Raw genomic sequence first — 48,308 nt, forward strand, 5'->3', positions numbered from 1 at the left:
ATAATCAGGTTTTTCTTTGTGAAACATAGGGATTACCTCACAACTCTTCTTACCTCTATTATACGACTTTACACAAAGAAAAGCCCTTAGAAACTTGAGTTCTAAGGACTTTGTCTTCAATCTGAAAAGAGGCATGAGCCTCTTTTTATTATTTCCTATATCCTCACCTGTCTATCTTCAGATCGTTGGCCTGTGACAAACATGGTGAAGGTTGCCTTGCAGACATTTCGGCCATCTTGATTAGTGATATCAACATCGACGACACAAGTGGTGCGTCCATGATGGACACATTCTCCTTTGATAGTGAGAATGTCCCCTAGATTTCCAGCTTTCAGATAGTTGATAGAAGACTGGAGCGTCACTCCATCTAAGCCAAGCGAAATCACCACAAGACCACTGATTTGGTCACAAAGGGTAAATAGATAGCCTCCATGGGCATTCCCATAATAGTTGAGTGAGGAGTCCACTACTTTTGTCGTTACCACAACGTGACCATCTCTCATTTTTTCAATTTCATAGTTTTCAAAGGCAGATATAGCGTCAAAGTGAAAATCTTTCATACGTTCCTCCTGATGTTTCAAACGACACTATGATACTACTTTTCATGACTCTGTGCAAGGGAGAAGCACTTATTCAGGTAAAATCCCAACCTGCTCCACGAAACGCATAAAGGCTGCCTGTCCTTCTTCTGTTTGCTTATAAACTCCTGCATCTTCCAATACCCGAGCGAAGATTTTACCCACAGATTCTTGGACAATTTCGAGAGCTTGGTCTTTATCAGTCAATCCAGGATGACTTTCTTTCAACTCATCTGCCCATTCTTGGTGATAATCGGCTACTAAAACATCCTCTCCGACTAGATAAGCTGCTACTTGCTCTACTTCTTCCTTCAAGCGTGGTGGCAAGATTGCTAAGCCCATAACCTCTATCAAGCCGATATTTTCCTTCTTGATATGTTGGACATCCTTGTGGGGATGATAGATGCCGTCTGGATGCTCTGGAGAGGTTTGATTGTCCCGCAAGACCAAATCCAACTCAAACTGCCCATCTCGTTTACGCGCAATCGGTGTAATGGTGTGGTGCGGAGTTCCATTGCTTTCCGCCAAAACCTGCACACTTGGATCGGAGTATTGACGCCAAGCCAGTAAGATTTTCTCAGCAAGATTGGTCAAATCGTCTTTTGAATCCGACGTCAATCGAATCACAGACATAGGCCACTGAACAATCCCTGCTTTGACAGATTCAAAACCTTCAAAGGTAAAGCTTTTCTGTAAAGGAGCCACTTCCATTGGGAAGACATGTCGCCCACCTTGGTAATGATCATGCGTCAGGATGGAGCCACCCACAATTGGTAGGTCAGCATTTGAACCTGCAAAATAACCTGGAAACTGCTCTACGATTGCTAACAAATGCTCAAAACTTTGGCGACTGATGGCCATTGGACGATGTTGGCTATCTAGGAAGATACAGTGCTCATTAAAGTACGCATAAGGCGAATACTGGAAGCCCCACTCCTGCCCAGAAATATCAAAACGTATAATCCGGTGATTGCTTCTAGCTGGATGGTTGACACGACCATGATAGCCCTCATTTTCCATACAAAGCTGACATTGAGGATAGTTGCTCGACTTGACTAACTTGGCTGCCGCGATCTCTTTTGGATCCTTTTCAGGTTTAGAGAGATTGATGGTAATCTCTAGTTCACCGTAGTCAGACGGAACACGATAAGCAATATTCTTTGCGATAGCCTTTAGTTTGATGTAGTCATTCTTCTGACTGAGTTGGTAGAAATCCGCAATTGCCTGCTCTGGTGACTGGGCATAGGTATCCCAAAAGTCACGATTAACCTGACTTGGACAAGGGGTTACCAAATCCATGAGGTCAGCACCGAGAATCTCACGCGCAGCCTGACTATCTTCAATTGTTTCCAATCGAACGGCTTCCTCGACAAGCTGATCTTTTAGTTCAATCAAATCATCCTGGTCAGTCTCAACTTCAAGAACTCCATCTCCCACCAGTGCTAAAACACGATTGGTCAGATAGATACGATCCAACTCTTCAAAGCTACTTTCTGCAATGATTTTGGTCACAAAATTTTCTACTAAGGTCACTAGAAACCCTCCTTCTGACTAATCAAGAACGCGAGTTCCACCTGCCACTTCAGCGATATAGAAACTTGGAGCGTAGCCAACTACTTCCTCGTAGTGCTTGCCTACAGCTTCCTTGAAGGCCTCAACAGCATCCTTTTGAACCAAGGCAATCGCACAGCCACCAAAACCAGCTCCTGTCATACGAGCACCGAGAACACCTTCTTGAGCCCAAGCAGTGTGAACAAGGGTATCTAATTCCAAGCCAGTCACTTCATAATCATGCTCAAGAGAAACGTGAGATGCATTCATCAAACGACCAAACTTGTCCAAATCTCCTGCTTGAAGAGCCGCTTGTGCTTTAAGCGTACGTTGATTCTCAAGAACGGCGTGACGAGCACGTTTCAAACGATTTTCATCTTTGATGAGGTAACTGTATTCATCAAAAGCCCACTCATCCAATTCACCTAAGGTTTGAATATTTAAGGCCACTTGGAGTTCTTCTACTGCTTTTTCACATTCAGCACGGCGTTCATTATACTTAGAATCCGCAAGTTCACGGCGTTTGTTGGTATTCATGATAACAACAACATTGTCCTTCAAATCAAGGGGAACCAAGTCATATTCTAAACTATTTGTATCCAGATAAATGGCACGTTGGTCTGCCCCCATACCGATAGCAAATTGGTCCATGATACCAGAGTTAACACCGATAAAATTATTCTCTGTCAATTTCCCGATTTTTACTAAATCTAAACGGTCCAATTTTAGGTCAAAGAGGTATTCTGCCACGACACCAGTCAAAAGCTCCAAAGATGCAGAAGAAGACAAACCTGCACCATTTGGGATATTTCCAAATACATAGAAATCAAAACCTTTATCAATCACATGGCCAGCTTCTTGCAAGAAATGAAGAACACCTTTTGGATAGTTGGTCCAGTTGTGCTCTTTCTCAAACTTGAGGTCAGCAAGAGGCACTTCGATAATGCCCTTATCCTCAAAGTTGGCTGAGTAGAAACGCAAAACTTGGTCATCACGCTTACGAGCAGCCCCATAGGTTCCGAGTGAAATAGCTGCTGGAAAAACATGACCACCGTTATAGTCAGTATGTTCCCCAATCAAGTTGATGCGCCCTGGTGAAAAGAAGGTTTGGTCTGCTTCTTGACCAAAAACAGCAAGAAAATCCTTGCGAAGTGCTTCAGCAGTAAGATGTTGTGTCATATGAATTCTCCTTTTACGAAATATTAGGTAAAAAAGTTTATCCTGTAATCGTTTTCTTCTATTGTACCCAAGGGTTTTGCTTAGGTCAACATTTTTACCGATATTTTACTAAACTATGAGTAAAAAGGAAGAAAAATATGCTATAATAACCTAAAAAGGAGGGGAATTATGGCTACACTCAAAGATATTGCTCAGCTAGCATCTGTCTCGATCGCAACTGTATCCCGTGTCCTCAATCGCGATCAGAGTCTATCTGTGACAGAAGAAACCAGACATCGTATTTTAACCGTTGCCGAAGAACTAGGCTACACCAAACATCTCAAAACAGGTGAATCACATAAACTCAAACAGAAAATCGCTATCATCCAGTGGGTCAGTGAACAGGGAGAGTTAGAAGATCTCTACTACTACCAGATTCGACTAGGAATTGAAAATAGAGCCCAAGAATTAGATTACGACATTTTGCGCTATTTTAATGACCAACCTTTTACGCTTAGCGAAGAAGTGATTGGGATTCTTTGTATTGGGAAATTTAGCCAAGCACAGATTGCATCATTTGAGGAATACCACAAACCCCTAGTATTTTTAGATAGTGATACAATTGCCCTTGGTCATACCTGTGTTATTACGGATTTCTATAATGCAGTTAGACAGGTCGTTGATTACTTTACAGACCACGGGCTTAAAAAGATTGGTATCTTATCCGGTCTTGAAACTACTACTGACCATGAAGAAGTTATCTCAGATAAGCGTTTAGATTACTTTATATCCTATACGCAAGAAAAAGGAATTTATAACGAAAAATTCATTTTTCAAGGTCTATTTACTGCCCAATCTGGATATGACTTGATGAAGGAGGCTATCGAAAAATTAGGAGAGAAGCTTCCACAGGCCTTTTTTGCAGCCAGTGATAGCCTGGCAATTGGTGCCCTTCGAGCCCTTCAAGAAGCCAGCATCAGCATACCTGAGCGCGTCAGCATTATTTCCTTTAATGATACTATTCTAACCAAGCAAGTGTTCCCACCACTTTCCAGTATTACAGTCTACACCGAAGAAATGGGACGCACAGGAATGGATATTTTGAACAGAGAAGTCCTTCATGGACGTAAAATTCCAAGCCTTACTATGCTAGGAACCAAACTAACTTTAAGAGAGAGTACCATGCATTAAGTACAACACTTGAACATAAAAAAACCTAATAGAGATTCTCAAATCCTATTAGGTTTTTCTTTTTATACTCAATGAAAATCAAAGAGCAAACTAGGAAGCTAGCCGCAGGTTGCTCAAAGCACTGCTTTGAGGTTGTAGATAAGACTGACGATGTCAGTTACCTATATCTACGGCAAGGTGAAGCTGACGTGGTTTGAAGAGATTTTCGAAGAGTATTAATCCATCACAATCATAGATTTAATAGTCTTGCGTTCATCCATGTCCTTATAAGCTTGGTCGATATCTTCCAGTTTATAGCTTGAAGTAAAGACACGACCCGGATTAATATCACCGTCAAGAACTGCTTTTAACAAAACTTGTTTGTCATAAGTAGTAACTGAGGCTGCTCCACCTGCCACTGAGATATTTTGGGCAAAGGTCGAACCAAGGGCATGGTTATTGTAGTGTGGTACACCGACAAAACCTAAACGCCCGCCATTATGGAGAACACCGAGAGCTTGGTCGACGGCCGCTTCAGTACCGACGCACTCAAGAGCGGCGTCTGCTCCACCACCGAGAATTTCTCGCACCTTGGCAATGCCTTCTTCTCCTCGTTCAGCTACAACAGCTGTCGCTCCTGATTCCAAGGCCATTTTTTGACGATCTTCGTGACGACTCATGAGGATAATTTGTGAAGCGCCACGCATTTTAGCTGCGATGACAGCACATTGCCCAACAGCCCCATCGCCAATAACGACAACTTTATCCCCTGGTTTCACATCTGCCACACGCGCTGCATGATAGCCTGTCGGCATGACATCAGCTAGAGTCAAGAGAGATTTAAGCATCCCTTCTGTGTAGTCAGACGGTTGTCCAGGGATTTTAACAAGTGCCCAATTGGCATAGTGGAAGCGGAGGTATTCAGCTTGGAAATTCCCTCCTAGGTTATTTCCGATATGATTGTCACAAGAACCATCAAATCCTGCACGACAGGCATCACACTCCCCACAACCATGAGTAAATGGTACAATCACAAAATCACCGGGCTTGACCGTTGTAATGGCTTCTCCAGTTTCTTCAACGATTCCAATCGCTTCGTGTCCACTATTTTTATGACCCGCTTTGATATCTGGATTACGATAGCTCCAAAGGTCTGAACCACAAACGCAAGCACGAACTACACGGATAATAACATCATCTGATTCTTGAATACTTGGACGCTTGACTTCTTCAATACCAATCTGACCTGCCTTAGTATAAACTGCTGATTTCATAAAATTTCCTCTCTCTATCTAACTACCTTTAGTATACACTTTTTAGCAAACTTTCGCTCATTTATACTACGTCTCATTAATGATGATGATGTTCATGACTTTTATCTACTTCCAACTCTTCGACCTTTCGCTTATGGGCTTGGTGAGTTTCTAGGTCTGCATCAACCTCAATGGTGATATTTTGGAAACCACAATCTTTGAGTAGGGTTCGAATCGATTCCTTGCAAAGCTCCATCTGTTCAATTTCTTTTAGACAAACATGGACAATAGCATTTTTCTCCAAACCATCCATGGTCCAGAGATTGAGCTGATTGATACTAGCTATGTGGTCCAGTTGCTCCAAATCACTCTTTACTTGATGGATATCCACTCCTTCTGGCACAGCATCCAAGAAAATCTTGAGAGTAGACCAAAAACGTGGAATAGCCTTTAACAGAATGAAGAAGGAAATGACAAGAGATAAGAGCGGATCCAGAATATACCAGTCGGTAAATCGCAGAACAATGGCCATTAGGATGACGGCCACCCAACCCAAAGTATCTTCCAGAAAATGAAGACTCAGAATAGACTCATTCTTGGTTTTTCCTTTACGAACTACTAGACTTGCCAGCACATTAATGCTAACAGCAATGATTCCTAACCATAAGATTCCCTCATCGTTGACCGGTTGTGGATTAAAGAGTTTCGTTATATTTTCTAAAATAACGAGAACAGACCCTGTTATTAGAATCACAGCCGTTACCATGGCCCCCAAGAGGCTAAAGCGCTTATAGCCCAAGGTATAGTGGCTGTCTTCTTCACGATTAGAGACTGTTTCTAGAAAGGCTGATACCCCAATTGCGATTGCATCTCCCAAGTCATGAACGGAGTCAGCAAGCACAGCACTAGAACCAAAAATCCCTCCTGCGATAAACTCAATAATGGCATAACTCAAATTTAAGAAAAAAGCTAACCAAACAGCACCTTTCGTTGACATTTTCCCATCCTCCTTTGGTATAATTGTAGTATAATTATTTCCTTTACTAGTATTATCTCTTACTCCGAAAAGAAAGGATAGGGGCAAACTGTTTACTTTGTAAGTTAATGAACAGTTTGTTCAAAGTGTCCATATGACTGCTCAAGATCGTCGCATTACCAAGACTCGAAAAGCTATTTATACTGCTTTTTTACAATTACTAAATCAAAAAAATTTTGAATCCATCACTGTTCAGGAGATTATTGACCTAGCAGATGTCGGTCGTTCCACCTTCTACAGTCACTATGAGAGCAAGGAATTACTCCTAGACGAGCTCTGCCGTTATCTCTTTCATCATCTTTTTGAACGTGAGGAAAATATAACTACAAATGCTTACTTGACACATATCTTTTCACATTTTAAGAAAAATCAGGACCACGTCACCAGTCTTCTTTTCTCTAAAAACGACTACTTCCTCCGTCAATTGCAGAAAGAATTGGAACACCATGTTTATCCTATGGTCGCAGAGGACTTGCAAGTTTCCTATCCTAATATTCCTGCTTCTTATCTCAAACACTATGTTGTAACTAACTTTATCGAAACATTGACCTGGTGGCTGAAAAAGGGGAACTCTTACACGGAGGATCAAGTAGTGAGATTTTACTTAGACGTCATGGGGATGAAGTAGCAAACACAACTATAGATTTCATATCCACTCAAAAGAAAAATACCTGTCAACATTCTATCATTCAAATATTCCATTCACCATGAATATTTTGCCTCTACTTTCTATTTAGTAATCTGATCAAATTATGATTTTTTAAGCAAGTACATTAACTAAAAAAATTCTAAGACAAGGAGCCTTAGAATTTTTTTATCGTAACCAACTTTCGTCTAACTGGCCTTTACTTTTGCTAAAAGCTTTCCCATGTTCATCAATAACAGCATGAATCTCTTGGCATTGTTTGAGAGTGAGTCCTTCCAATACATTACAATAAACAGCATGCATTTCATTATAGGTATCAAAATTTCCAAATCCTAATCGTCGAAAAAGTCTTCTAGCATATTCGTCCGAAATAAAAACTGAACGATCAAAAAGATATAGTAAAAGTGCATCTGCAGTCTCTGGTCCAATCCCTTTTAACTCCAAAAGTTGCTTCCGTAAATCTTCTGTTCCAATCCTAGCAAGAACCTCAAAACCACCATTTTCTCTTAGCCAGATTAGAAGTCCCCTAATCGTTTGAGACTTTTGCTTAAAAAATCCAGCAGGTCGAATACGTTCCTGTAAATCTTCTAGTGATAACCCTAGGATACCCTCTACTGTCATGACATCCATAAGACCAGCTAAAGCCAACTTAGCATTTTTCTCAGATGTTCGCTGGATAAGAATAGTCGATACCAGATCTTCAAGCTTGTTATCCGATTGCCACCAATTTTGTTCTCCATAGTGCTTACAGAGTCGCAAAAGAGTCTCTTGTATTTCTTCTTGCCTCATCATTTCTTCAATAATCCCTGTTCCACCAAGAAATCATGTGCAACAGTATAAGCATCCTTACCATCAATACCAACCTGATAGTTCATCTGACTCATCTGGCTCTCGGTGATTTTACCAGCTAGTTTATTAAGAATAGCTTCCAACTCAGGATGTTTTTCGAGTAATTTAGCTTTCATGAGTGGAGCGCCTTGGTATGGAGGGAAGAGTTGTTTATCATCCTCCAAAATCACTAAATCATAGCGAGCAATTTCAGCATCTGTTGAGTACGCATCTGTAATTTGAATATCCCCTGACTGGATGGCTTGGTAGCGAAGAGCTGGCTCCATGGTTGCCACATTAAGATTCAATCCATAAACAGACTGCAAGCCCTTGTTTCCATCCTCACGGTCATTAAACTCCAGAGTGAATCCCGCCTTGAGCTGTCCTTCTACTTTTTTCAAGTCTGAAATCCTCTTAAGCCCATATTCTTGCGCAATTTTTTTAGGAACTGCTATAGCATAAGTATTTTGATAAGCCATGGGTTTAAGAAAGGCTAGTTGATCCTGTTTGGCAATACCATCACGAGCCACCTCGTAAACCTTTTCCGGGTCATGCCCAATTTGTGGAGATGATTGGAGGAGACTCTCTGTCACTGTTCCAGAAAATTCTGGATAGATATCAATGTCACCTTTTTTCAGCGCTTGATAAAGGAAATCTGTCTTCCCAAAGTTAGGCTTGACCGTCACCGTCATATCCGTATTTTCCTCGATGAGAAGTTTATACATATTCATGAGAATCTCAGGTTCAGGTCCCAACTTCCCAGCAATGACGAGATTGTCTTTCTCATTATGTGGAATGATACTTGGAACATAACTAACTCCCAAACCAAGGACCATGATAGCAAAGGTCGAAACAATCGTACTCAACTTTGCCTTTTCCAACCATTTGAGAATGACATTAAAGAGAATGGCCAAGATGGCTGATGAGATTGCGCCGATTAAAATGAGACTAGCATTCCGACGGTCAATTCCCAAAAGGATAAAAGAGCCCAATCCTCCAGCTCCCACAAGAGCGGCTAAAGTCGCTGTCCCAATGATCATAACGGTCGCTGTTCGAACCCCCGATACAATGACAGGCATGGCAAGTGGAATTTCAAACTTCTTGAGTCGCTCCCACTTGGTCATTCCAAAAGCAATTCCTGCCTCCTCAAGACTAGGATCAATGCCATTCAGCGCTGTGATTGTATTTTCTAAAATCGGGAAAATAGCGTAGATAACAAGGGCTGTAAGGGCTGGTAAGGTTCCAATCCCCATGAAAGGAATAAAGAGCCCCAACAAGGCCATTGAAGGAATAGTCTGGAAGATACCTGCAACTTGTAGCACCCAGGTCGCTGCTTTTTTGTGACCATTTAGATAAACCGCAAGTGGGATGGTCAGAAAAATAGCAACCAATAAGGTCAAAAGCGATAATTGTAAGTGTTGACCCAGAGCTGTTACCCATTCACTAAATCGCTCCTGAAAGGTTGAAATCAAATTAGACATGAAGGCTACCTCCAAATAAGTTTGCTACAAAGTCTGTCGCAGGCGCTTGTAAAATTGTTTCAGGTTCTGCCACCTGGCGAATTTCTCCATCCTGCAAAACTGCAATTCGATCCCCTAATTTCAAAGCCTCATCCGTATCATGAGTAACGAAGATGGTGGTCATCCCGAACTCCTTGTGCAAATCCTTGGTGAGAGCTTGCAACTGCTTGCGAGAGATAGCATCCAAGGCTGAAAAGGGCTCATCCATCAGCAAGATTTTTGGTTCCCCAATGATGGCTCGTACAATGCCAATCCGCTGTTGCTCACCACCAGATAACTCGCTTGGTAAACGATGAGCATAATCTGCCGCAGGAAGCCCCACTTTGGCTAAGAGTTCTTCGGTTTTAGAGGCAATTTGTTCCTTGCTCCAACCCTTCATCTCAGGAATCAATGCTATATTTTCCTCAACCGTCAAGTTAGGAAATAGGGCAATAGCTTGGAGGACATAGCCAGTACTGAGACGCAACTCCCGTTCATCATAATCCTTGATGCGTTTTCCATCCATATAGATATTGCCATCTGTCGGCTCCAAGAGTCGGTTAATCATCTTGATCATGGTGGTCTTACCAGATCCTGAAGGACCCACTAGCACCATGAATTCTCCATTTTCAATGCGGAGATTGACATCTTTTAAAATATTTTTATCCGTGTAGCGCAAGGCTACATGTTTGTATTCAATCATTTTTTTCCTCAATAAGTTTTCTATCTCTAAGAATATCCAAAAGGCTGCTTGCTGGATGCCTTAGGACTTTTTCGATATCTGTTGAAACCCCAGCCTGTTCGCCAGCTTTAATCGCTGTATAGGTACTGACCCAGGCATCGTACTCCCAAGTTTGTGCTGGCCATTTTTTTCGTGACTCATAGGCTTCTTCTACTGATTCATCTATATACGTGATGTCCTTACCGGTCTGATTTGAGAGAAGTGCTACGATTTCTTCCATGGAGAGATCCTCTGGCCCTGTCAAATTCAAGGTTTGATTTTCCCACTCCTTAGGATTTAAAAGAATTTCTGCTGCAACCCTAGATGTGTCCTTACGGGCAACAGCTGACACAAGGCCGCTGCCAGCCGGACCACGAATCTCTCCATTTTCAAGCGCCATATCAATCAGAAAGTCCAAGTAAAAATTATCTCTCAAAAAAGTGTAGGTGAACCCTAACTCCTTGATATAGGCTTCCGTCTGGGCATGATCTCGAGACAAGGTAAAAGTTGCCTTCTCATCTGCCCCATAAAAGGAGGTATAAACAATATGCTGCACCCCTGCTAGTTTTGCAGCATCTAAAAACTCCTTGTGCTCCTTGACACGCTCTGGATTTTCCCGAGCAGATACCATCAACAAGGTATCGATACCCTTTAAGGCCTCAACCACCTCTGGAGTATTGGCATACACCATCTTACGAATTTCCGCTGACGCGTAGACTTTTGCACGTTCTGGGCTTCTTGCCAGATGGATAGAAGCAATTCTTTGCTGATCGACAAGATCAGCCACATAAGAGCCTAATTTCCCTGTTACACCTGTTATTCCAATCATAACTGTTACTTCCTTTCCCTACATATCATTTTCTTTAGCTTTTAGATTGGAGATAATTCGCTCTTGATAAGCTTCAAATTCTCGGATTTCTTGATCAGAAAAGCCTTGGTAGAAAATCTCTCCCAGTTCTTCACTGACACGGTCTCCAATTTCTTTTTGTGCCCAACCGAGTTCTGTCAAAGAGATATATTTTTTCCTTTTATCCTGCGTGCAAGGTTGAATCGTAACCAAACCTTGTTCTTCCAATTTCTTAACCATACTGGTCAATGTATTATTGGCTAGACCCGTCGCGAGAGCGATATCGGTCGCAGTAGCACACCCCAACTCTTGCTTCCACAAAATCGTTAAAATTTTCCCTTGTTCACTTCTATATTGAGCATCTGGTTGCTTGCTCAAGAGTTTTTGAAAGATACGCCCGTTTAACAATCGAATCTGTAGAGCTTGGTAGCCTCCTAACATTTTGTGCATTTTGTCTCCTTTTTTGTTCTATATCGAACCTTTTAATTATTGTAACACTCTGAATTACATCTGTCAACTATTTCGATATGGAAATAATAAAAAACTTCCTACCAAAAAGTAGAAAGTCATCATTTTTATAAAATTAAACATGAATTACATCTGAAGCATTCCCCTTAAAGAAACTACTATGGACTAGATAAGGACCATACTTAGAATTTTGACTAGAAACCAAACATAAAGGAATGATAAAAATTTTTATAAAATATAGTAAACAAAAGAATAAGAAAAGACTAAAACTAAGATTCCTTAATTCAAAAAAATAAAGATAAAAGAAAATTAAAGAATTTAATAGAATATTAAATCCCCTAGCAAAACTAGCTGATAAGATATTCGTCTTGATCTGAGGATTAAAAAGTTTGACAAGAAACAAGGCTAATAAAGAAGTATTATAGATACAAATTGGCTTGTAATCATGACGATAGAGAACTAAAAACAAGAACAAAGAATGCTATAGCGGATTGAACTTAGAGTAATACAATATAGATTCTAAAACATTTTTAGCAGCCTTGGTGTACTGTTCTAGATTCATTCTACTATATTTTCCGTATAAAAGCAGACGAATGTCTACTAGAAATGTTGAGTTTTGGCAAACGACTGGGAATGATGATGCTATAGATTCCTTATCTCAAATACTGCCGTATGAATCCACTCGTTATGCATTTGAAAGTCATTCTCTATGATTTTACTAAAGGTGAAACCGTTTTTTAAAAGCACTCTCTGAGAAGCCAGATTGTCCGTTGCCGTCCCTGCGATAATCTTATGTAAACCATAAGTAGTAAAGGCCTTTTCTAAAACGAGTTTAACTGCTTCACTTGCATAACCTAAATTAGTAACATTTTCTCCAATCCTATATCCAAGTTCTGCTGTTTTCCTATCCTTCCCTAAAACACTTAAATTGATTCTTCCGACCATAGCGCCTTGTGCATCTCTAATAAGATGCATGTAGACATCATGATTCTCTTGTTCCCTTAACAATTCCCTTGTAAGTTCTTTAAAACCTTCTGAGTCAAAATAGTGGGCTGGTCTAGGAGGTAAACTTCGCTCAAAATACTCCCGATTTTCTTTTTCAAAAGAATAAACATCTATGCTATTTTCTTCAGACATCAACTCTAAACTTATCATTCTAAACCATCTCCTATCATTCTCTAAACTCAAATTTACTCATGTTCACACAAAGTGACATTTACAGAATTTACAGAGCTATCTTAATTTTTTCATATCGTATCTACATTATAACACAACATACTATGAAGAAAAATAATATCCAATGTTAAAACACATTTCACCTCATAAACTGCGACACACAGGAGCGACACTTGCTAAACAAGCAGGAATGAGCTTAGAAGCTATTTCTGAAGCTCTAACACATAGCGACACAGGTACAACACAGATTTATGTCAATACTTCAAATGTGGTTCCTATGGCAGTCGGTGAATTTGCCTTAAAGTCTCTAAAACAATAAGGTGAAAATAAGGTAAACTTTGAGGTGAACTTTTTCAAAAAACATAAAAAAAGCACCCATGAGGTAAACTCTTGAGTGCTTTGAAACGTTGATATAATCGTATTGATTAACGTTTTGAGGCAACTGACTTTGTCAGATTGCAGCCACATTTGTAAGCGACTAAAGTCGCAACAACTGTGTCAATTGCACCAATTTAGTAAGAAAATTTAAAAAAGAACACCCCGAAAGGTGCTCTTTGTAAGTATAGTAATTCTTTCGAATTAACGTTTACTAAATTGTGATGCTTTACGAGCTTTCTTAAGACCTGGTTGGAAAAACTATGATTTGAATAACCTTCAGTAAATGCTTAAAATCAATGTTTTTCCACTTTTTCAGAAAATAGAATTTCATTAAATTTTAATAAATTTCATTTGAATGGTGTGAATTTTACCCTAAAAATACACGAATTGAGCTAGATTTTACCAAAAAGTTCACACCATATAAAATTTATATATAACTAAACTGTAATAGAGAAAAGAGAGCCACCGCTCTCTTTCTTTTTATCTATTATATTTTCGTTTTCTTGCTAAAGCAAATAGTCCAACACTTGCTCCAAGCAATGCTAAAAGTCCTGAATCCTTCGTTCCTGTATTTGGAAGTTGTTTCTTCGATTCTGCTTTTGCATTTGTAGTTTTTCCAGGAGCTTGATATGTTTTATCGTCTTTAGTTCCCACTGTAGCCACATTTACAACCTTATTTTGCGCCTTAGCATCTACGATATCAACTACTTTACCGTCAGCGTTAGTGACTTCCTTAGGTTGACCACCTGCGTTACGGATTGCATCTTCTTTGTCTTTCAAAGCTTGCAAGCGTTGTTGTTCAGCAAGGTATGCGTCATGGTCAGCTTTGAGTTGCTTGAAGTTCTCATATCTACGAGCCTTAGCTTCTGCGATACCCTCAAGACGAGCCAACTCTTCCTTAGCAGTCTCCAACTCAGCACGAAGTACTCCAAGCTTAGATTTAATACCAGTAAGCTCTGTTTCTAAAGCCTTAAGGACTTTATCACGCTCAGTAAGGGAAAGAGCAAGGACTTCATAAGTGTCACTAGCTTCTTTAGATGCTTCACGTTTACGAGCAAGGTCTGCACCAGCTGACTTACGAGCCAAGACTGCTACATCATGAGCCTTAGTAAGGACTTCCAACTCACCTTTGGCAGTTGCAAGGGATTGGTCAGCAGTTGATTGTTCAGCTTTAGCAGTCTCAAGAGCTGTTTTAGCTTCAGCAAGAGCCTTAGCTTTGTCAGTAGCGTTTGATTTAGCTAGAGCAAGCGATTCCTTAGCAGTTTGCAAAGCTTTAGTGTCCTGTGCTAGTTTGTCTTTAGCATCAGCAAGAGCCTTTTCAAGCGCTGGAACATCAATCTTGTTACCTAGCAAGTTAGATAAGTTAGTACGAGCATTAGCAAGAGCTGTTTCAGCGTCAGTGTAGGCAGTTTGGGCTGACTTGACTACTGATTTAGCTTCTTGAGAGGCTTTGAGTGCGTTGTCATAAGTTGATTGAGCCAAGTCTAGTTTTTCTTGCAATTTGGCAACTTTTTCGGCTGTGCTTGGGGCATAGATTACTTTGGTTTTGTCAAACTTAGAAGTAGGTTTAATACTGATATCGGAAGTTCCATCGATATGGATATTGAAGTAACCACTCTTTTTGGGTTGAATACCTACCCCAATGTATTGTTGATACACAACATTAGGTTTTGTATTGTCTAGGCTTGCAATACTTACTGCGTGTGCCCAGTCAGGTCCAAAGTCAAGGAACATCATAGCAATAAGATTCTCATAAATATCTTCCTTCAACCCTGCTAATGTAGATACCCCTGTGTTACTGAACCCTAGGTTTTCTGGAATAAGCACACCATTTTTCTCTTCTACACTTTCAAGAGCCTTGAAGTCATGGTCGTCTTGTTCTTTAGATGCTTTTGCAACTTCTCGAGCAATACGAATAGAATCTTCGGTCACAATAGCACGTGGAGTGCCAAAGGCATCACGGATTTGGTTGATAAGGTCAGCCGTGAACAAGTTAATTTCGCGCTCTACCTCTGGAGTAAGGTTAGCTACATCAACATTAACGTTACTGTCTTTATTGCTAGCTTTGAAACGATTAGGGTTGTTCTCAGTGTCTCCAAGATACCCATATTTTTCCATTTCTTTCTTACCAAGAGCCTTAAGTCGGTCAGATACAGATGCACTTTGAGATTTAGAATACTCTTTAAGAAGTGAAACATACTCTCTACTTACTGTGAAACGTGCTTGACCTTCAGTAGCGTCTGCAAGATCTTCTTTGGCACGGTCGAGGTCAGCTTTAGCAGAAGTAACTGCCTTATCTTTGTTGACTTGGTCAGCTTTAGCAGAGGCAAGGGCTGTAGTAGCTTGGCTGAGGTTAGATTCAGCTTGAGATACCCCAGTTTGAGCGTCTTTGATAGCTTGTTCTTTGTTAGATTGAGCCTTTTTACCGTTGTCAAGGTTAGCTTGGGCAGTCTCTACTGCCTGAGTGTCAGCACTAACTTGTTCAGTAAGAGTAGCTACCTCTTTTTCAAGGGGAGCAACATCAGTAGTAGATGAAAGAGCATCTACTTTTTTCTGAGCGTCAGCTACCTTGTTAGCAGTATCAGTGGCAGTTTTCTCAGCATTAGATACTACCTTAGTTTGGTCAGCTACCTTTTCAGCAGTCGCAGATACAGACTTATCAGCATCAGCTACAGTCTTTTCAGCAGTCGCAAGCTCATTAGCTCTCTTTTCAGCGTCAGCCTTAGCCTCAGCAACCTTTTCAGGTGTAACCGACTTAGCTTCTTCTAACTTTTTAGTAGTATCAGCGATAGTCTTTTCAGTATTAGCAATGTTTGCTTCAGTAGTTGAAACAACTTCCTTTTGCTTAGCTACATCCTGATTAGCTTTATCTGATTCAGCCTTAGCCTTATCAACATCAGCTTGACTAGGAACTTTAGCAACTACCTCGTCTTTAGCAACTACCTTAGTTGCAGGCTCATTAACGGCTACCTCAGTCTCACTAGCCGATACCCCAGTAGATACCCCAAAGGCTGTAAGTGCTAAAGTAGAAACGACTGCACCAGTGCGCAATTTCTTGCCGTAATCTTTTTGTAATTCCATCGTATAAATCTCCTTTTGATAGTTTTATAGTCCTATTTTATCACATATTGTAGTGTTTTAAAACTATTTTATATAGCATTTCTCTTTTATAGTAGTTTTTTAAGACTATAAAATTGAGTATGATAGGATTTAAGGGGTACTGATATGACAAAAACAAATCTACAATCTTATCTAGGTAAGAGAATCCGATTACTGAGACTTCAAAAAAATTTAACTCAACAGCAACTAGAGGAACTGGCGGACCTGCCACTAAAATATACTTACAAATTAGAAAATCTTGAGCCTAATATAAAAATAAAAACATTACAAAAAATTATGGATGCACTTGATACAGATATAGAGACTTTTTTCGATATATCCGTAACCGAAAGTAATCCTTTAATAAATCAGCTAATATATAAAATTAAGGAACTAACACCTAGTAAACAAGAACGAGTTCTCAAGCTAATGATACAGCTTATTGACGAAATAGAAGCATAAACCAAGTCACAAAAAAAATGACTTGGTTTTATTTTATTCTCCTGTAAATAAAAACCGAATGTTCTTCGCTATGGTTAAAAAATTTCTAAGACCCTAGCGCAAATTCTTTCTCCCTACCGAAAATGACTAATCAAAACAACTTAAAAAATGGGTATCCCAGCGAAGAGGTCTAACTACCTGAGCAAAATAAGAAGAGTCTGACGAAAATTTAGAACAGCATCATACTATAATATATATCCACTGGCGTAAATTTTTGACTACCTATACTATAATATTTATACAATGGCGTGTTTTTGAGATAATTTAATTTTTAATATTAAAATGACGTAGCTGAAGGAATCCCCTACCGATATAGTAAGTGAATACTCAAAGAAAAGGGGTGATGAAAAATGTACTATTTGAGTTAAATTGATAACATTTGATAACTTGTTATCATCAAAGATTAAAATTACTTGTCAGCATTCTAAAAAGTCTGACCACGAAAAGACAAAGAGGAATTAACATGTCAAAAGAAAAAAATTTAATCGTCGGCAACTACAACAGCGCGAAAGCATTTTTAGATGCTTTATCAACTTCTGTTGATATCCCAGCAGAGATCAAAGTAATTGATACAAATAACGGAATCATTAATGAAGGTCAAGAAAATCAACGTTCATGGGCATCTCTTACATGTGTAGATGTCGAACTCTACGAACAGTTTGAAAGTATTGGTCAGACAGATTTTTGCCCATCCTTTAAAATTAAGCTCAGAAACTATCAAGACGAAAACTTGGATGGTTTGATAAACGCTGACATCGTACTTAACAAGTATGACTTGTCATTTGTACTTGACAAATTGAAACAGCCAGTCGGCATCGCTCTTGTAGCTGAGCTTGCTGATATTGCTCTCAAATAGAAAAGAGGTGGCTTATGAAAAATTTCTTAAGAGAAATCATGGAATTAGAGTGGTACTATCAGATTTTCATAGCGTCAATTACCTTTGTTTTAATAGCACTACTTCTTAAGTTTCTGCTATGGATAGTTCCATTTATATTAGGTTCTTTGTTGTTCCTGTGGCTTGTGACAGATGGAGAAATTTTCTCTCTAGCTTGGCATCGATACAAACAAAGAAGTCAAACTGCTATTAATCCTTTATTTGATAGCTTCTATAACTGGTTAACAGAAGTTGGTGTAACAGAACTACCAATCTCTTCACTAAGTTACACACAAGGTGTCGAAGTTACGGAACAAGGTATTTACTTTGTTCATATTGACAAAGAAATCTCTGATGAATCCCTTGGAAACTTTGAAACAAAAGTAAGACAAGTTGTAAAAACTATGTCAAACGATTCTACAGATTGCGTTGTAAGTCGCTCTAAGCGTGAGCCCTTTCTTGCAGTCAAGGTTCGTTTAGTGTCAACCAATGACATGATGCTAATGCAAAAAAATCAAAGAGAAGAGGACTTCTAGCATGATTAAAAACGTTTTCGAGGTCAACAGTAGGGGACAACCTACCCCTTTCAACATTGACATAAACCGATGTTTCGCTTTAATAATCGCAGGCCCGTCAGGCTCAGGGAAGAGTACGTTTTTAAGAAGAATTATAGGTCTCATTTCATTTTATGATACAGATGCTGAAGCTTACTTTCTCGATTTTAAAGCAGATGAAGCAATGTTTCCAATGACTGGCAACCATGTCGCAAGAGGCTTTTACTGTCTAGAACTTTTTGAAACAGTCTACCAACGTTTTGAAGCTAGACTAAATAAACAAGAAAATATTGCTCATAATCTCTACCTAATTTTCGATGAATGGCAGGCTTTCCTTGCATATCTCGAACAAACTGATAAGAAGAAACACAAAGATGTTTTATCGAAAATGTTGATGATGAATAGCATGGGTAGAAGTCTAGGTTTACGAATCATTTTATCTAGTCAACGTTTCTTGATGTCTGACCTTCCAGGGCGCTACAATTTTAATTGTGTTATATCCTTATCAACTAGCTTTCTGCTAGCAACACACAACAGACAACTCCTTTTTCCTGATATGGAAAAAGATGAAGTCATAGTAAAACCGCGAGGATATGGCTATTTTCAACTTGAGGGAGAACCTGTCAAGATGTTTCGTACTATTCAAGTAAGAGACGAGGAACGTTTAAATCAACGGATGCAGGAGCTATTTTCAAGATATATCTAGCGCTTTTTCTGCTACACTTGTTTGATGCGACACTGACCTACCTAGGGATTTCATCGGTTTAGTGTCGGCACGACATTACCAGCAGAAAAATGCCTATTCACAAGGGCTTGAGGGGTGGAGATTTTTTAAGCGCAACGATGCCGAAGGCAGGGAGTGAAGCGCCAAAAAATACTACCCCGTCCCTTGTTGAATTGGCAAGCGTTTTCGGTTCGATGGGAATCCATCGGGCAGGAGAGGCTGGGATTTGAAGAGTTAAATTTAATTCTTAATTATTCCTAACGCGTGTTAGACTGGGCTTGTCAACGGTCTAACACTAGAATAGTTAAAAGAATAATTAAATAATAGTTAAAAAAGAAAGGTTAACTATACATGGCAACAAAGAAAAAAGAAGCACTTTTGACTTCTGTAGCAATTACACAATATTTTGATACGACTTATTGGAAGAATGGTTGGGATGAAGAACTGATTAAGTCTGCAAATATTGAAAAAATTCTTGAGGAAATAGTAAAAAGAGTTAGTGATGTCGCAACTGTTTCCGAAGCATACGCAATCAAGCATGACAAGGATACATCACTTGCTTATGACAGTGTAACTAGAACAACAATTTCCAAACTAAAAGAACCTCATATCCATGCCTTACTAAAATTTTCAAAAGGTGCTACACTTACCGATTTAGCAGTAAAAATCGGATTAGAACCTCAGTATCTTGAGAAAGCTAAATCCGGTAGATATGGCTACGATAACTTGTTAGCTTACTTAATTCATGCCAAAGATAAAGATAAGTATCAATACAGCCCTGATGAAGTGATTACTCTAACAGGTAAAAACTATTTAGAAGTTTATCACGAAAGACATGTAAGCTGGCTGAAAGGTAAAGCCAAAAAAGAGGTAAAACAAACCTACAAAGATATTGATTTGCTAATCGATAACATTCTGAACGGAAACATCACCAAAAAGGAAATGCTTCTGAATAAAGACTATCACATGCTTTATGCAGTCCACAAAACTAAGATAAACGATACCTTTCGTACCATTGGAGAAATCAAAGGAACTATGACACAGCATGAACTGGAAAACAAGAAATTCAAGAAGACAATCCTATTCATACATGGTGCCTCTGGACTTGGCAAGTCAACATTTGCAAAAGAGATAGCAAAAAGTCTTATTCAGTTAGCAAAACTGAATAATCAAAACTGGAAATCAGTCTTGACTGCAGGTACAAATATGTTTGATGAAGTAAACGGAGAAGAGATTCTTTTTCTTGACGATGTTAGAGGAGATAGTTTAACCGCTTCAGACTGGCTGAAACTATTAGACCCTTATAATATTAGCCCTATCTCAGCTCGTTATCAAAATAAAATAGGCGCTGCTAAGGTCATTATTATCACAAGTTCTAAACATCCTTTGACCTTCTTCTACCACACCAAAGGCAATAATCGTGAAGATTTATCACAATACATTAGAAGAATCGCTCATCTAGTAACCTTAAGGGGAAATAGCGATAACATTACTTTCCATGAATCACAACCTAAACGAACTATAGACAGAATTGTGAAAATTCCAGGCACTGACCAAACGACATCGTTATCATACGATTTCACAACTGACAACGAAGCGACAAGTAAAGAAGAATTACTATCCATGTTAGTATCTACAGTTGGACTATATAATAAATGGGAGCACTGGGATTATAACAAAATAAAAACCCCGTCCGAAACTTTGGCGAGCAAGGACGAGGTGGAAGATAATCAAGAAAAGTAAATAGGGTATCTCTTGATACCTCTATTATACCATACATTGGAGGAATACATGCAAGTCATTTTACCAGATGAACAAGTTCAACAAATTCAGCGTCTACTTGCTGAACTTATCACAAAAGAAATTGAAAAGAAACTGCACCATAATAACCTTGAAAGCCCTTTTTTAAACAAACAGCAGGCTTGCCACTATCTAGGCATCTCAAACAATACTCTAGATAGTTGGATCAAGAAAGGATTACCTCACATTAGAGTCGGAAAAACTATTCGCTTTGATAGAGCAGAAATCAATCGCTGGTTACAAAATCAGTAGCATTTCTACCGTGGTTTGTTATAATGAAATCACGGTATTTTTCTAGCTCAATTAAAAAGGAGAATACTATGTCAATTACAAAAACTAAAAATGGAACTTATCGCTTACGAATCTACATTCCTGAGGAAGTTAAGTCTTCACTAGGTGTTGATAAGAAAGTGATTGAGAAACGGTTCAAGACAAGGAGTGAAGCAAAAAAATACGAACTAGAACTTCAAAACAAGATTGATAAACTTATTAGTGGAGGTTCTGCTTCATTGGAAAATAACGGTTCTATTCTTTTTTCAGATTTCTATCAGAACGTTTGGTGGGAATCCTACAAAGCAGGTCAAACTACTTCTACTGCTAAACCACCTTCTCAAGCAACTATAGTTGGAACAGAAATTGCTTTTAGAAAACACATCCTACCTATGCTTGGTAACTACTCTATTGAGTTTCTCAATCAAAATAAACAAGTTGTACTGAATCTATTGACTCAAAAGGCTGAAGAATATGCAAATTTCAAAGTTATCAGGAGCTACGTTAATTCTATCTTTGACTGGGCAGAAGAACTAGAGTATATCGAAACTAACCGTCTATCTAAAACAATAAGTCGTATCAAAGCAACTAAGAAAATCAAGCTACAGGAATCTAAAAATGATGAAGATTTATTTCTATCTCAAGAAGAACTTCAAGCATGGTTTACAGCTTTTGAAAAAGATTTAGAGGCTGAAAAAATTCTATTCAAAGACTATGTCTTATTCTATACTACATTTTTCTTAGCAGACAGGAAATCAGAGAGTTATGCTCTACAATGGAAACATATCAATACAAGTAAGCAGGAAATCCAGTTAGTACAAGCTCTAGATAAATACAAAAAACCAAAATCTACCAAAGGGAATAAAAAGACAACTTTCCGAATCCCTATTGAATTGACCAACTTACTTAAAGAATGGAAAAAACAGCAAAAAGATGAACTAGCAAAATTTGGAATTATCCAATCCAATGAACAGTATGTCTTTACTTATATCGATATGAAAGGAAATGTTAATAGCCCACTACACTCTGACTACCTCAATAATAAGATGAAATCTGTCAAACGTCGTCATCCAGAACTTAAGCATGCTACACCTCATAAATTACGACATACAGGGGCAACATTAGCAAAACAGGCTGGAACATCTATTGAAGCTATATCTGAGGCTCTAACACATAGTGACACGATTACAACAAAGACTTATGTCAATACTTCTAATATCATTCCAATGGCTGTTGGAGAGATTGCTTATCGCTCCCTAAAAAAGTAATGGTGTGAATTTGGTGTAAAAAATGGTGTGAATTTTACTAAAAATCATCAAAAAAACACCCCATGGTGTGAACCATGAAGTGTTGTAAATGCTGTATTGTAGCTGATTCTTAACGTTTTGAGAACTGACTAGCTTTACGAGCTTTCTTAAGACCTGGTTTCTTACGTTCAACTTTACGTGAGTCACGTGTAAGAAGTCCTGCGCGTTTCAATGAATCGCGGAAGTCTGGGTCTACTTGAAGAAGGGCACGAGCGATACCGTGACGGATAGCTCCTGCTTGACCAGCGTATCCACCACCTACAACATTAACGAAAACGTCGTATGAACCTGCAGTTGAAGTAACTGCGAATGGTTGGTTGATTACAAGACGAAGGTCAGCGTGTGGGATGTACTCTTCAACATCTTTTTTATTAACAGTGATTTTACCAGTTCCTGGAACAAGGCGAACGCGTGCAACAGCGTTTTTACGACGTCCAGTACCTGCATATTGTGCTTGTGACATACTTTATTGTTCCTTTCCTTAGATAAGTCCTGAAATATCAAGAACTTCTGGTTGTTGTGCAGCGTGAGTGTGCTCAGCTCCAACGAATACTTTCAATTTCATACCTTGAGCGCGGCCAAGAGTATTGTGTGGAAGCATACCTTTAACTGATTTCTCGATCAAACGTACTGCATTTTTAGAACGAAGTTCACCAGCAGAGATTGATTTCAATCCACCTGGGTGGTTTGAGTGAGTGTAGTAAATCTTATCAGTTGCTTTTTTACCAGTCAATTTAACTTTTTCAGCATTAATAACGATTACGAAGTCACCTGTATCAGTGTGTGGTGTGAATGTTGGTTTGTTTTTTCCGCGAAGTACGCTAGCAACAACTGCTGAAAGGCGTCCAAGAGGTACATCAGTTGCGTCAACAACGTACCATTTGCGTTCTACTTGGCCTGGTTTAGCCATGAATGTAGTTTTGTTCATGATTTCTCCTATATGAATGTCGTTTTTGTTTACAGGGCGGATGTTCCGGTCCGCAAGTTATTTGAAAGGTTCCGGGGCCTTACAAATGGGGTAAACAATACCGCCTACTATTGTATCAAAAATCTCAGATAAAAGTCAAGAGGTTGGAAAAATATTTTTTTATTTCTGCCAGATTCGTAGTCTTCTTTCCCCCTTCTCCTCAAGCATGGTCTGAAAAGCTTTAGAGACTAAATAAATGGCACAAGTCAAGAATAGCGTAACGACTAGATAATTGATCAAAGGACCGTGGTCGCCAACCAATGGTGGTTTTGTCAAAAAGCCATAATCTCCACCCGTCATTAGATTAACCATAAAGATCAGCGCATTAAGCGAAAATGTGATGATTAGGATTCGTTTGAAATCCAATAAATTAGCATCGTAGTCCTTCAAGAGATAAATCAAGGAATTTCCAAGAAGGGCTAAGTGTCCGAAAATAAAGGACAAAATGGCAATATGTGGGAAGGGATAGGGATCTGGCACTGGATAAACAAAGGCTGCCAAAGTCCCAAAGGTTCCGAGAACAGCAAAGTACTGTTTGACTCTAGAGACACCCGGGGTCAAAAGCACTACAAACATTGCTAAACGGCAATGATAAAAGGGAAGACTTTCAGTTAGAGGCATCTGATTTACTAAATACCATCCGTAGAGCAGGATTAGCTGTACCGCCTGTAAAATCTGGAAAAATCGCTGACAGACTTTTTTCTCACCATAACGGTAGGCAAGAAATACAGTCAATGCCAATAAGGTAAATAGACTTCCATACCAAAGAAGGTCAAATTGGGGTGGCTCCGTCGGCTGCGTGCTAAATAAAGCATCCCAAACATTCATGTAACTTTCCTCATTTTCATATAAGCCAATCTCTTACTGATTTTTATAGAGCCTAGCTTACATTTATTTCTTATATTTTTGTGTTCCAAAGAAGCTATCGGTCTTAAGATAAAGCAAAGCTTCTAATCGATATATTGTTCCCGCTCACCCTGATAGACCTGCCATAGAATTTCCATTTGTTCTTGGGTTATTCGTTTTTCAGATAGGGGTGGGAGATTCTTGATATCAAAAAATTCAAGTTCTGCAATTTCTTGATTTTCTTGAAATTGTCCATCCAATAACTGACAGTCAAAGACGAACTTGGCATACTGTTTGTTCTGAAGTTGAAAGCGATTGGTATCAAAAACCGCTAATAAAGAGCCTACTTCTGCCGAAAAGCCTGTTTCTTCCTGAACTTCTTTTCGGATATTTTCCTTGGGAGAATATCCTACCTCGCCAAAGCCACCAGGTAAGGCCCAAGTATCCTCTCCTTGCCCTCTAACCAAACAAATCTTCTGATTTTGAACAATCCATGCCCTTACATCCATCAAGGGAGTTGCATAGCTACCTGTCGGTTTTAAAATTGCAGTCAATTCCTCTTGATCAAGCTCTGTTTGATCCTGCAAGACACTCCATAAAATCTGACGTAAATCCTCATAACGTTCACGGTCATAAGGATCCTTTGAATAGGTCAAGCCAGTATCAGTGATAGCTAACATTCTCTGAATAGCTTTGGCGAAATCAGTTGTGCTCATTTTCTAGGCTTTCTACTAGCTTGGCTAGATTCATAGAGTTCGAACCTTTAAGCAGAATCTGGTCATGTGCGCCAAGACTTTCCTTGACCTGCTTGACCATAGCTTCAAACTGGTCTTCTTCAGCTGTTTTCTTGAAGTAGTACACATGACCGATTGGGAACATTTGACTGGCTAATTGAGCCAAGTCAGCGATGTCTTCACCGTAGAAAATTACGGTATCAAGGGCATCGGGTGTAATGCTCAAAATCATTTGATTATGAAGTTGAACAGACTGGTCTCCAAGTTCTTTCATGTCCGCCAGAACTGCGAGTTTCTTACCACCTTCATTGGCTGGAATGGCAGAGAAAGTCTCTAAAATCAACTTCATAGCAGTTGGGTTGGCATTGTAAACATCTGATAAGATATCCGCTCCATTAGCTGCCTTTTTCCACTCGGTACGATTACGGGTCAATTCAAGATTTTGGAAGGCTTGACGGATTTGCTCTTCAGTCACTCCTTCTTGAAGAGCAACATAAGATGCAATCATAGCATTAGTCGCATTGTACTTACCTGTTACTGGCAAGTCAAGAGCCTGCTCTAAGAAATTGGCCTTGAAGGTTAAGCTATCCTTACGCTCAATCAATTCTGTAATTTCGAGTTCTGCACCTGGACCAAAACGAACTACTTTTTGGTCAGCAGGTAGATAATCCTCTACAATGGGGTCAGCCGGTGCCAAAAGCAAGGCACCCTTTTCCATCCCATCAGCGATTTGTAATTTCCCTTTTGCAATTTCAGAACGGTCCTTGAAGAAGGCCAAATGAGCTTCTCCTACCAAGGTCACAATAGCTGTCTTTGGATGAGCTAGTTCAGATAAGAGATGGATGTCTCCTAGGTGATCCTGTCCCATTTCCAAGACCAGCTTTTCGGTATCATCCGGCATATGGAGAACCGTGTAGGGAAGGCCAATCTCGTTATTATAGTTCCCTTGTGTTTTGTAGGTTTTGTAGCTTGTTGAAAGCAAATGAGCCAACATATCCTTGGTAGTAGTCTTCCCATTCGAACCTGTAACAGCAAAGACATCGACACCAGTCTTTTGAAGGTAATAGGCCGCAAGATTTTGAAAGGCTGTCAAAACATCTTCTACCAAGATATAAGGATGACCTTCTACTTCTTTCTCTGATAAGGTTAAAGCTGCGCCATTTTCAAAAGCTGTCTCGATAAAGTCATGACCATCACGCGCCCCCTTGAGTGGCAGAAATAAATCCCCCTCAGAAATCAATCGACTATCAAACTCTGCCTTAACTAGTGGACTATCCACATAGCTAGTCACATCATTTTTTGCACCGACGACACGCGCAACTTCGTGAATCGTAAGTTTCATATTTACTCCTTTAAAAAGGGGCAAGAAGTCTCTTCCCGCCCTTATGTCTGTCTTTACAATAGGTGCGCTTCACGCTTATTAAAACTTTCCTTAGCAAGATCAACCAAACGCTCGATTAGTTCTGGATAGCTAATTCCCATATTGTCCCAAAGCAAGGGATACATAGACCATTGGGTGAAGCCTGGCATGGTGTTAAGCTCGTTTAGGAAAACTTCTCCCTTATCTGTATAGAAGAAGTCGCAACGCGACAATCCAAGTCCACCGATAGCACGGAAGGCAGTTTCTGCATTTTTACGCATGACAGCTACCACGTCATCACTGATTTTGGCTGGGATGTCCATACTAATCTTGTTATCGATATACTTGGCATCATAGTCATAAAAAGCTACATCTTTGACAACTTCACCAGGAAGCGTGCTCTTGACATCATAGTTTCCTAAGAGACCAACCTCGATTTCACGCGCATTTACTCCTTGTTCAACCAAGACACGGCTATCGTACTTGAAGGCAAGTTCGAGAGCTTGATGGAGTTCCTCTTTATTTTCAGACTTAGCAATCCCAACACTAGAGCCCATATTGGATGGTTTGGTAAAGACTGGGTAACTTAATTTTTCTTCTACTTCTGCAATCTTAGAAGCCAAATTATCCCCTTCAACGATAGCTACGTAAGGAACTTGGTCAATCCCAGCAGACTCCAAGACACGCTTGGTAGTAATCTTATCCATAGCAAGACTCGAAGACAAGATGTTGCAACCAACATAAGGCATTTTCAAGACTTCTAGAAAACCTTGGACAGAGCCGTCCTCTCCCATCGGTCCATGAAGGACTGGAAAGACTACTGCTCCTTCTTCGTAGACAGCACTTGGAGCAATTTTCTTGTCCCAATCGATTGTTTCATTGGTCATGAGACGGTCTTCCTGCCCAGGAGTTTGGGTAAATTCTTGGGTTTTGATAAAGTCTCCAGACTGGCTGATAAAGAAGGTTTTTACTGTGAAACGATCATAGTTAACCGCACGCATGACACTCTCAGCTGACAAGACAGACACTTCACGCTCTGCACTGCGTCCACCATATAATAGAATAATTGTTTGTTTCATATGATTGTCCTATTTCTACTAGAATACTCGCCTTTTAGTATATCACATTTGTCTATTTTTTTAAACTTGAATAGCATAAAACAAGAAAAGAGACTGGAAGAAAAATGGTCCAGTCTCTGTGTTCTTAAAATTTTATACCTGCTAGCTAATTATTTAGCGATTGAACCTCATAGACTAGAGTTCGGTACGATTTTCGATGGCTCTTAAGAGTGTTACTTCATCCGCATACTCGATATCAGCTCCCACTGCTAGACCTCGTGCTAGACGAGTAACCTTGATCCCTGCAGGTTTAAGAAGTCGAGAGATATACATAGAAGTCGCCTCACCATCAGCAGTTGCATTGGTGGCTACAATGACCTCTGAAACCTCGCTATCCATGAGACGTGTCATGAGACTTTTAAGATTGATATCGTCAGGGCTAATCCCATTCATTGGTGAAATGAGGCCGTGCAAGACATGGTAAAGTCCGTGATATTCTTGGATATTTTCCATAGCCGCCACGTCTCGACTATCCTCTAATACTAGGATAGTTGATTGGTCACGGCTAGGATCAGTACAGATGGAACAAGGATCATCATCCGTCAGACGTCCACAAACAGAGCAATAGGTCAATTCTCGTTTAGCTGCTAGAAGATTTTTAGCAAATTCATTGACATCGTCATCAGACATCCCAATGGTATAAAAGGCCAGTCGGGTCGCTGTCTTAATCCCGATACCTGGAAGTTTAGAATAGCTGTCAATCAACTTAGCAATAGGTGTTGGGTAAAGCATGGCTTCCTTTCTAGTTCATTGGATGGTGTTGGTTGTAAAGATTGATAATATCGCGCGCAATCGAAGGTCCGACACCGTTGGTTAGGTTGGTATTGTGAGGGAAGACAACTGCAACTGCAATCTGAGGATTATCGGTTGGGGCATAGGCTACTGCGTTGGTATTATTAGCCTTCTGACCACCATTGACATAACTTTCGGCTGTACCCGTCTTACCACTGATAGAGACTGTTGCCCCATTTGAAAAGGCACGGCCTGTAGTAAGGGCACTGGTTCCGTGTGATACTTGGTAAAAACCTTGTTGTAGGATGGACATGTCAGATTCGGAAATATTGATTTTATTCATTTCGGTACTAGCTGTTTGCTGAATCAAACTTCCTAAACCGCCTTGCTCATTATTATCATAGACTCCCTCTACTATACGAGGAGCCAAGCGAACACCATTATTGGCAATAGTTGCTACATACTGAGCTAGCTGCATCGGGGTATAGTTATCGAACTGTCCAAAGGCGTTATTTAGATAATTCGCCAAATCATAATCTTTAGGGATAAATCCTGTTGACTCTTCGGGTAGATCAATTCCTGTAGAAGCTCCCAGGCCATATTCACCAAAGGTTGAACGTAATTTCGCCATAGCAGACTCAAGATTGCTGGTTCCTACTGTCATATTAGGCTGATAGGTTTGCCCCATGATTCCAAGAGCTGTCTGGACCATGTAGGTATTTGATGAATATTCCAAAGCCTCAACAGCTGTAATCGGGAAGGAACCGTAAGAAAGGGTATACCAAGAATTAATTGGTGCAGAACCTTGAAAGACGATTGGTTGATCTGTTAGCGTTTGATTGCCTGATAACACACCATTTTCCCAACCTGAACTGATGGTTGCCGCCTTAACAACAGATCCTGGAACAAAGACATTGGTGACAGTTCCGAGTGAATCTGGAGTCAATTCACCAGATTCTAGATTGTGCTTGATCCCTGACATGGCTAGAACAGCTCCTGTCTTAGGATTGAGGGCAACCGCATAGACACCTTCCGAATATTGGGCACCTCCATTAGCAAGCTCAGAATTAAAATAGCTTTTCAAGAGGCTATCCACACTATCTTGGAAGGCCAAATCAATGGTCAGTTTAATGTTTTTACCCTTGCTACCTTCCTCAATGTTTTCTACGCTCTCCATATCACCATGTTTGTCGAGATGGATTTCTTTAACAGTACGTTTCCCTTGTAGGACTTCCTCATATTGTTTCTCAAGGTAAGAGGTTCCAACACGGTCATTGAGGGAATAACCTTTTTTAAGATAGGCATCTACTTCCTCAGCTGGAAGGCCTGATTTTTCACTTGAAACACTTCCTACGATAGAGGCCAGAGAGGTTTCAAGAACCTTGCGATCCCACGAAGTCGAGATGCTAATCCCAGGTAACTCTTTAGAGGCAGAAGCAATTTGAGCGACCTGAGTATCGCTTAAGGGATCCGTTTGGATATTGCCTGTTGCAAAATTTCCAACTGCATTGAGCTGACTAAAGAGATAAATTACCTTCTTTTCATCCTCTGTATAATTAGTTTGGCTAGAGGTAACACTCTCAACAGCATTGTTATAAAGATCCGATTCAGAAAGTTGATTACCATCTGAGTCAAAACGCTTATCTTTTGGAAGAGCCTCTACCGTTTTTTTATAGACAGCTGGGTCCGCTAGATAATAATCAGCCATCTGACGTTCTGTCAAATTTGGAGAGGAAACTGTTACATACGTTAAAAGTTTAGTAGAAATATCCTTTAAATCTGTAGCCGTCATCTTATTACTTCGTGTGAAAGCCACGACTTGTTTGACGGTATTTTCTACCAAGGGTTTTCCAGCCGCGTCATAGATTTCTCCACGAGCAGAACCCGTTGTTACCCTAGTTTGGCTAGCAGACGCTAACTTGGCTTCATAGAAATCCTTATTTACGAATTGCATATAGAGTAAGCGACCAATGATGGTCATGAAGAGCAAAATAACGATTGCAAACAATAAATTAAGCCGAGTCGGTATCGAATGGCTATTAAATTTTCTCATACAAAGTAGTCTCATTTCTAATCAAAATCTTACTCTTCATTGTACCATAATTTAAAGAGAAAATTATGGAAAAAGAAAAGACTTTTCCTTTTTATCCAAAAAACAAAGCAACTGTGGTATAATTAAAGTAAGCGCTATTTTATAGATTTCATTGATAAAAATTTTAACCAATAACTACAAGGGAGGCCCATGAACAAGCAAGATATCTCTACGATTATTGATCTTCACTTTGAAGAAATGACCGATTTAGAGCAAGAGATTGCCCGCTATTTTTTGCAGGCAGATACCATTCACGATGACTTGTCTTCTCAGCAGGTCACTCAAAAACTTCATATTTCTCAGGCGGCTCTCACTCGTTTTGCCAAAAAATGTGGCTTTACGGGTTATCGAGAGTTCATTTTCAAATACCTACAACAAATTGACAACCTTTCAGTCCCTCAGCAGGATATGAACCCCTTGACTCAACGAGTCTTGAGAAGTTATACAAATATCCGTGAAATGTCTCAAGAATTGATTGATGATGACCAACTGGAGCGCATTGCCCAAATGATTGATCAATCAGAACGCGTCTATTTTTTTGGGACTGGAAGTTCTGGCCTCGTTGCACGTGAGATGAAATTGCGTTTCATGAGACTTGGAGTCGTTTGTGAGGCTTTGACAGATCCAGATGGTTTCGCCTGGACAACCAGTATCATCGATGAAAAATGTTTGGTCTTTGGCTTTTCCCTTTCAGGAACAACTCCATCCATCATTGACAGTCTACTAGACGCTCAAGATATGGGGGCTAAAACTGTTCTTTTTACTAGTACGCCTAGCAAGGAAACTCAGGAATTTACAGAAACTGTACTGGTAGCAAGCCAGAGTCAGGCTTCCTATATCCAACGCATTTCTGCCCAACTTCCTATGTTGATCTTAATTGATCTACTCTATGCTTATTTCCTAGAAATTGACCGTGAGAGTAAAGAAAAAATCTTTAACAGTTATTGGGAAAATAAAAAACTAAATGGCTATCGTAGAAATAGAAGATCTAGATAAGCCTTCATCCCTTTCAAGCGAATAATCATATGAGTAACCAGCGATTAAAGTCGCTGGTTTTTATACTTTCAAACCACGTCAGCTTTATCTGCAACCTCAAAGCTGTGCTTTGAGCAACCTGCAGCTAGCTGCCTAGTTTGTTCTTTGATTTTCATTGAGTATTAGTTTGCTCAAATCCTATAACTAATGACTTATGAACATAAAATTCTACACCTAATTCTTGATATAAAAAAGCGAACAAGACGGAATTCTGACTCTCAGAAAACTCGTTTTGCTCGCTTTTTATAATTGAGATTAGTTATTGGTTTCAATCTCTAAAGTTTGGACAGTTATTACAGCAGTTTCTTTAAACAATGCTACTATTCTGCAATAACTTCCCACGAAATCTATACTTTCTCAAAAGTGTTTCTTGAGTTTGACAGATTCTATTCGTCTTCTTTTTTCTTTCCCATTGCTGCTAAGCCAAGAAGTGCTCCTACAGCTCCCAAGCTTGCAAGGGTAGCAGTTTCTTTTGCTCCTGTTTCAGGGAGAATGTCTTGACGATTTGCAGGTGCTTGATAAGTCTTTTCTTGTGACATAGCCTGAGCTACATGTGACTGCTCATCCTTGTATTCTGGGAGCTCATGGACAGTTGCCTCTGCTCCATTGACACCACCTGTGAACTCTGGAACATCATGGATAGCTGCTTCTGTTCCATTGACATTACCAGTAAACTCTGGAACATCATGGATAGCTGCTTCTGCTCCATTGACATTACCAGTAAATTCTGGAAGTTCATGACTAGCTGCTTCTGTTCCATTGACATTATCAGTAAACTCTGGAAGTTCATGACTAGCCGCTTCTGTTCCATTGACATTACCAGTAAACTCTGGAAGTTCATGACTAGCCGCTTCTGCTCCATTGACACCACCAGTAAACTCTGAAAGTTCATGACTAGCCGCTTCTGCTCCATTGACACCACCAGTAAACTCTGAAAGTTCATGACTAGCCGCTTCTGCTCCATTGACACCACCAGTAAACTCTGGAAGTTCATGACTAGCCACTTCTGAACCATTTACTCCACCTGTGAACTCTGGATCTTCTCCACGAATAACTGCTTCAGAGCCATTTACTCCACCAGTAAATTCTGGAAGTTCATGACTAGCTGCTTCTGTTCCATTGACACCACCTGTGAACTCTGCTACTTCATGAATCGCTGGATCTGTTTTACCTGTTTCAAATTTCTTAGTTCCGACTAGTACAATCTCATCTTGTGGTTCTTCAACAACTTCGCGAAGTTTTTCAGTACGGCTTCCATCCAATGCTACTTCGGTGATGATACGTTCTTTGCCTTCACGACCGGCCTGAGCTACTCGAGTTTCACCTTCTGACAGAGTTGGGTCATCTTGCTTAACTGTCTTGAAGCTGAGAGCTTCTTCAACAACTTCAAGACTTGGCTGACTAAAGCTCAATTCTTTAACACCTTCACCTGGCACAGATGTTCCTTCAAAAGTACCAACTTCTATGACACGATCTTGAGCTTCTTCACGTTCAACCTTAACTGTCTTACGTGTGTCTCCATCTACTTCTACATAAGTCGTTATTTGACCTACTTTGCCCTCTGAAACAACTTGTTCCTTGCCTTTGGCTAGGAAAGCATTCTCGCGACGAACAGTATTAAAGGCGATTGATTCTGTCGTTACTTCAAGGCTTGGTTGCGTTTGAATTAAGACATTATCTCCTTCAGTCGGAAGATTTGAATGTTTTACTTCCTCTTTCGGAGTCGCTTGAAGCTGGTTGATAGAAGTTAGAGCTGCTTGCAAGGCTTTGTCTACTGCATCCTGAGTTTTGGCTGCTTCGATCGCTGCGATGGCTTGTTCTGATAACTCGACTAGTTTCTTCTTAGCTTCTTTATCATTGCCTAGTTCCTTAGTCTTGTTTTGAATAGCCTCTGCCAAACTTGCCATGGCCTTATCATAGTCAATCTTAGACTCTTCTGGTTTGCTTGGTTCTTCTGGTTTTGGATCCTCTTTTGGAGTCGCTTGAAGCTGATTAATACCAGCTAGAGCATTTTCCAAAGCCTTATCTACTGCATCCTGAGTCTTAGCTTCTTGGATAGCTGTAAGAGCTTGTTCTGATAACTCAACTAGTTTCTTCTTAGCTTCTTTATCGCTACCTAGTTCCTTGCTCTTGTTTTGAATAGCCTCTGCCAAACTTGCCATGGCCTTATCATAGTCAATCTTAGACTCTTCTGGTTTGCTTGGTTCTTCTGGTTTTGGATCCTCTTTCGGAGTCGCTTGAAGTTGATTGATGGAAGTTAGAGCTGCTTGTAAGGCCTTATCGACTGCATCCTGTGTCTTAGCGTCTCTGATGGCAGTAAGGGATTGCTCTCCAAGTTCAACCAGTTTTTCCTGTGCAGCTACATCATCGACAAGTTCAGCAGCTTTTTTCTCGACTGCTGCAGCCAATTCTGCAATCGCCTTATGGCGGTCCACTTTAGACTCTTCTGATTTGCTTGGTTCTTCTGGTTTTGGATCCTCTTTTGGAGTCGCTTGAAGTTGGTTAATAGAAGCTAGGGCAGCTTGTAAAGCTTTATCTACTGCATCTTGAGTCTTAGCTTCTTCGATAGCAGCTAGAGCTTGTTCGGCCAACTCAACTAATTTCTTCTTAGCTTCTTTATCGTCACCAAGTTCTTTAGTCTTTCTTTCAATCGCTTCTGCCAGACTTGCCATAGCCTTGTCGTAGTCGATGGTTGGCTCTTCTGGTTTGCTTGGTTCTTCTGGTTTTGGTTCCTCTTTTGGAGTCGCTTGAAGTTGGTTGATAGAAGTTAGAGCTGCTTGCAAGGCTTTGTCTACCGCATCCTGAGTCTTAGCTGCTTCAATCGCTGCGATTGCTTGCTCGGACAACTCAACTAGTTTCTTCTTAGCTTCTTTATCGCTACCTAGTTCCTTGCTCTTGTTTTGAATAGCTTCTGCCAAGCTTGCCATAGCCTTATCATAGTCAATCTTAGGCTCTTCCGGCTGTGCTGGTGGCTCTGGTTTTGGTTCCTCTTTTGGAGTCGCTTGAAGTTGGTTGATAGAAGTTAGAGCTGCTTGCAAGGCTTTGTCTACCGCATCCTGAGTCTTAGCTGCTTCAATCGCTGCGATTGCTTGCTCGGACAACTCAACTAATTTCTTCTTAGCTTCTTTATCGTTGCCTAGTTCCTTGCTCTTGTTTTGGATGGCCTCTGCCAGACTTGCCATAGCCTTATCATAGTTAGGTTCTTCTGGTTGGGCTGGTGGTTCTGGTTTTGGTTCCTCTTTTGGAGTCGCTTGAAGTTGGTTGATAGAAGTTAGAGCTGCTTGCAAGACTTTGTCTACCGCATCCTGAGTCTTAGCTGCCTCAATAGCAGCAAGAGCTTGCTCTGATAACTCAACTAGTTTCTTCTTAGCTTCCTTATCATCACCTAGTTCCTTGCTCTTGTTTTGGATGGCCTCTGTCAGACTTGCCATAGCCTTATCATAGTTAGGCTCTTCTGGTTGGGCTGGTGGTTCTGGTTTTGGTTCCTCTTTCGGAGTCGCTTGAAGTTGGTTGATAGAAGTTAAAGCTGCTTGTAAGGCCTTATCGACTGCATCCTGAGTCTTGGCTGCTTCAATCGCTGCGATTGCTTGCTCGGACAACTCAACTAGTTTCTTCTTAGCTTCCTTATCATCACCTAGTTCCTTGCTCTTGTTTTGGATGGCCTCTGTCAGACTTGCCATAGCCTTATCATAGTTAGGCTCTTCTGGTTGGGCTGGTGTTTCTTCGACACCGTAGTTTTCTTCCTTATCAAGGATCGTTTGCAGAACTGTTGCTGTTTTCAGAACTTCTTGTGCATTTGCAGAACTTGCTGAAAGTTGTTCTGATAATTTGTCCAAGTTTGACTTGAAGGCTTGACGCGCCTCTGGAGTGTTCTTCAAGCTTGTTTGGTCAAATTTATCCAATTCATCCTTCCAGTTCTTCATAGCTTGAAGCAACTCTTCTTTGGTATAAAGAGCGCTACCTTCACCACGAGTGATGAACTGGTCAACTTGGATACCAATGTTTCTCGTAATATCATTACGTTTTGGATCCAATTGCAAGGTTACAGCATGCCATCCTTCTTCAAGTCCTGTTAAACGAACGAGAGTCTGATCACCTTGACGTGTGGCAGCTGTACCACTGAAGTACTTCTTACCGTTGTATTCAGACGCATTACCTAGGCCATCTTGATACTCGACTCTTCTACCATCTAACGTCACCTTGTAGATACCATGTCCAGGATCAACAAAACCTTTGATTTCAAGACCTGTACCGTAGAAGTAGGCTGTTACGCTAGCATTTTTCTTTTGCTCTTCAGTCAAACGACCAAATGATGCCCAAGACTCAGTGTTTTGGTATTTGCCAGAAGAATTGGTTTCATGGTGCCAACCTGGGCTATAGTCAAGTTGACTGACCTGATCATCGTGACTTACTTGATCTTTTTGAAGCAATTCAGCCTTCATTACTCGAACAGTTGCTTCAGTTGCAAATCCAAGCAAGGCATCGTCTGAAGCGCTAGTCATTTTCACTTTAAAGTCAAAGATTGAATCAGCTTGTTCCGTAAAGTCAATCGTTGGAATTGTTAAAGTCTTTTCTGTTTCACCTTCTTGGAAGGTCAAATCAGCTGTTGTATCCTTATAAACCTTACCGTGAACCCCTGTTCCTGGTTCAGTCACGACATGGACTGTTGCAGCTCCTTTGCTACCACCAACACGTTTAATGGTTACAGTAACTGGTTGGCCTTTTTGAACTTCATAGGTAGTTTCTTTCAACTCAAACATACCTTTACCAGCATTATTGAGCGTGTAAATACCTTCAGTTGCAATAGCTTTGCCAGTTTTGTTGACGAGTTTGATGGTGTGTTCACCTGGAGCCAAGTCATCTGTTTCATAAACCATCTGGCTACGTTTACGAGCCGCATTATTAGTTTGTACGTCTGCAACCTTTTGACCATCCACATAAACTGACATTTCACCGTGATTTGGATCCACTGTAGATACGACATAAGCCTTAGTTCCATTGAAACGGTAGGTTACGCTAGCATCTTTTTGATTGGTCCACATGGATGTTCCACGAACGCCTTCGGATTCGTCATACCAGGTTGTATTTGCTTTATCAGCTGTTGTATTTGAATGGTAATCCAAGCCTAGAGGATAGCCATCTGTTTTTTCGATACTACTTGGTGTCTTATAAACAGAGAAGTTTGTCAAAATAGGTGTTGCTTGCGCACCAGTAATAGTCACACGAATCTTTTGTGCTTCTACTGGTTGACCTTGGATTAGGCGACGATAACCAACAGTTGAGCCTTCACCGTATGGTACCCAACGGCCATTGAGTTCAACTTCAACCTTGAAGCCAGAGATACGCTGACCTTTAGCGATATCTTCTTTGAGTTCAATCACGTCAAAGCGTCTCTTTTGACCAAGATCGACAGTAAATTCACCTGTCTTAGCATCATTTGCTAATGCCCAGCTAGTATCATCCTTACCATCTGTTAGGTGGCTTGCTTGATACAAGTGATTCTTACGAGTAGAGCTTGCAGTTACAGTTGCACCCTTAGCAAAGTCAGTCGCATACATTTGATCCAAGGTTGCTCGGAATTCTTTCAAGCGCGCCACATCTGCATCTGCGAATTTACCTTCTTTATTAGGTGGAATATTGAGTAGAAGTGGCGTTCCACGACCAACAGACTTGAAGTAGATATCCATCAAATCTTTGATTGATTTTGGTTGTTGATTGTCATGGTAGAACCAACCTGAACGGATAGAAACGTCTGCTTCACCGACAGAGTACATATCTCCTTCTGGGTCTCCATGGTTGAGATATTCATTCTTCACATCGTCAGTGATCTTAGCTTTCTTGACCTTATGCCAAACTGGATCTCCGGCGATACCACGTTCATTACCGATCCAACGGACGCTTGTCGGTTGTGCAGAGAAGATGGCGATGTCTCCTTCAGCTTCCTTGATGTACTTGAACCATTCGTCAAAGGTATAGGTTACTTTTTGAGCTCCACTACCACGCGCACCGTCCATCCAGACTTCGATGAATTTACCATTGTTACCGTATTTAGGATTTCCAAGGATTTCCTTAAGTTGGTTGAGATAGTATTCGTTATACTCTTTTTCAGTTGAAACATGATATTTAGGATGGTTGGCATCCCATGGTGATAGGTAAACACCCATATTCATGTCATACTTGGTTGCTGATTTAGAGATTTCTTCGAGAAGGTCTCCCTTACCGTCTTTCCATGGACTTGCAGCTACCGTATGGTCTGTGTATTTAGATGGATAAATCACAAAACCGTCATGGTGTTTGACAACCATGATTGTTCGTTTGAATCCAGCATCCTTCAAAGTCTTAATCCACTGGTCTGTATCAAGGTTTGTTGGATTAAAGTTTTGAGGATTTTCTCTACCGTTACCCCACTCAGAGTTGGTGTAAGTGTTCATTCCATAGTGGATGAAGGCAGCCAATTCTTCTTTATGGTAGTCCAATTGAGCCTTGCTTGGAAGTGGTCCATAGTTTCCAATTTCTGTTTCTTCGTCTTTTGGATCCACTACTGGAGTTGCAGGAGTTACTGGTTTTGGATCTTCAATTTTTTCGTATTCAAAAATAACTTGGTTCACTCCTTTATGTTGGATAGTTGCTTCTTGGCTTGCATTGACTGCACGGTAGCCTGCAATTTCTTTGGCTTGGAATCTATGAACAAAGGAAACTTCATATTCTTTACCATCGTTATTATCCACAGTCGCAGCTGCTAATTCTTGGTCGGTACCTTTCAAACGATAATGAACGTCAAAGGAACCTTTATTGACCTTATAAACAACCTTGATAACGCGAGTTCCTGCAGGAGCCTTGCTCACAACACTATAATCATCTTCCCAAGCGTCTTTTAGTTGCTTATTGACAGTTTTGCCGTCAATCGATACAATCTCATATTTTTCTTTATTCTTCTTGAAGAAGTCAGTCTTTTCAATTTCTGTTTTATAGTTATAGTCGAACTGAGTTCCAACTTCTGTCTTTTCAACAAAAGTATCGTTTTCTTTGACTGGATTATCATTTTGGTCTAGGTGTTCGACAACAACTCGTCCATAATCAACACCTTCAAGAAGAGTCGCTACACCACTTTCATCGAAGGAATATTTGTTTTCACCGATAACAGCTGTCTTATTTCGAAGCATTTCTCCCTCTGGAGTGAAGTAATAACGATTGCCGTTATCGCCTTGATACCAGCCTTTAACACCGTATTTGTCAATGATTTCTTTGACCCATGCCAATTGTTCTGGTGAGAGGACAAGCCCTCCTCCAAAGCGATCTTTTTCAGCAATGTTCGCATTATCGACAGTACCACGTTGGTGGATCCCAATGACCTTACCATCACCGTTGATAATCCCACCACCTGAAAGACCTGATACAGAAGTCAAACGATAAGTGACACCAACTGTTCCCTTATCATCATACTTTTCAGTACCTTTAACAACACCGTCCGCCTTATACAATTGACCTGGAACAATTGGTTCCTTCAATTCTGGAGAAGTTGAATCTGTAGGGTAACCGATGGTGCTAACAGGTTCTCCAGCTTTGTATTCTCGATGTTCTGCTAAAGGAGTAAAGGTAGCTGCCTTATTTGGACTTGCAATTGAAAGTGGAACTGGAGCTACAACCAAGGCTAGGTCATTCTTATAGCCTTCACCGAATTTTTCTTTATTCCAGAAATGAATATCTTTTTCCTTGAACAAAACAGTATTTCCTGAGCTTGGCAAAGAATTATTCTTAGCAGTATTTGAACCTACATTGTAATAGAACTTAGCCGTGTCACCACCACGGATAGAGCCAGCATTAGTATCCGCATCCTTGACCAAGAAGTTGTGGGCCACTGTCAAGATGACATTTGGAGCAACAAAGATACCTGAACCTGAGTTAAGGTATCGCTGACTACCGCCATTGGCCAAAGGTGAGCTAAAGATTGAATAAACCATAGTAGCAGATGTAGCTGGTTGACCTTCATAATTGATATGCTTAAGGTCTTGTCCGCCATTGATAATGGCTCTATTTTCTTTTCCAGCTTCAGATGGAGCTGCTTCTGCAGGTTTCAAAATGCTCTTAGTCTCTACTTGTGGGCTATCTTTTTCTGATACAATAGCTGCAGTATCGACTTTTTTCACTGGAGTATCAGGATAAGCACGATCAGAAATTTCTTCAGGGAGTAAATCACCAGCCACTTCAGCAGTCTTTCCTTCCTCTGCCACCTTCTCGACAGCAGGTTCTGTTTTTTCAGTTACTTCTTCTTTGACTGCTTCTTCTTTTTTATGATCTACATCTGCCACTTCTTTTGCTTTACTATCTACTTCAAGTTTTGGTTCTGTCACAAGTTCACTAGCCGCAACATTACCAGATGCAAAAAAAGCAAGACCGACTGCTACAGAAGCAACACCAACAGTCAGTTTACGAATACTAAATATTCGACCTTTTTCTAAAAAATATTGTTTCATCAAATACTCCTAATCTTCTAGAGCAGTCAGCTACTGCCCGAGCCCAGTGTTATCTGGCGACAATTTTTGTTTGATTTCCTAGCTTAAAATTCTGCTCCTAAGCTATTTATTTTTGGGCAAGCCCTTATGAGGAAATCGCTTACATTTCTTGAAAATAAAATAAGGCTCAAACTAGCAAAAATTTTACCTAGAGTTTCTGCAGTATAATAAATATACTATATTATCCTGAAAAATGCAAGGGTTTCCAAAGTTTTAACTGGATTTTTACTAAATACTTTTGCCACTATTTACCACTAAAAAATCCTAAATTGGCAAGGCCAACTTAGGATTGTTTTGTTTTGAAGTGATAGTAAGCTCCAAGCATACCCGCAGTATTTTGATGACGCGCAAACTCTAATCTTGTTTTTTCCGCTAAACTTGGAACAAGCGCATCTTTCAGAGCTGTACGAATTTTCGGTTTCAAAATCGCTTCCTGCCCCATAATACCACCACCTAGTATAACAACCTCTGGATTGGCAACATAACAGATGTTAGCAAGACCTTTCCCAAGATAGTCTACCATACGGTCAATTCCCTCCATACAGAGTTTATTACCTTCAGTAGCTTCCTTGAAGATTCTGCGACCATTCCAATGGGCTACTTCTTCATCATGAGCCTTAGCTACATACTCAACCAAGGCAGTTGTAGAAGCTAAATCTTGGAAAGCCCCATCTTGCATATGCATATAGCCAACTTCACAGGCAGAATTACTAAATCCATGGAAAATCTGGCCGTCAATGATTAAGCAACCGCCGATACCTGTTCCGATGGTCAAACATAGCGTTATTCCTGCACCTTTTCCAGATCCAGAAACAGCTTCTGCTAGCCCTGCACAGTTGACATCATTTTCAATTTCACAAGGAACTTGGAAACTTTCTTCAATTTCTTTCTTAAATTGAGTCCCTGCATAGTTCGGGATCTGTGGACCAGCATAGAAAATCTCACCCTTATCAGGATCAACCATTCCCGCTGAGGAAATAGCCACACCTGCCACCGGTCCTTTTTCTAGATAGCTAGCGACAATATCTTTTGTTTTCTGTAAGATATGTGGACCGCCCTTATGAGCCTCAGTTGCTACTTCGTGAGACTCTACAAGTTGTCCATCTTGGTCAATCAAACCATATTTGATATTAGTTCCACCAATATCAATTGCAACGTAATTAGTCATAAAGCCTCCTATTGATTAGAGGAAACGCTCCTTAGTTTCACGAATCAATTGAGCAGCTGCTTCTACAACTGGACGATCTTCTTCGGTCACTGGTGTAAGTGGAGAACGAACTGATCCGATATTAAGTCCTTCATTGATTTTCAAGACTTCCTTGATAACGCCGTACATGTTTCCATGTGCAGCAGTCAATTTACCAATGATAGCATTGATTGCATATTGCAATTCACGCGCTGTTTCTAGGTCTTTGTCTGCAATCAATTGGTTGAGTTTCAAGAAGAGTTCTGGCATAGCACCATAAGTACCACCGATACCAGCTTTTGCACCCATGAGACGTCCACCTAGGAATTGTTCATCTGGACCGTTAAAGACGATATGATCATCACCACCAAGACTAACAAAAGTTTGGATATCTTGAACTGGCATTGAAGAATTTTTAACACCGATGACACGTGGGTTCTTCAACATTTCTGTGTAAAGACTTGGAGTCAAAGCAACACCTGCCAATTGAGGAATGTTATAGATAACGTAGTCTGTGTTTGGTGCTGCTGCACTGATGTCGTTCCAGTATTTTGCTACTGAGTATTCAGGCAAACGGAAGTAAATTGGTGGGATTGTTGCGATAGCATCTACACCCAAGCTCTCTGCATGACGAGCAAGTTCGATACTGTCTTTAGTATTGTTGCAAGCCACGTGTGCAATAATTGTCAATTTACCTTTAGCAACTGCCATGACTTCTTCCAAAATCAACTTGCGGTCTTCTACGCTTTGGTAGATACATTCACCTGAAGAACCGTTGACATAAAGTCCTTGAACACCTTTATCAATAAAGTATTGCACCAAAGCACGAGTACGTTCTGGGCTTACTTCGCCCGCATCATCATAACATGCGTAGAAGGCAGGAATGACGCCTTCATATTTTTTTAAATCTGACATAGATTTCTCCTAAGATTTCTTATTATCTGCTCTGAGCAGATGATTTTTTACTATTTTAGTATACACCTTGTAAAAAGCGCTTTCAATACATCTCAGCCACTTAGATTTTAATTTCTATTCATCTCCCATAGCTTTTCATGTTTGAAAGTAGTTTCATATCATTTTCAATCTGCTTGATATTTAGCAAACAATTTTTCCATTAATCCAGCCTGGCAAAAGGCAAGAAGGCCAAAGCCAAAGAGTAGAAATGCTGAACCACCAAGTACGAGCGTAAAGCCTGATAGATAGAGAAGCATCATGATTAATAAAATAATCGCAAGCATCAAGAAGAACCACACGAAGTTAAAGCTAACTAAGAGCAAGCCCTTTTGGAGTACTTCTTTCCAAGTCAAGTCATAGCGTGCTGCAATTGGATAGCTAGCCAACATAACCAGAGTTAAAAATATTAGAATTCCTAAGCAAATGGCTTTAATGAGCTGGAAGCCTAGGCCTGTTTGCCCCCAGAATAGAGACAAGTCAACTACACTAATTAGAAAAATTCCTAGTTCCAACAAACCTAACTGGAGGCCTAATTTCAAATTTTGCTTAAAGGCTCTCATATACGTTTTAAAAACAGGAACACGACGACTACTCTTAACTTCGAAGATTGTCTGATAGAGACTAATTTTTGCTACTCCGATTGTCACAATAGGCAAACAAGACACAACAAAAAGTAGGTTGACCGTCACGATATCTAACACTTTCTCACAAAATCGCATAAGAAAGTTATCCGTATCGAATGCTGCTTTTATCAATCCAGATCCTTTCTGTGCCATTGTTTGCTCCTCCTAACTGACTAATCGATTAAAATTTTAAATAAGTATTTGCGAACTTTATCTTCCATACCTGCATAACCATTAGGTTGATGAGGTTCACCTGGGAAGAAGATTGCAAAATTGTGATAACCCAACAAAAGTGGGTAGTGTTCGTGACAATGGACAAAGCCAATATCACTGGCTTCATCAAAGGCTACAGCCTCGTCTTTTACACGAGAACCGTAACTAGAATACTCATGTCCTTCAACTAACAAATGCAAATCTGCATAGTTTTTATGATGCTCAAAGCGATCATTTTCATCTTGGTTGAGAACATTTTCCTGTACAACTAGAAAGACTTTATCCCCATCAATCTCGTATTTGCCTAATTCAAAGCTATCCTTACGATGCTCATAGAGATAATCAATAGCCTTATCTAGATTAGGATGAATTCCCTTGTAAAAGCTAATGTTTTTTAAATCATCAAAAATCATAGTAATTTCCTTTACCTGATTGTTACCTTCAGACATACGATGTCTAGCCAGTAAGTTTATAAGTGTCTAACAAAACTTCATGAAGTAAGCAACTCCTCTCCATTTTGTAGACACTTATATATCCTGTATTCTCTTAGTCTATCAACTATACTTCTGCATACTGATAAACAGATTCTACTATATTCAATTTTCGCAGAGGACTATCCTTTGACAGCTCCCATAGTAATCCCTTGAGTAAAGGATTTTTGGAAGACCAGGAAGACTGTTACGATTGGCACAGCTGCAAGGGCAGCACCTGCCATGATTAATCCATAGTTAGTTGCCATCTCGGCCTGCATAGTTGCAACCCCGAGTGAGATGGTCAAATTATTGCGTGAAGTCAACATAACCAACTGCATGAAGTAGTCATTCCATGTATTGATGAAGGTAAAGATTGCAAGGGCTGCAAATCCAGGCTTCACGATAGGGAAGGCTACGCTCCAGAAAGTACGAATCTCACCGCATCCGTCAATCTTAGCAGATTCGAGCAATTCTGTTGGAATGTTTTCACTGAACTGTTTCATAAGGAAGACCCCAAATGGCCATCCAATCAAAGGCAAGATAACTGCCCAAAGAGTGTCATGGATTCCCATGAAATTGACGATACGTACCAATGGAACAAGGACAACTTGTTTTGGAAGAGCCATGGCTGCGATAAAGATTGCAAAGAGGATGCGTTGGCCATAGAAACGTTTCTTAGCCAATACATAACCTGCTAGGGATGAAGTTGCACAAACCAAGAACATTGTTACCAATGAAATGAAGACTGAGTTCCACATCCATTGCAAGGCTGGGTTTTGCACCATCAATTGTTGGAAGTTCTCCATTGTTGGAGCTTTAGGGAACCATTGTGGTGGAATCATAATGGTATCTGGTTGTGATTTGAATGCACCTGTCAAGATCCAGTAGAATGGGAAGATAAACAGTACAGTCAACAAGAGCAAAATGATTGTTGAAATAACAGTAAAGGCTGTTAAAGGTTTCTTTTGTGTAGATTGCATAGCTGTCTCCTTTCTTTAGTATTCTACGTCGTTTCCAAGTACTTTAAATTGAACGAAGCTTACGATAGCAATCATAACTGCTAAGAAGACACCGATGGTGTTGGCATAGCCGTACTCTGTCAATTGGAAAGCTTTTTCGTAAAGGTAGTACATAAGTGTACTTGTTGAGTAGTTTGGACCACCAGATGTCAACAACTGAATCAAGGCGAAACACTGGAATGAGTTAATTGTTGTAATGATTGCAATGTAAAGTGTTGTTGGAAGGAGGCTAGGCCATTTAATCTTCCAGAAAACTTGCAATTCAGTCGCACCGTCAACTCGAGCTGCTTCCACCAATGAATTGTCGATATTCCCCATGGCAGCGATATAAAGGATAATCGGCTGACCAACAGATGTAGTCAAAAGGATAATCATAATCGCCATCAAAGCCCAGTTTTTATCTCCCAACCAAGAAATGTTTTGGCTGATGATGTGACTTGACTTAAGGACAAAGTTAAGAATCCCTGATAGTGGGTCATAAATCCATTTCCAAACAACTGTTACGGCAACACTACCTGTTACAACAGGAAGGAAGAAGACGAAACGGTAGAAGGATCTGGCAATGGCATTTTGATGATAGGTCTGAGATGCTACAAAGAGTGAGAATAGAACAACAATCGGAACCGATCCAATAACCAGAATAACGGTATTAATCAAAGACTTCATAAAGACAGGGTCTTTAAACATGCGAACGTAGTTGTCCAAGCCCACAAACTCAAAGCTAGTCATCGAATAGTTGAAGAAACTTGTGATGAAGCCCATGATCATTGGAGCTAAAACGAAGACGGTAAAGAAGATTAATACTGGTGCTAGGAATGCGTAGGAAATAATAGTTTCCCGCATGCGAATTTTATTGATTTTCACAGTTGGCACCTCACTTTCACATAGTTTTGTTTTTTTGACTGTTATCTGACCCTGATCTAAAATCAAAATGAAATTTTTCTAAGATTCGTCAATGTAAAAACTTCATTTTAATTTTGACCTGTCAGTTGCTTCTATTTCAAACAAAAGTCCCCCTTTTCATACACAGATATGCTCAGGGAAAAGGGGGGAACTCAGTTTTTATTTAGGGCTTATTATTTAGCTGCTTTTTTGATTGTTTCATTCGCTTTTTCAGTGAATGCTTTCAATGCTGCAGCAGGTTGTTCGTCACCATTTGATACAGCTTGCAACATTGGGAACCAAAGTGTTCTCATTTCAGCAAATCCGTCGATTGTGTTGTAATATGGTGAGTAGTATTGAGTCCAACCACTGATTGTTTCCATACGTTTGTCATCGTAAAGTTTTCCAAATGAAGTACGAACTGGGAATGCTCCTGTACGAACTACGTCTTTAGGACCCCACTCTTTATCATCAGCGATGAATTGGATGAATTTCTTAGCTGCTGCGACTTTCTTTTCGTCTTTGTTATTAAATACTGCAAATCCGTTCACAAGGTATTCAAGAGCTGGTTTGCCTGAGTCAGATGGGAATGGTACTTCTACCACTTCAACTTTACTTGCTTCCAAAAGTTTAGCTTGGATACCGTTTTGAGCTGGTGCCCAAAGGATTGTGTATGAAGTTTGACCGTTTGCAAAGTTTTGGATGTCTGCTCCACCGTCAAATTGTGAACCGTTGTTCAACAAACCGTCTTTGATCCAGCTAGCTGCTTTTTCAAGACCTTTAACGAATTTAGGATCGTCAGTTGTATATTTAGTTACTTCTTTATCAGTTACAGAACCGCCGTAAAGGTTAGAGATGAAGGCACGTGTTCCTTGGTCTCCCCCTTGACCAGAACTGAACAATGAACCTGGAGTATATCCTTTATCTTTGAGCGCTTTCAAAACTTTTTCAAAGTCGTCTGTTGTCCAACCTTCTTTAACAAGGTTAGCTACACCAGCGTCTTCCAACATTTTCTTGTTCATAGCCATGTAGAATGGTGCAGAACTGATTGGATACATGTAAGCTTTATCGCCAGCTTTACTTGCTTGTACGATGTTTTCGTTGTTAACATCTTTCACAAATTCATCTGTAAAGAGGTCATTCAACTCAGCCAATTTACCATTTTTACCGTAATTGATGATACGACCCGGTGCATCGAAAAGTACATCTGGAGCTGTTCCAGCTTCGATAGCTGTCGTGATTTTTTCTGGTCCAGACTTGAAGTCGATTGTTTCTAGTTTAACTTTGATATCTGGATTTGCTTTTTCGAATGCTTCGATGATAGATTTTTCATAAGTTCCTACACCGTCACCAGATTTTTCTTGAGTGAAGACTGGGAAAGCCCACCAAGTGATTTCTGTTGTTGCTGCATCGCCTGATTTGGCTGCATCTTTGTTAGCGTCTGATTTGCCACAAGCAGCAAGTGATAGAACCGCAGCACCCGCAAGTACTGTACAAGCTAATTTTCTAAATTTCATTTGTATTCTCCTAAATGATGTTAAGCGTATCCGAATTGGATAAAGAGCAATATCGACTTTGTATACGTTTTTATTTCTTCCTACTAATCAACCACTCTCCTCGTTTTTTATATTGTGTTATTTAAGACCTGCAACAAAGCGTTCCGTAATCTCTTTTGGTCTAGTAATAGCGCCACCTACAACGATGCCTCGAACCCCATAACCTAGGATTTGCTTAGCTTGTTCTGGTGTGTGAATTTTCCCTTCTGCAATGACATCCACGCCGGCATCACAGAGTTTCTTGATCAATTCGAAATCAGGACCATCCACTTTTGGACTGTAAGATGTATACCCCGATAACGTTGTTCCGACAAAGTCAATTCCTGCCTCTACTGCTGCTAGTCCTTCTTCGAAAGTACTTGTATCCGCCATCAATAATTGATTTGGATATTTTTCCTTCACTTGGCGAATAAATTCTTGAATCTCTAAGCCGTCATAACGTTCACGCTTAGTACAGTCAAGAGCGATAACTTCGATATCTAGCGCAGCTAATTCATCCACTTCCTTCATTGTAGCAGTAATGAATGGTTCTTGTGGTGGATAGTCTCGCTTGATAATCCCGATAATTGGAAGTTTTGTAACTTCCTTGATTTCCTTGATATCTCGGACACTGTTTGCCCGAATACCGACCGCTCCACCTTGCTCTGCTGCTTTGACTAGCAAGGGGATTACTCCTCCCGCTTCTGTGTAGAGCGGTTCATGAGGAAGAGCCTGGCAAGAAACAATGATTCCATCTTTAATCTGTTCAATCAAAGCTTCTTTACTAATTTGTGGCATCCACTTTCCTCCTTTTCTTTTCCTTTGTACTTATGTGACTATTATAGCTCATTATTAAAACGCTTTCAATATTTTGTACTAGAATAGATTGAAGTTTCAAAACAATTTTATGCAACAATTCATCCTGAAAGTAGTTTCAGACGTCTAAAATTCTTCCCAGTACCTCTCAAAGCCTTGAAAACATCGCTTTTTACTCGTAGAAACGAAAGAAAAAGGCCGTAACACCTTCTGGTTACGACCCTTTCTATTAAAGAGCAAATTTCTCTATAAAACCTTTAAGTTTATCTATTGCACTAATATTCTTTTTTCTTACCCATGGCGAACATGCCAAGAAGCATCCCCACAAGTCCTACACTTGCAAGAGTTGCAGCATCTTCACTTCCAGTTTCAGGAAGGGCTTGCTGACGTGTTGCAGGCGCTGCTGGTGCCTGATAGGTCTTACCTTGGGCCATGGCCTGAACCACAATATCTTGCTCACCTTTGAACTCAGGGACTTCATGGACAGTTGCTTCTGCACCATTAACTCCGTCTACAAATTCTGGGGTTTCTAACTTAGCTGATTCTACTGCATTCACACTACCGCTAAATTCTGGGACTTCATGAATAGCGGCTTCGCCATTTACTCCTCCGGTGAACTCTGGGACTTCATGTACAGCACCTTCAGCACCATTAACTCCGTCTACAAATTCTGGGGTTTCTAACTTAGCTGATTCTACTGCATTCACACTACCGCTAAATTCTGGGACTTCATGAATAGCGGCTTCGCCATTTACTCCTCCGGTGAACTCTG

40 protein-coding genes and 1 pseudogene are annotated in these 48,308 nt (G+C 40.2%); 11 read left to right on the top strand and 30 right to left on the bottom strand.

The annotated features are described in order from the left end of the window. Positions 1-155: 155 nt before the first annotated feature. The 3 genes from QM928_RS08405 to QM928_RS08415 form a co-directional block, all read right to left on the bottom strand. Positions 156-560: a PaaI family thioesterase gene (locus QM928_RS08405; RefSeq protein ID WP_045763132.1), complete on the bottom strand. Its 405-nt coding sequence runs from the start codon at positions 558-560 to the stop codon at positions 156-158. A 69-nt stretch (positions 561-629) separates the two neighbouring features. Further along, positions 630-2,111: a UDP-glucose--hexose-1-phosphate uridylyltransferase gene (locus QM928_RS08410; RefSeq protein WP_075231486.1), complete on the bottom strand. Its 1,482-nt coding sequence runs from the start codon at positions 2,109-2,111 to the stop codon at positions 630-632. Positions 2,112-2,129: 18 nt separating this feature from the next. Further along, a complete protein-coding gene (locus tag QM928_RS08415) occupies positions 2,130-3,308 on the bottom strand; it encodes a galactokinase (RefSeq protein ID WP_414295042.1) in 1,179 nt (392 codons plus the stop codon). Positions 3,309-3,476: 168 nt separating this feature from the next. Here QM928_RS08415 and QM928_RS08420 point away from each other — a divergent pair, with 168 nt between their 5' ends. Next, entirely contained in the window at positions 3,477-4,478 is a 1,002-nt protein-coding gene (locus tag QM928_RS08420) for a LacI family DNA-binding transcriptional regulator (protein WP_414295043.1), read from the top strand. A gap of 215 nt (positions 4,479-4,693) precedes the next feature. Here QM928_RS08420 and QM928_RS08425 read toward each other — a convergent pair whose 3' ends face one another. Further along, complete coding sequence (locus QM928_RS08425; protein ID WP_414295044.1) at positions 4,694-5,731, bottom strand: zinc-binding dehydrogenase; 1,038 nt, start codon at positions 5,729-5,731, stop codon at positions 4,694-4,696. A 76-nt stretch (positions 5,732-5,807) separates the two neighbouring features. After that, positions 5,808-6,707, bottom strand: coding sequence for a cation diffusion facilitator family transporter (locus QM928_RS08430; RefSeq protein ID WP_315639822.1), 900 nt, complete (start codon positions 6,705-6,707; stop codon positions 5,808-5,810). A gap of 133 nt (positions 6,708-6,840) precedes the next feature. On the opposite strand from QM928_RS08430, the gene QM928_RS08435 reads away from it, so the two are divergent. Beyond that, on the top strand, positions 6,841-7,374 hold the full coding sequence (locus QM928_RS08435; RefSeq protein WP_414295045.1) for a TetR/AcrR family transcriptional regulator: 534 nt from the start codon (positions 6,841-6,843) through the stop codon (positions 7,372-7,374). Positions 7,375-7,560: 186 nt separating this feature from the next. Here the strand turns inward: QM928_RS08435 and QM928_RS08440 are convergent, their stop codons facing one another. From QM928_RS08440 to QM928_RS08465, 6 genes are all read right to left on the bottom strand, one after another. Continuing rightward, entirely contained in the window at positions 7,561-8,184 is a 624-nt protein-coding gene (locus tag QM928_RS08440; protein ID WP_075231492.1) for an endonuclease III domain-containing protein, read from the bottom strand. Then, on the bottom strand, positions 8,181-9,701 hold the full coding sequence (locus tag QM928_RS08445; RefSeq protein WP_414295046.1) for an ABC transporter permease/substrate-binding protein: 1,521 nt from the start codon (positions 9,699-9,701) through the stop codon (positions 8,181-8,183). Before QM928_RS08445 ends, QM928_RS08440 begins: the two co-directional genes overlap by 4 nt. Beyond that, a complete protein-coding gene (locus QM928_RS08450) occupies positions 9,694-10,422 on the bottom strand; it encodes an ABC transporter ATP-binding protein (protein ID WP_248035786.1) in 729 nt (242 codons plus the stop codon). The genes QM928_RS08445 and QM928_RS08450 overlap by 8 nt, the downstream gene beginning before the upstream one ends. Next, positions 10,415-11,269, bottom strand: coding sequence for an SDR family oxidoreductase (locus QM928_RS08455; protein WP_414295047.1), 855 nt, complete (start codon positions 11,267-11,269; stop codon positions 10,415-10,417). The genes QM928_RS08450 and QM928_RS08455 overlap by 8 nt, the downstream gene beginning before the upstream one ends. 18 nt (positions 11,270-11,287) lie before the next feature. Beyond that, on the bottom strand, positions 11,288-11,737 hold the full coding sequence (locus QM928_RS08460; RefSeq protein ID WP_414295048.1) for a MarR family winged helix-turn-helix transcriptional regulator: 450 nt from the start codon (positions 11,735-11,737) through the stop codon (positions 11,288-11,290). Positions 11,738-12,397: 660 nt separating this feature from the next. Further along, positions 12,398-12,910: a GNAT family N-acetyltransferase gene (locus QM928_RS08465; protein WP_075231497.1), complete on the bottom strand. Its 513-nt coding sequence runs from the start codon at positions 12,908-12,910 to the stop codon at positions 12,398-12,400. Positions 12,911-13,049: 139 nt separating this feature from the next. On the opposite strand from QM928_RS08465, the pseudogene QM928_RS08470 reads away from it, so the two are divergent. Beyond that, positions 13,050-13,250 (top strand): annotated as a pseudogene (locus QM928_RS08470) (tyrosine-type recombinase/integrase); the annotation flags it as partial. Between the two features lie 539 nt (positions 13,251-13,789). Here the strand turns inward: QM928_RS08470 and QM928_RS08475 are convergent. Further along, positions 13,790-16,390: an SEC10/PgrA surface exclusion domain-containing protein gene (locus QM928_RS08475; protein ID WP_414295049.1), complete on the bottom strand. Its 2,601-nt coding sequence runs from the start codon at positions 16,388-16,390 to the stop codon at positions 13,790-13,792. Positions 16,391-16,534: 144 nt separating this feature from the next. Between QM928_RS08475 and QM928_RS08480 the strand changes: the two genes are divergently transcribed. The 7 genes from QM928_RS08480 (at position 16,535) to QM928_RS08510 (ending at position 22,399) form a co-directional block, all read left to right on the top strand. Further along, positions 16,535-16,870 (top strand): helix-turn-helix domain-containing protein, encoded by a 336-nt coding sequence (locus tag QM928_RS08480; RefSeq protein WP_414295050.1) that lies wholly within the window; start codon positions 16,535-16,537, stop codon positions 16,868-16,870. A 502-nt stretch (positions 16,871-17,372) separates the two neighbouring features. Continuing rightward, positions 17,373-17,765: a hypothetical protein gene (locus QM928_RS08485; protein WP_414295051.1), complete on the top strand. Its 393-nt coding sequence runs from the start codon at positions 17,373-17,375 to the stop codon at positions 17,763-17,765. Positions 17,766-17,779: 14 nt separating this feature from the next. Then, the gene (locus QM928_RS08490) at positions 17,780-18,319 is read left to right on the top strand and encodes a hypothetical protein (RefSeq protein ID WP_414295052.1); all 540 of its coding nucleotides are present in this window, start codon (positions 17,780-17,782) and stop codon (positions 18,317-18,319) included. A 1-nt stretch (position 18,320) separates the two neighbouring features. Further along, a complete protein-coding gene (locus tag QM928_RS08495) occupies positions 18,321-19,043 on the top strand; it encodes a hypothetical protein (protein ID WP_414295053.1) in 723 nt (240 codons plus the stop codon). 369 nt (positions 19,044-19,412) lie between these two features. Beyond that, complete coding sequence (locus QM928_RS08500; RefSeq protein ID WP_414295054.1) at positions 19,413-20,804, top strand: Rep family protein; 1,392 nt, start codon at positions 19,413-19,415, stop codon at positions 20,802-20,804. 48 nt (positions 20,805-20,852) lie between these two features. Then, positions 20,853-21,113 carry a helix-turn-helix domain-containing protein gene (locus QM928_RS08505; protein ID WP_414295055.1) on the top strand — a complete coding sequence of 87 codons (261 nt, stop codon included), beginning with the start codon at positions 20,853-20,855 and terminating at the stop codon, positions 21,111-21,113. 68 nt (positions 21,114-21,181) lie between these two features. After that, entirely contained in the window at positions 21,182-22,399 is a 1,218-nt protein-coding gene (locus tag QM928_RS08510; RefSeq protein WP_414295056.1) for a tyrosine-type recombinase/integrase, read from the top strand. Positions 22,400-22,508: 109 nt separating this feature from the next. Here QM928_RS08510 and rpsI read toward each other — a convergent pair whose 3' ends face one another. The 8 genes from rpsI to pbp2b form a co-directional block, all read right to left on the bottom strand. Then, complete coding sequence (gene rpsI, locus QM928_RS08515) at positions 22,509-22,901, bottom strand: 30S ribosomal protein S9 (RefSeq protein WP_002893764.1); 393 nt, start codon at positions 22,899-22,901, stop codon at positions 22,509-22,511. 18 nt (positions 22,902-22,919) lie between these two features. After that, positions 22,920-23,366 (bottom strand): 50S ribosomal protein L13, encoded by a 447-nt coding sequence (gene rplM / locus QM928_RS08520; protein ID WP_002876943.1) that lies wholly within the window; start codon positions 23,364-23,366, stop codon positions 22,920-22,922. A 159-nt stretch (positions 23,367-23,525) separates the two neighbouring features. Next, positions 23,526-24,233, bottom strand: coding sequence for a TIGR02206 family membrane protein (locus QM928_RS08525; protein ID WP_414295057.1), 708 nt, complete (start codon positions 24,231-24,233; stop codon positions 23,526-23,528). Positions 24,234-24,355: 122 nt separating this feature from the next. Continuing rightward, a complete protein-coding gene (locus tag QM928_RS08530) occupies positions 24,356-24,967 on the bottom strand; it encodes an NUDIX hydrolase (RefSeq protein WP_373094174.1) in 612 nt (203 codons plus the stop codon). Beyond that, entirely contained in the window at positions 24,954-26,327 is a 1,374-nt protein-coding gene (locus QM928_RS08535; RefSeq protein ID WP_414295058.1) for a UDP-N-acetylmuramoyl-tripeptide--D-alanyl-D-alanine ligase, read from the bottom strand. The genes QM928_RS08530 and QM928_RS08535 overlap by 14 nt, the downstream gene beginning before the upstream one ends. A 53-nt stretch (positions 26,328-26,380) precedes the next feature. After that, positions 26,381-27,424 carry a D-alanine--D-alanine ligase gene (locus QM928_RS08540; RefSeq protein WP_414295059.1) on the bottom strand — a complete coding sequence of 348 codons (1,044 nt, stop codon included), beginning with the start codon at positions 27,422-27,424 and terminating at the stop codon, positions 26,381-26,383. Positions 27,425-27,598: 174 nt separating this feature from the next. Then, positions 27,599-28,195 carry a recombination mediator RecR gene (gene recR / locus QM928_RS08545; protein WP_315639846.1) on the bottom strand — a complete coding sequence of 199 codons (597 nt, stop codon included), beginning with the start codon at positions 28,193-28,195 and terminating at the stop codon, positions 27,599-27,601. Between the two features lie 10 nt (positions 28,196-28,205). After that, positions 28,206-30,263 (bottom strand): penicillin-binding protein PBP2B, encoded by a 2,058-nt coding sequence (pbp2b, locus tag QM928_RS08550; protein ID WP_414295060.1) that lies wholly within the window; start codon positions 30,261-30,263, stop codon positions 28,206-28,208. 174 nt (positions 30,264-30,437) lie between these two features. Here pbp2b and QM928_RS08555 point away from each other — a divergent pair, with 174 nt between their 5' ends. Then, the gene (locus QM928_RS08555) at positions 30,438-31,283 is read left to right on the top strand and encodes a MurR/RpiR family transcriptional regulator (RefSeq protein ID WP_075231529.1); all 846 of its coding nucleotides are present in this window, start codon (positions 30,438-30,440) and stop codon (positions 31,281-31,283) included. A gap of 425 nt (positions 31,284-31,708) precedes the next feature. On the opposite strand, the gene QM928_RS08560 is transcribed toward QM928_RS08555, so the two are convergent. The 10 genes from QM928_RS08560 to QM928_RS08605 form a co-directional block, all read right to left on the bottom strand. Beyond that, on the bottom strand, positions 31,709-39,796 hold the full coding sequence (locus QM928_RS08560) for an SIALI-17 repeat-containing surface protein (protein WP_414321995.1): 8,088 nt from the start codon (positions 39,794-39,796) through the stop codon (positions 31,709-31,711). A 322-nt stretch (positions 39,797-40,118) separates the two neighbouring features. After that, positions 40,119-41,003 carry an ROK family protein gene (locus tag QM928_RS08565; protein WP_075228292.1) on the bottom strand — a complete coding sequence of 295 codons (885 nt, stop codon included), beginning with the start codon at positions 41,001-41,003 and terminating at the stop codon, positions 40,119-40,121. A 15-nt stretch (positions 41,004-41,018) separates the two neighbouring features. Beyond that, the gene (locus QM928_RS08570; RefSeq protein WP_016466210.1) at positions 41,019-41,936 is read right to left on the bottom strand and encodes a dihydrodipicolinate synthase family protein; all 918 of its coding nucleotides are present in this window, start codon (positions 41,934-41,936) and stop codon (positions 41,019-41,021) included. Positions 41,937-42,100: 164 nt separating this feature from the next. Further along, the gene (locus QM928_RS08575) at positions 42,101-42,751 is read right to left on the bottom strand and encodes a DUF624 domain-containing protein (protein ID WP_414295135.1); all 651 of its coding nucleotides are present in this window, start codon (positions 42,749-42,751) and stop codon (positions 42,101-42,103) included. Positions 42,752-42,771: 20 nt separating this feature from the next. Further along, complete coding sequence (locus QM928_RS08580; protein WP_049548140.1) at positions 42,772-43,224, bottom strand: YhcH/YjgK/YiaL family protein; 453 nt, start codon at positions 43,222-43,224, stop codon at positions 42,772-42,774. Between the two features lie 200 nt (positions 43,225-43,424). Beyond that, entirely contained in the window at positions 43,425-44,264 is an 840-nt protein-coding gene (locus QM928_RS08585) for a carbohydrate ABC transporter permease (protein WP_075229735.1), read from the bottom strand. Positions 44,265-44,279: 15 nt separating this feature from the next. Continuing rightward, the gene (locus QM928_RS08590) at positions 44,280-45,146 is read right to left on the bottom strand and encodes a carbohydrate ABC transporter permease (RefSeq protein ID WP_414295137.1); all 867 of its coding nucleotides are present in this window, start codon (positions 45,144-45,146) and stop codon (positions 44,280-44,282) included. Positions 45,147-45,379: 233 nt separating this feature from the next. Beyond that, positions 45,380-46,702: an ABC transporter substrate-binding protein gene (locus tag QM928_RS08595; protein ID WP_371608450.1), complete on the bottom strand. Its 1,323-nt coding sequence runs from the start codon at positions 46,700-46,702 to the stop codon at positions 45,380-45,382. Positions 46,703-46,819: 117 nt separating this feature from the next. After that, the gene (locus QM928_RS08600; protein WP_311523627.1) at positions 46,820-47,518 is read right to left on the bottom strand and encodes an N-acetylmannosamine-6-phosphate 2-epimerase; all 699 of its coding nucleotides are present in this window, start codon (positions 47,516-47,518) and stop codon (positions 46,820-46,822) included. Positions 47,519-47,811: 293 nt separating this feature from the next. Further along, a partial coding sequence (locus QM928_RS08605) for an SIALI-17 repeat-containing surface protein (protein WP_414295136.1) occupies positions 47,812-48,308 on the bottom strand: 497 nt, incomplete at its 5' end.

The sequence above is a fragment of the Streptococcus infantis genome, from assembly GCF_047460405.1.
GTDB classification, from domain to species: domain Bacteria; phylum Bacillota; class Bacilli; order Lactobacillales; family Streptococcaceae; genus Streptococcus; species Streptococcus infantis_Q.

What these genes read in the sequence shown, in the direction of transcription:
- QM928_RS08570 (WP_016466210.1), bottom strand. Translation starts at nt 41,936, where the DNA reads ATGTCAGATTTAAAAAAATATGAAGGCGTCATTCCTGCCTTCTACGCA.
- QM928_RS08505 (WP_414295055.1), top strand. Translation starts at nt 20,853, where the DNA reads ATGCAAGTCATTTTACCAGATGAACAAGTTCAACAAATTCAGCGTCTA.
- QM928_RS08435 (WP_414295045.1), top strand. Translation starts at nt 6,841, where the DNA reads ATGACTGCTCAAGATCGTCGCATTACCAAGACTCGAAAAGCTATTTAT.
- QM928_RS08475 (WP_414295049.1), bottom strand. Translation starts at nt 16,390, where the DNA reads ATGGAATTACAAAAAGATTACGGCAAGAAATTGCGCACTGGTGCAGTC.
- QM928_RS08555 (WP_075231529.1), top strand. Translation starts at nt 30,438, where the DNA reads ATGAACAAGCAAGATATCTCTACGATTATTGATCTTCACTTTGAAGAA.
- QM928_RS08575 (WP_414295135.1), bottom strand. Translation starts at nt 42,751, where the DNA reads ATGGCACAGAAAGGATCTGGATTGATAAAAGCAGCATTCGATACGGAT.
- QM928_RS08405 (WP_045763132.1), bottom strand. Translation starts at nt 560, where the DNA reads ATGAAAGATTTTCACTTTGACGCTATATCTGCCTTTGAAAACTATGAA.
- QM928_RS08465 (WP_075231497.1), bottom strand. Translation starts at nt 12,910, where the DNA reads ATGATAAGTTTAGAGTTGATGTCTGAAGAAAATAGCATAGATGTTTAT.
- QM928_RS08455 (WP_414295047.1), bottom strand. Translation starts at nt 11,269, where the DNA reads ATGATTGGAATAACAGGTGTAACAGGGAAATTAGGCTCTTATGTGGCT.
- QM928_RS08525 (WP_414295057.1), bottom strand. Translation starts at nt 24,233, where the DNA reads ATGAATGTTTGGGATGCTTTATTTAGCACGCAGCCGACGGAGCCACCC.
- QM928_RS08595 (WP_371608450.1), bottom strand. Translation starts at nt 46,702, where the DNA reads ATGAAATTTAGAAAATTAGCTTGTACAGTACTTGCGGGTGCTGCGGTT.
- QM928_RS08510 (WP_414295056.1), top strand. Translation starts at nt 21,182, where the DNA reads ATGTCAATTACAAAAACTAAAAATGGAACTTATCGCTTACGAATCTAC.
- QM928_RS08460 (WP_414295048.1), bottom strand. Translation starts at nt 11,737, where the DNA reads ATGCACAAAATGTTAGGAGGCTACCAAGCTCTACAGATTCGATTGTTA.
- QM928_RS08445 (WP_414295046.1), bottom strand. Translation starts at nt 9,701, where the DNA reads ATGTCTAATTTGATTTCAACCTTTCAGGAGCGATTTAGTGAATGGGTA.
- rpsI (WP_002893764.1), bottom strand. Translation starts at nt 22,901, where the DNA reads ATGTCACAAGCACAATATGCAGGTACTGGACGTCGTAAAAACGCTGTT.
- QM928_RS08430 (WP_315639822.1), bottom strand. Translation starts at nt 6,707, where the DNA reads ATGTCAACGAAAGGTGCTGTTTGGTTAGCTTTTTTCTTAAATTTGAGT.
- QM928_RS08580 (WP_049548140.1), bottom strand. Translation starts at nt 43,224, where the DNA reads ATGATTTTTGATGATTTAAAAAACATTAGCTTTTACAAGGGAATTCAT.
- QM928_RS08585 (WP_075229735.1), bottom strand. Translation starts at nt 44,264, where the DNA reads ATGCAATCTACACAAAAGAAACCTTTAACAGCCTTTACTGTTATTTCA.
- QM928_RS08500 (WP_414295054.1), top strand. Translation starts at nt 19,413, where the DNA reads ATGGCAACAAAGAAAAAAGAAGCACTTTTGACTTCTGTAGCAATTACA.
- QM928_RS08535 (WP_414295058.1), bottom strand. Translation starts at nt 26,327, where the DNA reads ATGAAACTTACGATTCACGAAGTTGCGCGTGTCGTCGGTGCAAAAAAT.
- QM928_RS08420 (WP_414295043.1), top strand. Translation starts at nt 3,477, where the DNA reads ATGGCTACACTCAAAGATATTGCTCAGCTAGCATCTGTCTCGATCGCA.
- QM928_RS08415 (WP_414295042.1), bottom strand. Translation starts at nt 3,308, where the DNA reads ATGACACAACATCTTACTGCTGAAGCACTTCGCAAGGATTTTCTTGCT.
- QM928_RS08600 (WP_311523627.1), bottom strand. Translation starts at nt 47,518, where the DNA reads ATGCCACAAATTAGTAAAGAAGCTTTGATTGAACAGATTAAAGATGGA.
- QM928_RS08440 (WP_075231492.1), bottom strand. Translation starts at nt 8,184, where the DNA reads ATGATGAGGCAAGAAGAAATACAAGAGACTCTTTTGCGACTCTGTAAG.
- QM928_RS08560 (WP_414321995.1), bottom strand. Translation starts at nt 39,796, where the DNA reads ATGAAACAATATTTTTTAGAAAAAGGTCGAATATTTAGTATTCGTAAA.
- recR (WP_315639846.1), bottom strand. Translation starts at nt 28,195, where the DNA reads ATGCTTTACCCAACACCTATTGCTAAGTTGATTGACAGCTATTCTAAA.
- QM928_RS08425 (WP_414295044.1), bottom strand. Translation starts at nt 5,731, where the DNA reads ATGAAATCAGCAGTTTATACTAAGGCAGGTCAGATTGGTATTGAAGAA.
- rplM (WP_002876943.1), bottom strand. Translation starts at nt 23,366, where the DNA reads ATGAACAAAACTACATTCATGGCTAAACCAGGCCAAGTAGAACGCAAA.
- QM928_RS08450 (WP_248035786.1), bottom strand. Translation starts at nt 10,422, where the DNA reads ATGATTGAATACAAACATGTAGCCTTGCGCTACACGGATAAAAATATT.
- QM928_RS08490 (WP_414295052.1), top strand. Translation starts at nt 17,780, where the DNA reads ATGAAAAATTTCTTAAGAGAAATCATGGAATTAGAGTGGTACTATCAG.
- QM928_RS08540 (WP_414295059.1), bottom strand. Translation starts at nt 27,424, where the DNA reads ATGAAACAAACAATTATTCTATTATATGGTGGACGCAGTGCAGAGCGT.
- QM928_RS08480 (WP_414295050.1), top strand. Translation starts at nt 16,535, where the DNA reads ATGACAAAAACAAATCTACAATCTTATCTAGGTAAGAGAATCCGATTA.
- QM928_RS08530 (WP_373094174.1), bottom strand. Translation starts at nt 24,967, where the DNA reads ATGAGCACAACTGATTTCGCCAAAGCTATTCAGAGAATGTTAGCTATC.
- QM928_RS08565 (WP_075228292.1), bottom strand. Translation starts at nt 41,003, where the DNA reads ATGACTAATTACGTTGCAATTGATATTGGTGGAACTAATATCAAATAT.
- pbp2b (WP_414295060.1), bottom strand. Translation starts at nt 30,263, where the DNA reads ATGAGACTACTTTGTATGAGAAAATTTAATAGCCATTCGATACCGACT.
- QM928_RS08495 (WP_414295053.1), top strand. Translation starts at nt 18,321, where the DNA reads ATGATTAAAAACGTTTTCGAGGTCAACAGTAGGGGACAACCTACCCCT.
- QM928_RS08590 (WP_414295137.1), bottom strand. Translation starts at nt 45,146, where the DNA reads ATGCGGGAAACTATTATTTCCTACGCATTCCTAGCACCAGTATTAATC.
- QM928_RS08485 (WP_414295051.1), top strand. Translation starts at nt 17,373, where the DNA reads ATGTCAAAAGAAAAAAATTTAATCGTCGGCAACTACAACAGCGCGAAA.